53 protein-coding genes and 1 pseudogene (1 of these 54 running past the window's edge) are annotated in these 55844 nt (G+C 66.8%); 18 read left to right on the forward strand and 36 right to left on the reverse strand.

What is annotated here, in order from left to right; genetic code table 11:
• The 11 genes and pseudogenes from J8847_RS05210 to J8847_RS05260 all read right to left on the reverse strand — a co-directional run.
• Positions 1-262 (reverse strand): annotated as a pseudogene (locus J8847_RS05210) (hypothetical protein); the annotation flags it as partial.
• Positions 259-705, reverse strand: a complete 447-nt coding sequence (locus J8847_RS05215) for a hypothetical protein (protein ID WP_211523630.1) — start codon at positions 703-705, stop codon at positions 259-261. The pseudogene J8847_RS05210 and the gene J8847_RS05215, both read right to left, overlap by 4 nt.
• 8 nt (positions 706-713) lie before the next feature.
• A complete protein-coding gene (locus J8847_RS05220) occupies positions 714-1790 on the reverse strand; it encodes a formate dehydrogenase subunit gamma (RefSeq protein ID WP_211523631.1) in 1077 nt (358 codons plus the stop codon).
• A 13-nt stretch (positions 1791-1803) separates the two neighbouring features.
• Positions 1804-2022: a hypothetical protein gene (locus tag J8847_RS05225; RefSeq protein WP_211523632.1), complete on the reverse strand. Its 219-nt coding sequence runs from the start codon at positions 2020-2022 to the stop codon at positions 1804-1806.
• Positions 2023-2030: 8 nt separating this feature from the next.
• On the reverse strand, positions 2031-2714 hold the full coding sequence (fdh3B, locus tag J8847_RS05230; protein ID WP_211523633.1) for a formate dehydrogenase FDH3 subunit beta: 684 nt from the start codon (positions 2712-2714) through the stop codon (positions 2031-2033).
• Between the two features lie 27 nt (positions 2715-2741).
• Entirely contained in the window at positions 2742-5564 is a 2823-nt protein-coding gene (locus tag J8847_RS05235) for a formate dehydrogenase subunit alpha (protein ID WP_211523634.1), read from the reverse strand.
• Between the two features lie 22 nt (positions 5565-5586).
• The gene (locus J8847_RS05240) at positions 5587-5865 is read right to left on the reverse strand and encodes a twin-arginine translocation signal domain-containing protein (RefSeq protein ID WP_229512526.1); all 279 of its coding nucleotides are present in this window, start codon (positions 5863-5865) and stop codon (positions 5587-5589) included.
• On the reverse strand, positions 5858-6526 hold the full coding sequence (locus J8847_RS05245; protein WP_373888750.1) for a molecular chaperone: 669 nt from the start codon (positions 6524-6526) through the stop codon (positions 5858-5860). Before J8847_RS05245 ends, J8847_RS05240 begins: the two co-directional genes overlap by 8 nt.
• Positions 6527-6602: 76 nt before the next feature.
• Positions 6603-6743 carry a DUF2474 domain-containing protein gene (locus J8847_RS05250; protein WP_211523635.1) on the reverse strand — a complete coding sequence of 47 codons (141 nt, stop codon included), beginning with the start codon at positions 6741-6743 and terminating at the stop codon, positions 6603-6605.
• Positions 6743-7762 (reverse strand): cytochrome d ubiquinol oxidase subunit II, encoded by a 1020-nt coding sequence (gene cydB, locus J8847_RS05255; RefSeq protein WP_211523636.1) that lies wholly within the window; start codon positions 7760-7762, stop codon positions 6743-6745. Before cydB ends, J8847_RS05250 begins: the two co-directional genes overlap by 1 nt.
• Before the next feature lie 4 nt (positions 7763-7766).
• Positions 7767-9206 (reverse strand): cytochrome ubiquinol oxidase subunit I, encoded by a 1440-nt coding sequence (locus J8847_RS05260; protein ID WP_211523637.1) that lies wholly within the window; start codon positions 9204-9206, stop codon positions 7767-7769.
• A gap of 305 nt (positions 9207-9511) precedes the next feature.
• Between J8847_RS05260 and fnr the strand changes: the two genes are divergently transcribed.
• The 4 genes from fnr to J8847_RS05280 all read left to right on the forward strand — a co-directional run bounded on the left by fnr (position 9512) and on the right by J8847_RS05280 (position 12556).
• Complete coding sequence (gene fnr / locus J8847_RS05265) at positions 9512-10276, forward strand: fumarate/nitrate reduction transcriptional regulator Fnr (RefSeq protein WP_211523638.1); 765 nt, start codon at positions 9512-9514, stop codon at positions 10274-10276.
• On the forward strand, positions 10258-11037 hold the full coding sequence (locus tag J8847_RS05270) for a helix-turn-helix domain-containing protein (RefSeq protein ID WP_373888749.1): 780 nt from the start codon (positions 10258-10260) through the stop codon (positions 11035-11037). Before fnr ends, J8847_RS05270 begins: the two co-directional genes overlap by 19 nt.
• Positions 11038-11095: 58 nt before the next feature.
• Positions 11096-12016 (forward strand): DMT family transporter, encoded by a 921-nt coding sequence (locus tag J8847_RS05275; RefSeq protein WP_211523639.1) that lies wholly within the window; start codon positions 11096-11098, stop codon positions 12014-12016.
• Between the two features lie 84 nt (positions 12017-12100).
• On the forward strand, positions 12101-12556 hold the full coding sequence (locus tag J8847_RS05280; RefSeq protein WP_211523773.1) for an MgtC/SapB family protein: 456 nt from the start codon (positions 12101-12103) through the stop codon (positions 12554-12556).
• Here the strand turns inward: J8847_RS05280 and J8847_RS05285 are convergent.
• Positions 12553-14028, reverse strand: coding sequence for a sodium:alanine symporter family protein (locus tag J8847_RS05285; protein ID WP_229429521.1), 1476 nt, complete (start codon positions 14026-14028; stop codon positions 12553-12555). The two genes, J8847_RS05280 and J8847_RS05285, sit on opposite strands and share 4 nt — an antisense overlap.
• A 233-nt stretch (positions 14029-14261) precedes the next feature.
• On the opposite strand from J8847_RS05285, the gene J8847_RS05290 reads away from it, so the two are divergent.
• A complete protein-coding gene (locus J8847_RS05290; RefSeq protein ID WP_229429520.1) occupies positions 14262-14633 on the forward strand; it encodes a hypothetical protein in 372 nt (123 codons plus the stop codon).
• 53 nt (positions 14634-14686) lie between these two features.
• Here the strand turns inward: J8847_RS05290 and J8847_RS05295 are convergent, their stop codons facing one another.
• From J8847_RS05295 to J8847_RS05370, 16 genes are all read right to left on the reverse strand, one after another.
• Positions 14687-16522 (reverse strand): DUF885 family protein, encoded by a 1836-nt coding sequence (locus J8847_RS05295; RefSeq protein ID WP_211523640.1) that lies wholly within the window; start codon positions 16520-16522, stop codon positions 14687-14689.
• A gap of 146 nt (positions 16523-16668) precedes the next feature.
• A complete protein-coding gene (locus J8847_RS05300; RefSeq protein WP_211523641.1) occupies positions 16669-17193 on the reverse strand; it encodes a FixH family protein in 525 nt (174 codons plus the stop codon).
• Positions 17194-17206: 13 nt separating this feature from the next.
• A complete protein-coding gene (gene ccoG, locus J8847_RS05305; RefSeq protein WP_211523642.1) occupies positions 17207-18586 on the reverse strand; it encodes a cytochrome c oxidase accessory protein CcoG in 1380 nt (459 codons plus the stop codon).
• Positions 18583-19518, reverse strand: a complete 936-nt coding sequence (gene ccoP / locus J8847_RS05310; RefSeq protein WP_211523643.1) for a cytochrome-c oxidase, cbb3-type subunit III — start codon at positions 19516-19518, stop codon at positions 18583-18585. Before ccoP ends, ccoG begins: the two co-directional genes overlap by 4 nt.
• On the reverse strand, positions 19511-19687 hold the full coding sequence (locus tag J8847_RS05315; RefSeq protein WP_211523644.1) for a cbb3-type cytochrome c oxidase subunit 3: 177 nt from the start codon (positions 19685-19687) through the stop codon (positions 19511-19513). The genes ccoP and J8847_RS05315 overlap by 8 nt, the downstream gene beginning before the upstream one ends.
• 1 nt (position 19688) lies before the next feature.
• Positions 19689-20303 (reverse strand): cytochrome-c oxidase, cbb3-type subunit II, encoded by a 615-nt coding sequence (ccoO, locus tag J8847_RS05320; RefSeq protein ID WP_211523645.1) that lies wholly within the window; start codon positions 20301-20303, stop codon positions 19689-19691.
• An 18-nt stretch (positions 20304-20321) separates the two neighbouring features.
• Positions 20322-21779, reverse strand: a complete 1458-nt coding sequence (gene ccoN, locus J8847_RS05325; RefSeq protein WP_211523646.1) for a cytochrome-c oxidase, cbb3-type subunit I — start codon at positions 21777-21779, stop codon at positions 20322-20324.
• A gap of 153 nt (positions 21780-21932) precedes the next feature.
• On the reverse strand, positions 21933-22082 hold the full coding sequence (gene ccoS, locus J8847_RS05330) for a cbb3-type cytochrome oxidase assembly protein CcoS (RefSeq protein WP_211523647.1): 150 nt from the start codon (positions 22080-22082) through the stop codon (positions 21933-21935).
• Entirely contained in the window at positions 22083-24542 is a 2460-nt protein-coding gene (locus J8847_RS05335; RefSeq protein WP_211523648.1) for a heavy metal translocating P-type ATPase, read from the reverse strand.
• Positions 24539-25294, reverse strand: coding sequence for a sulfite exporter TauE/SafE family protein (locus J8847_RS05340; RefSeq protein WP_211523649.1), 756 nt, complete (start codon positions 25292-25294; stop codon positions 24539-24541). Before J8847_RS05340 ends, J8847_RS05335 begins: the two co-directional genes overlap by 4 nt.
• 10 nt (positions 25295-25304) lie before the next feature.
• Positions 25305-26741, reverse strand: a complete 1437-nt coding sequence (gene hemN, locus J8847_RS05345; protein WP_211523650.1) for an oxygen-independent coproporphyrinogen III oxidase — start codon at positions 26739-26741, stop codon at positions 25305-25307.
• 63 nt (positions 26742-26804) lie between these two features.
• Complete coding sequence (locus J8847_RS05350; RefSeq protein ID WP_211523651.1) at positions 26805-28433, reverse strand: PAS domain-containing methyl-accepting chemotaxis protein; 1629 nt, start codon at positions 28431-28433, stop codon at positions 26805-26807.
• Positions 28434-28598: 165 nt separating this feature from the next.
• Positions 28599-28862, reverse strand: coding sequence for a PAAR domain-containing protein (locus J8847_RS05355; protein ID WP_211523652.1), 264 nt, complete (start codon positions 28860-28862; stop codon positions 28599-28601).
• Positions 28863-28921: 59 nt separating this feature from the next.
• On the reverse strand, positions 28922-29911 hold the full coding sequence (locus J8847_RS05360; RefSeq protein ID WP_211523653.1) for a hypothetical protein: 990 nt from the start codon (positions 29909-29911) through the stop codon (positions 28922-28924).
• A 25-nt stretch (positions 29912-29936) separates the two neighbouring features.
• The gene (locus J8847_RS05365) at positions 29937-31490 is read right to left on the reverse strand and encodes a hypothetical protein (protein WP_211523654.1); all 1554 of its coding nucleotides are present in this window, start codon (positions 31488-31490) and stop codon (positions 29937-29939) included.
• Complete coding sequence (locus J8847_RS05370; RefSeq protein WP_211523655.1) at positions 31490-34312, reverse strand: type VI secretion system Vgr family protein; 2823 nt, start codon at positions 34310-34312, stop codon at positions 31490-31492. The genes J8847_RS05365 and J8847_RS05370 overlap by 1 nt, the downstream gene beginning before the upstream one ends.
• 126 nt (positions 34313-34438) lie before the next feature.
• Here J8847_RS05370 and J8847_RS05375 point away from each other — a divergent pair, with 126 nt between their 5' ends.
• Together J8847_RS05375 and J8847_RS05380 are read left to right on the forward strand one after the other, a co-directional pair.
• Complete coding sequence (locus J8847_RS05375; RefSeq protein ID WP_211523656.1) at positions 34439-35659, forward strand: metal-dependent hydrolase; 1221 nt, start codon at positions 34439-34441, stop codon at positions 35657-35659.
• Positions 35660-35753: 94 nt separating this feature from the next.
• Positions 35754-36149 carry an MAPEG family protein gene (locus tag J8847_RS05380; protein WP_211523657.1) on the forward strand — a complete coding sequence of 132 codons (396 nt, stop codon included), beginning with the start codon at positions 35754-35756 and terminating at the stop codon, positions 36147-36149.
• On the opposite strand, the gene J8847_RS05385 is transcribed toward J8847_RS05380, so the two are convergent.
• On the reverse strand, positions 36139-36705 hold the full coding sequence (locus J8847_RS05385; protein WP_211523658.1) for a YceI family protein: 567 nt from the start codon (positions 36703-36705) through the stop codon (positions 36139-36141). The two genes, J8847_RS05380 and J8847_RS05385, sit on opposite strands and share 11 nt — an antisense overlap.
• Before the next feature lie 120 nt (positions 36706-36825).
• A complete protein-coding gene (locus J8847_RS05390) occupies positions 36826-37788 on the reverse strand; it encodes a LysR family transcriptional regulator (protein ID WP_211523659.1) in 963 nt (320 codons plus the stop codon).
• 220 nt (positions 37789-38008) lie between these two features.
• Between J8847_RS05390 and J8847_RS05395 the strand changes: the two genes are divergently transcribed.
• The 4 genes from J8847_RS05395 to J8847_RS05410 all read left to right on the forward strand — a co-directional run bounded on the left by J8847_RS05395 (position 38009) and on the right by J8847_RS05410 (position 43355).
• A complete protein-coding gene (locus tag J8847_RS05395; RefSeq protein WP_211523660.1) occupies positions 38009-40501 on the forward strand; it encodes a GGDEF domain-containing phosphodiesterase in 2493 nt (830 codons plus the stop codon).
• Positions 40502-40597: 96 nt separating this feature from the next.
• On the forward strand, positions 40598-41077 hold the full coding sequence (locus tag J8847_RS05400) for a MarR family winged helix-turn-helix transcriptional regulator (RefSeq protein ID WP_211523661.1): 480 nt from the start codon (positions 40598-40600) through the stop codon (positions 41075-41077).
• Complete coding sequence (locus J8847_RS05405) at positions 41074-41361, forward strand: antibiotic biosynthesis monooxygenase (protein ID WP_211523662.1); 288 nt, start codon at positions 41074-41076, stop codon at positions 41359-41361. Before J8847_RS05400 ends, J8847_RS05405 begins: the two co-directional genes overlap by 4 nt.
• 161 nt (positions 41362-41522) lie before the next feature.
• The gene (locus J8847_RS05410; RefSeq protein ID WP_211523663.1) at positions 41523-43355 is read left to right on the forward strand and encodes an ABC transporter ATP-binding protein/permease; all 1833 of its coding nucleotides are present in this window, start codon (positions 41523-41525) and stop codon (positions 43353-43355) included.
• Positions 43356-43366: 11 nt separating this feature from the next.
• Here J8847_RS05410 and J8847_RS05415 read toward each other — a convergent pair whose 3' ends face one another.
• Positions 43367-43717, reverse strand: coding sequence for a hypothetical protein (locus J8847_RS05415; RefSeq protein ID WP_211523664.1), 351 nt, complete (start codon positions 43715-43717; stop codon positions 43367-43369).
• 26 nt (positions 43718-43743) lie between these two features.
• Complete coding sequence (locus tag J8847_RS05420) at positions 43744-44508, reverse strand: ThuA domain-containing protein (RefSeq protein WP_211523665.1); 765 nt, start codon at positions 44506-44508, stop codon at positions 43744-43746.
• A 145-nt stretch (positions 44509-44653) separates the two neighbouring features.
• Here J8847_RS05420 and J8847_RS05425 point away from each other — a divergent pair, with 145 nt between their 5' ends.
• Positions 44654-45490, forward strand: a complete 837-nt coding sequence (locus J8847_RS05425) for a universal stress protein (protein WP_211523666.1) — start codon at positions 44654-44656, stop codon at positions 45488-45490.
• Positions 45491-45589: 99 nt separating this feature from the next.
• The gene (locus tag J8847_RS05430; RefSeq protein WP_211523667.1) at positions 45590-46048 is read left to right on the forward strand and encodes a hemerythrin family protein; all 459 of its coding nucleotides are present in this window, start codon (positions 45590-45592) and stop codon (positions 46046-46048) included.
• A gap of 9 nt (positions 46049-46057) precedes the next feature.
• Here J8847_RS05430 and J8847_RS05435 read toward each other — a convergent pair whose 3' ends face one another.
• A complete protein-coding gene (locus J8847_RS05435) occupies positions 46058-46600 on the reverse strand; it encodes a flavin reductase family protein (RefSeq protein ID WP_211523668.1) in 543 nt (180 codons plus the stop codon).
• A 125-nt stretch (positions 46601-46725) separates the two neighbouring features.
• Between J8847_RS05435 and J8847_RS05440 the strand changes: the two genes are divergently transcribed.
• The 3 genes from J8847_RS05440 to J8847_RS05450 all read left to right on the forward strand — a co-directional run bounded on the left by J8847_RS05440 (position 46726) and on the right by J8847_RS05450 (position 49844).
• Positions 46726-47661, forward strand: a complete 936-nt coding sequence (locus J8847_RS05440) for an NADP-dependent oxidoreductase (RefSeq protein ID WP_211523669.1) — start codon at positions 46726-46728, stop codon at positions 47659-47661.
• Between the two features lie 51 nt (positions 47662-47712).
• Positions 47713-48534: a metallophosphoesterase gene (locus J8847_RS05445; RefSeq protein WP_211523670.1), complete on the forward strand. Its 822-nt coding sequence runs from the start codon at positions 47713-47715 to the stop codon at positions 48532-48534.
• 143 nt (positions 48535-48677) lie between these two features.
• A complete protein-coding gene (locus tag J8847_RS05450; protein WP_211523671.1) occupies positions 48678-49844 on the forward strand; it encodes a diguanylate cyclase in 1167 nt (388 codons plus the stop codon).
• Positions 49845-49849: 5 nt separating this feature from the next.
• Here the strand turns inward: J8847_RS05450 and phbB are convergent, their stop codons facing one another.
• From phbB to J8847_RS05465, 3 genes are all read right to left on the reverse strand, one after another.
• Positions 49850-50572 carry an acetoacetyl-CoA reductase gene (gene phbB, locus J8847_RS05455; protein WP_211523672.1) on the reverse strand — a complete coding sequence of 241 codons (723 nt, stop codon included), beginning with the start codon at positions 50570-50572 and terminating at the stop codon, positions 49850-49852.
• Positions 50573-50683: 111 nt separating this feature from the next.
• Positions 50684-52837 (reverse strand): ATP-binding protein, encoded by a 2154-nt coding sequence (locus tag J8847_RS05460; protein WP_229512528.1) that lies wholly within the window; start codon positions 52835-52837, stop codon positions 50684-50686.
• Between the two features lie 100 nt (positions 52838-52937).
• Entirely contained in the window at positions 52938-53423 is a 486-nt protein-coding gene (locus J8847_RS05465) for a winged helix-turn-helix transcriptional regulator (RefSeq protein ID WP_211523674.1), read from the reverse strand.
• Positions 53424-53526: 103 nt separating this feature from the next.
• Between J8847_RS05465 and J8847_RS05470 the strand changes: the two genes are divergently transcribed.
• Entirely contained in the window at positions 53527-54819 is a 1293-nt protein-coding gene (locus tag J8847_RS05470) for a D-amino acid dehydrogenase (RefSeq protein WP_211523675.1), read from the forward strand.
• Positions 54816-55844 carry the 5' portion of an alanine racemase gene (alr, locus tag J8847_RS05475; protein WP_229429518.1) on the forward strand. Its footprint extends 102 nt past the window's final position, so the window shows 1029 of its 1131 coding nt (coding positions 1-1029); its start codon is at positions 54816-54818; its stop codon lies off the right edge, out of view. Before J8847_RS05470 ends, alr begins: the two co-directional genes overlap by 4 nt.

The following is a 55844-nucleotide window of genomic DNA, read 5'->3' on the forward strand; positions in this document are numbered from 1 at the left end:
CCGGCGCGGCGGCGATCGCCACCGGCGCATTGACCTTCCAGCCCTGCCCCGCCGCGCGCGAGCGCCAGCGCGCGCTGACCGCATCCATCGATTTCCCCAGCGCTTCCTTGTCCTTGGCCGCCTTGGCGTCCGCTTCCGCCTTCTTGGCGGCGGCGGCCTGGGCCTGGGCCGGCGTCGGCGGCGGCAATGCCGCCCATGCGCCCTGGGCCACGACCAGCGCCGTCGCCAGCGCGATCCTGTTCAGCGTGATGGTCTTCATCATTTGCTCCCCATCGTGCCCGGCGCGGCCGGCCCCTTGGGCGCGGTATTGCTGGCCGGGCCGGTCGGCTGGTTGGCGGGTGGCGGCGCCGGCGGCGGGTTGTCGCCCGACGGCACCTGGGTGCCCTGGCCGGTGCCGGTCGGCTTGGTGACGCCCTTGTCGGGGCCCTGGCCGGTTTCCTGGACGGTGCCGGCGGTCGCCGCGCCGCCGGTGGTGCCGCCCGAGCCGCCCGCGATGCCCGGCGTTCCGCCCGCATAAGTGGCGTCGGTGGTCGGCGGCTTGTTCTTTTCCAGGATCTCGCCGCTGGTGCCGCCGCCGGCCGTCACCTGGCCCGGGAACTTGGTCTGTTCGATGCCGGCCACGTGGGCCGCGCGGTTGCGGTCGCAGCCGGCGGTCAGGACGAGCGCCGCCAGGCCGAAGGGAATCAGGATGCTGGTCGTTTTCATGGCTGTCCTCAATGCGCAGGGCCCGGCCGCGGCGGCGGCACCGTTCCCGGCCCGGTCGCGCGGCTCGCGCCCGACACCGTGCCGTTCTTCACCTGCTCGTACCACAGCGCGTGGTGGGCGCGCGCCCATTCCTCGTCCACGGTGCCGTAGCGCATGGCCTCGTAGGCCCCCGGCGTGCCCCAGGTGCCGATGTAGATGTGGCCCATGGCGGCGGCGATATAGAGCGCGGAGCCGCCGATATGCAGGTAGTTCGCCACCTGCATCACATAGCGGGTCTGGCCGAAGGTCACGAAGTCGAGGATCAGGCCGGTGATCGACATCACCAGGCCGAGCAAGGTAACACCGAGCCAGAACCAGGTCTTCTCTCCGGCGTTGAAGAAGCCGGCCGGCACGTGCTTGTGCGAGACCAGGCCGCCGCCCTGCTTCACCCATTGCCAATCGTTGCGGTTGAAGAAGTTGCGCCGCACGAAGGTGAAGAACATCAGGATCGAGCACAGGATGAATAGCGGACCCACGAAGTTGTGCAGGTATTTCGAAATAATCGCCACCCAGGAGAACAGGGTATGGCCCATCCACGGCAGCATGATCTTCTTGCCGAACATGATGATGATGCCGGTGATCGCCAGCGCGATGAAGCTGAAGGCCGTGGCCCAGTGGACCTGGCGCTCCCAGCGGTTGAAGCGCTGGATCGTGCGGCCGGAGCGCGGCTCTTCGCGCATCGGACCGACCGTCTGGTAGAAGATGAAGATCAAGAGCGGCACCACCAGCAGGATGATGCCGGCGATGGTGGCGAGCGGCCCGTTGCGCAGGTGGCGCCAGGTATTGCCGCCGCGCTGGACGATGACGTTGCCTTCGTTGTCGCCGTACTGGCCCAGGAAGTGGCGGTCCAGGTGCACGCGGCCGGAGGCGGCCTGGTTCAGGCCGGGTTCGGGCACGCGCGAATCGCCTTCGATCTGGAGCATGGTCTGCTCTTCCGCATAGGCGGGCTCGGCGCGCTCGTTGGGCACGCCGGCCCAGCTCGCCGGCAGCACCAGCGCGGCCGCGAGGAGCAGGATCGCGCGTAACAGCATCAGGTTCGCTCGCATGGATGGCTCCTCGTCAGGGGTTGGCCCGGTTGTACTCGTTCTGCTTCATGTTGCGGTTTTCCATCGCCGCCCACCAGGCCAGGCGGTCGTTGTGGAAACGCGTCTGGTAGGGGCGCGGGTCTTCCTTGCCGGCGTACTCGCCCTTGAGCCAGGCGGGGTGCTGGTCGACTTCGAGGCAGCCGGCCAGCAGCAGCGGCAGCGCCGCGGCGGCAATCAGTCTCAGTGGCTTCATGAGTGCTTTCATGTCGGGAACCTCCCGCCGCCGTTCTGGAAATCGTTGGCTTTCTGGTTCTCGCGCGGCAGGTTGCCCTTGGCCTTGATCTCGCCGCCGCGCTTGGGGCGGCCGTAGGCGATCTTCCAGCCCCACAGCTCGGGACCGTAGCCGCGGGTCTCGACGCGCTGGCGGTAGATGTCGGCGATGATGTTGGCTTCGCCGCCCAGCAGGGCCTTGGTGCCGCACTGCTCGGCGCAGGCCGGCAGCTTGCCTTCGGCGATGCGGTTGCGGCCGTACTTCTTGAACTCCGCTTCCGAGGTGTCCGGTTCCGGGCCGCCGGCGCAGAAGGTGCACTTGTCCATCTTGCCGCGGTGGTTGAACAGGCCGGTCTCGGGGAACTGCGGCGCCCCGAACGGACAGGCGTAGAAGCAGTAGCCGCAGCCGATGCACTGGTCCTTGCTGTGCAGGACGATGCCGTCTTCGGTGTGGTAGATGCAATTGGTCGGGCACACCGCCAGGCATGGGGCGTCGGTGCAGTGCATGCATGCGACCGAGACCGAGCGCTCGCCCGGCACGCCGTCGTTGATCGTCACCACGCGCCTGCGGTTCACGCCCCAGGGCGTCTCGTGCTCGTTCTTGCAGGCGGTCACGCAACCGTTGCAGTCGATGCAGCGCTCGGTGTCGCAGATGAACTTCATCCTCGCAGCCATATCAGTCTCCTCTGCTGTTCAGTGGCGTCAGGCCCGCACCACGCGGCACAGCGACACTTTGGTTTCCTGCATCATCGTCACGGCGTCATAGCCATAGGTCCATGCCGTGTTGCAAGCCTCGCCGCGGACGGTCGGGGCCCCGCCCTCGGGATAGTGGCGCTCCAGGTCCTCGCCCATCCACCAGCCGCCGAAGTGGAAGGGCATCCACACCAGGCCCACGGGAACGCGCTCGGTGACCATGGCCATCATCTTGAGGCGGGCGCCGTTGGGGCTCTCGACCCAGACGTACTCGCCCACCCGGGCGCCGATCTGCTGGGCGTCGCGCGGGTTGATCTCGACGAACATGTTCTGCTGCAGCTCGGCCAGCCAGGGGTTGGAACGGGTCTCTTCGCCGCCGCCCTCGTACTCGACCAGGCGCCCCGAGGTCATGATCAGCGGGAAGTCCTTGGAGAAGTCGACCGCCTGCACCGACTTGTACAGGGTCGGCAGGCGCCAGAAGGCGGCCTTGTCGTCGTAGGTCGGGTACTTGGCGACCAGGTCGCGGCGCGGCGAGGACAGCGGTTCGCGGTGCACAGGGACCGGGTCCGGGAAGTTCCACACATTGCAGCGCGCCCGCGCATTGCCCCAGGGCGCGCAGCCGTGGGCGATGACGACGCGGATGATGCCGCCCGAATTGTCGGTCTTCCAGTTCTTGCCCTCGGCCATGGCCTGCTCGGCCGGCGTGAGCTCGCTCCACCAGCCCAGCTTCTTCAGGAACACGTGGTCGAACTCGGGGTAGCCGACGTCCAGCTGGCTGTCCTTGTTGGTCGAGCCGTCGGCCGCCAGCAGGGTTTCGCCGTTGTGCTCCACGCCCCAGTTGGCGCGGAAGGGCATGCCGCCCTCGGCCACCGGCTTGCTGATGTCGTACAGGATGGGCGTGCCCGGGTGCTTCATTTCCGGCGTGCCCCAGCACGGCCACGGCAGGCCGTAGTAGTCGCCCTTGCAGGGCCCGGAATCGGCCCGCATCGTGGTCGGGTTGAAGGTGTGCTTGTTCTCCATGTGGAGCTTGAGGCGCTCCGGCGAGCAGCCGGTGTAGCCGATGGTCCAGCAGGAGCGGTTGATCTCGCGCAGGATGTCCTCGACCACGGGCTCGTTGTGCACTACCTTGATGTTCTTGCACAGCTGCTCGGCGAAGCCGAGCTTGCGCGCGAACAGGTACATGATCTCGTGGTCGGTCTTGCACTCGAACAAGGGCATGATGACCCGCTCGCGCCATTGGATGGAGCGGTTGGAGGCGGTGCAGGAACCCTGGGTCTCGAACTGGGACGCGGCCGGCAGCAGGTAGACGCCGTCGGTGCGCCCGTGCATGGAGGCCGTCATGCTGGGGTAGGGATCGATCACCACCAGCATGTCGAGCTTCTGCATGGCCGCCTTCATGTCCGGCAGGCGGGTCTGGCTGTTGGGCGCGTGGCCCCAGTAGAACACGGCGCGCAGGTTGCTCGGCTGGTCGACGAACTTGTTCTGCTCGTTTACCGCGTCGAACCAGCGCGACACCGTGATGCCGGGCTTTTCCATCAGCTCCTTGGAGGCGAAGCGCGACAGGATCCAGTTGTAGTCGACGCCCCATACATTGGCGAAGTGCTTCCAGGAGCCTTCCGCCAGGCCATAGTAGCCCGGCAGCGACTCGCCGTTGGGGCCGACGTCGGTGGCGCCCTGGACATTGTCGTGGCCGCGGTAGATGTTGGCGCCGCCGCCCGGGACGCCGATGTTGCCCAGCGCCAGCTGCAGGATGCAGAGCGCGCGCACGTTGGCGGTGCCCACGTGGTGCTGGGTGATGCCCATGCACCAGACGACCGAGGATGGCCGGTTGGTGGCCAGCATCTCGGCCGCCATGCGCACCGCCGATTCCGACACGCCGGTGACGTCCGACACTTTATCTGGCGTCCACTTGGCGACTTCCTTGCGCACGTCCTCCATGCCGTAGGTGCGCTGGTTGATGAAGTTCTTGTCTTCCCAGCCGTTCTGGAAGATGTGCCACAGCATGCCCCACACCAGCGGGATGTCGGTGCCCGGGCGCACGCGCACGTAGTGGTGGGCGAAGCGCGCCGTGCGGGTGAAGCGCGGGTCGATCACGATCATCTTCGCGCCCAGTTCCTTGGCGTGCAGGAAGTGCAGCATCGAGATCGGGTGGGCCTCGGCCGGGTTGGAACCGATGAAGAGCACCGCCTTGCTGTGGTGCAAGTCATTGAAGGAGTTCGTCATCGCGCCGTAGCCGAAGGTCTGGGCCACGCCCGCGACCGTGGTCGAGTGGCAGATGCGCGCCTGGTGGTCGCAGTTGTTCGAGCCCCAGAACGAGACCCACTTGCGCAGCAAATAGGCTTGTTCGTTGTTGTGCTTGGAACTGCCGATCACCATCAGGGCGTCGGGGCCGGCGTGCTGGCGCAGCTGCAGCAGCTTGTCGCCGATCTCGTTGATGGCCTGGTCCCAGGAGATGCGCTGGTACTTGCCGCCCACCAGTTTCATCGGGTAGCGCAGGCGGTGCTCGCCGAAGGCGTGCTCGCGCACCGAGGCGCCCTTGGCGCAGTGGGCGCCCATATTGATCGGCGAGTCGAAGGCCGCTTCCTGGCGCACCCAGACGCCGTTGGCGACCACCGCATCCACCGAGCAGCCGACCGAACAGTGGCTGCAGATGGTGCGCTTGATCTCGGTGGGCACCGGCGCGTTGGGCACCGGGTCGGCGGCTTCGGCCGGTTCGATCACGTTCAGCGGCAGGTGCCGGGCCAGCGCGCCGGCGCCGGCGGCGACGCCGGCCCCGACCAGGAAACGCCGGCGCTTCAGCGCGCTGTCGTGCGTCGTCTTTACGAGGGACATGGACTGGCTCCTCCTGTTGCGCTCACCAATAGGCGGCGGACTGGTAATAACGTCGGATGTGATCGGTCTCGTGGTAGCCGCGCTTGGCCTGGGGCGCACTGGCGGGCGCGGCCGGCTTGGCTTCCTCGGCCTGGGTGCTGCCGGTGACGACGGCCAGGGCGCCCAGCGGCGCCGCCTTCAGGAAGCCGCGGCGCGATGGGTCCGGCGCCTGTTCCTGCCCGCCGGACGCCGCCGTTGCAGCGCTAACATCGACGCTGACGGCATTGGCCTCGACGCGGGCCATGTCGGTATGTTCAGTCATGGGTCTCCTCCCCGAGCACGAATGCTTCGGCCTCGATCGCCAGGAAAGTCCCGGCCAGCCGCGCAACGAGCCTGTAGTAGTTGGCGCCCTCGGCGCCGGCGATGTCGGCCACCGCGCGCTCGTACCAGGGCGCGATGTGGGCCTCGAAAAACTGCTTTTGCTCGGCCACCGGATGGCGGGCGATGCCCGGGCCGCCCGCGACCAGCACGCGCATGGTTTCGCACAGCGCGCCCAGGTGGTCTTCGAACTCCCCCACCCCGCGCACCCGGGCCAGCCTGAGGCGCGCCAGGTCGGCGCGGAGCTCGGCCAGCGGGGCGTCGTTGATGTAGCCGGACAGGTAGCGGGAACCGTAGGGATTGACGGGGGGCGAGCCGATGCTGACGAACAGCTGGCCGAACTCGTCGGCCACGGCTTGCGGGTCCATGACGGCGGAGGCCAGGGTCAGCTGCTCCCAGGCCTGTTCCAGGGCCAGTTCGCCGCCCTGGGCAATGATGGGGTCGCTTGAGGCGAGCGCCTCCAGCAGCTCGGCGTCCGGCGGAGCCAGCAGCAGCCGCGACAGCAAGGCATACAGGTCGGCGCGCGCCTGCTCCTCTCCACTCAGCGGGGGGGCCAGCGACTGGCCGGCGGGTCGGTCGAGAGTGGGCGCGCTCGGGATGGTCACTGTCCTGCTCTCCTGTTGGCAAAGGTTCATGAGAAGTGTATTCCTCCCGTGCAGGACAGCGCGCACGCTTGCTTCTTCAACGCATTCCCGCCGCCCGCATGATCATCCGCAGCACAAAGGCCACCAGCGCCAGGGTGGCGACCCCGCCCAGCCAGAGGGCCGCCATCCAGGCGAGGCGGCGCGCCCATTCGCGCCCGCTGGGCTTGCTCGCCTCCATCAGTGGTACCCCGCATCGGCCTTGACCTTGCCGCGGAACACCCAGTACGACCAGCCCGTGTACATCAGGATGATGGGCAGGATGAAGAGCGTACCCACCAGCGCGAAGCCCTGGCTGGCCGGCGGCGAGGCGGCTTCCCAGATCGAGATGCTGGGCGGCACGATGTGCGGCCAGATGCTGATCGCCATGCCGCTGTAGCCCAGGAAGATCAGTCCCAGGGCCAGTACGAAGGGCAGCCGGAAGGGTTCCTTCTGGGGCGCCCGCTTGAGCGAGCGCAGCAGCAGGAAGATGCAGGCCGCCACCAGGATCGGCACCGGCGCCAGGAACACGATGTTGGGGAAGGTGAACCAGCGGTCGGCGACGAAGGGGTCGCGCAGCGGGGTCCAGATGCTGACCGCGACGATCGCGAACAGCAGCAGCAGGGAAAACGGCCGCGCCACCTGGACCATGCGCGCGTGCAGCTCGCCCTCGGTCTTCATGATCAGCCAGGTGGCCCCCAGCAGGGTATAGGCGATCATCACGCCGATGCCGGCCGCCAGCGGGAAAGGCGCGATCCAGTCGAGCGGCCCGCCGGCATAGCTGCGGCCCGAGACCGCGATGCCGTCCAGGAAGGCGCCCAGCGAGACGCCCTGGAAGAAGCTGGCCACCACCGAGCCGCCGATGAAGGCCTTGTCCCACAGGTGGCGCTCGTGTTCCTTGGCCTTGAAGCGGAATTCGAAGGCCACGCCGCGGAACACCAGGCCGATCAGCATGAAGATCAGGGGCAGGTAGAGGCCGGACAGGATGATCGAGTAGGCCACCGGGAAGGCCGCCAGCAGCCCTTCCCCGCCCAGCACCAGCCAGGTCTCGTTGCCGTCCCAGACCGGCGCCACGGTGTTCATCATGGTGTCGCGGTCTTTTTTCCTGGGGGTGAAGGGGAACAGCATGCCGATGCCCAGGTCGAAGCCGTCCAGCAGCACGTACATGAAGACCGCGAAGAAGATGATGACGGCCCAGATGATGGAAGTGTCGATGCCCATGGCTTCAGCTCCGCGTCCGCTTGTCGTCGTCTGTATTTTCATCATTCGGCACGTCGGCCGCCGACATCGGGCGGCTCGGCGTGCGCTCCTCGCCCGGCCCGCCTTCCGGCGCGTGGGTCAGCTCGAAGTGCTGCGGGCCCTTGCGGATCATACGCAGCACGTAGCCAGTGCCGGCCCCGAACACGAACATGTAGGCGACCACGAACAGCAGCAGGGTCAGTCCCAGCGACACGGCGCCGTGGGGCGAGACCGCGTCGGCGGTGCGCAGCACGCCATAGACCACCCAGGGCTGGCGTCCCACCTCGGTGGTCACCCAGCCGGCCAGGATCGCGACCAGGCCGGCGGGCCCCATCCACAGGGCGAAGCGCTGGAAGGCGCGGTTGAGGAACAGCCGCCCGCCGCGCCGCAGGAACAGGCTCCAGGCGCCGAGGGCGATCATCAGGAGGCCCAGGCCCACCATCAGGCGGAAGCTCCAGAACACGATCAGGGAATTCGGCCGGTCTTCGCGCGGGAAGTCCTTGAGGGCCGGGATCTGGCCGTCCATGGTGTGGGTCAGGATGATGCTGCCCAGGTGCGGGATGCCGACCGCCAGCCTGGTGCGCTCCTCTTCCATGTCGGGGATGCCGAACAGCAGCAGCGGCACCGCCTCGCCGGGATGGTTCTGCCAGTGCCCTTCCATCGCGGCCAGCTTGGCCGGCTGGTGCTTGAGGGTGTTCAGGCCATGGAAGTCGCCGACGATGGCCTGGACCGGGGCCACCAGCAGGATCATCCACATGGCCATCGACATCATCTTGCGCACCGCCGGGTTGTCGCGCCCGCGCAGCAGGTGCCATGCCCCCGAAGCGCCCACCAGCAGCGCCGTGGTCAGGTAGGCGGCGATCACCATGTGCACCAGGCGGTAGGGAAAGGACGGATTGAAGATGATCGCGATCCAGTCCACCGGCACCATGCGTCCGCCCTCGATGGCGTAGCCCTGCGGGGTCTGCATCCAGCTGTTGGCGCCCAGGATCCAGGTGGCGGAGATCAGGGTGCCGACGGCGACCATGCAGGTGGCGACGAAATGCAGGGCCGGGCCGACGCGGTTCCAGCCGAACAGCATCACGCCCAGGAAGCCGGCTTCCAGGAAGAAGGCGGTCAGGACTTCATAGGACAGGATCGGGCCCATGACGCTGCCGGCGAATTCGGACAGGTAGCTCCAGTTGGTGCCGATCTGGTAGGCCATCACGATGCCGGAGACCACGCCCATGCCGAAGGTGACGGCGAAGATCTTCAGCCAGAAGTGATAGAGGTCGACGTAGACCTGGCGCTTGGTGCGCAGCCAGCACAGTTCGAGCACGGCCAGGTAGCTGGCCATGCCGATGGTAATGGCCGGAAACAGAATGTGGAAAGACATCGTGAAGGCGAACTGGATGCGGGCGAGATCCAGGGCGGACAGACCGAACATGGGTGTTCCTTCGCGCTGTGTCTGAGTGTTGAGAATCTAGCATGCTCATTGGGTGCGCACGGTTGGCGATGTCATTTTTGTATGCATTCGTGGTGTGCGAGCAAACTTGGGTCCCGGCCTTCGCCGGGACGACGTGCTGGGGGAGCGGACTGCGGAAACCATTTCGACACGCAGCCTAAAGACCGTCGTCCCGGCGAAGGCCGGGACCCAAGTTGACGTTGAAGTTCAACATAGGACGATTTGTCGCGCCGCCCAAGCGACAGCCCCGTCTATAATCTCCCCATACGCGTACTACCGGACTTCCCATGACCCAGATCGTCTCCTTCAAGACCGACCAGCCAGTGAACATCCAGGCCCTGAAAGCCAGCTGCTCCGCCTGCAGCATGCACCAGCTGTGCCTGCCGATGGGCCTGGAAGATGCCGACATCAACCGCCTCGACCAGATCATCGGCCGCCGCCGGCGCCTGGAAAAGGACGAGCGCCTCTATCAGATGGGGGAGCCCTTCCGCAACCTGTACGCGGTGCGCTTCGGCCACTTCAAGACCTACCAGGTCAACGCCGCCGGCGAAGCCCAGATCACCGGCTTCCAGATGGCCGGCGAGCTGCTCGGCATGGACGCCATCAGCGGCACACACCACTGCGACGCCGTGGCGCTGGAAGACAGCGAGGTCTGCGAAATCCCCTTCTCGTGCCTGGAAGGGCTGTTCGGCGAAGTCCCCGCCCTGCTGCGCCACTTCCACCGCATCATGAGCCAGGAAATCACCCGCGAGCAGAACGTCATGCTACTGCTCGGCAATATGCGCGCCGAGCAGCGCTTCGCGGTCTTCCTGGTCAACCTGTCGGCCCGCTACGCGGCGCGCGGCTATTCGCCCAACAGCTTCCAGCTGCGCATGTCGCGCGAAGACATCGGCAACTACCTGGGCCTGACCATCGAGAGCGTCAGCCGCCTGTTGTCGCGTTTCAAAAAGCAGGGCTGGCTGCAGGTCGACAAGCGCGAAGTCACCCTGCTCGATCCCGCCAAGCTGAAGGCGCTCGCAGCCGGCACCGACGTGTGCAGCCCGATGGCCTGAACGTGGACGGCAAGCTCCCAGTCGACCTGCACCTGCGCAGCTACGGTCCGCAGCCCCTGGGAGACCGTCACAGCTTCGCCCAGATCGTCCTGCCGGTCGCCGGCGAAGTCGACCTGGAAATCGAAGGCCGCGGACGCACACTCGACCTGCTGCACGCCGCCGTGGTCGCGCCCGGCGCCTGGCATACGCAATGGGGCGAAGCCGGCAACCAGTCCTTCATCCTCGACCTCGGCCCCGAGCTGCTGCACCGGGGTCCTTGGCAGCGCCTGCTCGAACGCCCCTTCACCCCGATCGGCGCCGCCGCCCGCAAGCTGGTCGAATTCATGAGCCTGGCCCGGAGCGACGCCGCCGCCCCGGCGCAGCTGCTGCAAGGCTGGACGCCGCTGCTGCTCGACACCCTGTCCCAGGAAACACCCCAGCCCAGGTCGCGGCTGGCGGCGCTGATGGCGCGCATCGAGGCCGCGCCCGGCCAGCCCTGGACCCTGGACGCCATGGCGCGCGCCTGCTCCCTGAGCGCGAGCCGCGTCCACGCCCTGTTCCGCCAGGAGACCGGCATGAGTCCCCACGACTGGCTGTTGCAGCGGCGCCTCGAGCGGGCCTGTACGCTGCTGGTGGCGACGCGCCGATCCATCGCCGACATCGCCCTCGAGACCGGATTTTCCGACCAGAGCGTGCTCACGCGCGCCATGCGCACTGCGATGGACACCACGCCTGCCGCTTACCGGAAGGCGGCGCGCGAGGATAAGCACAAAACGCAGTAGCTGGCGCCAAGACCCGTCCGCCCCGGTGGGCGAGAATCTCCGCTCTCAGGAGGTTCTCATGGTCATCAATCAGACATCGCTCGGCATCGGCTCGGGCATCCTCGCCGGCGCCCTGTGGGGCCTGGTCTTTCTCGCGCCCCAGCTCACCGCCGGTTTCCTGCCCCTGCAGCTTTCGGCCGGGCGCTACCTCGCCTACGGGCTGGTGGCGGTGGTCCTGATCGCGCCATCCTGGCGCCGGCTGCTGCGGGTGCTGTCCTGGAAGGAGTGGCGCGCCCTGCTGTGGCTGGCATTCACCGGCAACATCCTCTATTACATCTTCCTGGCCACCGCCGTGCAGGCAGGCGGCGTGGCCATGCCCTCGCTGGTGATCGGCCTGCTGCCCATCGCCGTCACCCTTGTCGGCACCCGCGACCGCCACGCGGTGCCGCTGCGCCGCCTGCTCCCCTCGCTGGCGCTGAGCGCCGCCGGGCTGGCCTGCATCAGCTGGCAATCGGTGTCGAGCACGGGCGCCGATTCCCTGCTCGGCCTGGGCTGCGCGGCCGGCGCCCTGGTCTCCTGGACCATCTACGCCGTCAGCAACAGCCGCTGGCTCGGGCGCCTGGAGGGCGTCTCCGGCCACGACTGGAACCTGGCGATGGGTGTCGTTACTGGCCTGGAGGCCCTGCTGCTGGCGGTCCCCGCCTTTGCCGGCGCGGATGCGGGCCACAGCAATGCCCAGTGGCTGCATTTCGCCGGCGTGGTCACCAGCGTGGCGATCCTGTGCTCGATCCTGGGCAACGCGCTGTGGAACGTGGCGAGCCGCGCCCTGCCCCTGAGCCTGATGGGCCAGATGATCGTGTTCGAGACCTTGTTCGCCTCGCTGTATGGCTTCTTATGGGAAGAGCGCTGGCCAAGCGCCCTGGAGTGGGCCGCGATGGGGCTGCTGGTGGGCGGCGTGGTGGCCTGCGCCCGGGCCCACGCCCGTACTGGCCACGGATGAGGTGCGCCAGTCCGGCGCGCGAACTGGCATCATGGCAGGACGATCCCGACAGGAGCAGACAAGGTGTGGTTGACACGAAGCTGGATGACGGTGCAGCAGGAATTCTCGGACCTGGGCAATGTGGAAGACATTACCCGCATCGTGCTGCGCCTGCTGGTGGCGCTGGTGCTGGGCGGGCTGCTCGGCTACGAGCGTGAATCGGTGGGCGCCTCGGCGGGCCTGCGCACCCACATGCTGGTGTCGCTGGGCGCGGCGCTGTTCGTGCTGATTCCCTTGCAGGCCGGGATGAATATCCAGGACCTGTCGCGGGTGATCCAGGGGATCGTGGCCGGCATCGGCTTCCTGGGCGCCGGCGCCATTCTCAAGCAGACCGACAAGGAAGACATCAAGGGACTGACGACGGCGGCCAGCGTCTGGCTGACCGCCGCCGTCGGCATCGCGGCCGGCATGGGGCGCGAGGCGACGGCGGTGTTCAGCACCCTGTTTGCCATCGTCGTGCTGACGATCATGCGCAGCGCGACGAAGGACCCGGCAGCTTAAGCGACTGCCTTGTCGGGCGCGCCGGCCTGGGCGGCCTTGACGCGCTCTTCCCAGTAGTGGGCGCCTTCGATGCCCAGGGCCTTCGGATCGAACTGCGGATCCTTGCCGGCCTTCTTCTGGCCTTCATAGTCGCGCAGGCACTTGAAGGCGGTCTTCTGCATCAGCAGGATGGCGACGATGTTCAGCCAGGCCATCAGGCCCACGCCCATGTCGCCCAGGCCCCAGGCCGCTTCCGCCGTCTTCACCGAGCCGTAGTAGGTCGAGCCGATGATGAACAGCTTGAGCACCAGGGTCATCCACGGACGGTTGACGGTGCGGTTGATGTAGGCGATGTTGGTCTCGGCGATGTAGTAATAGGCGACGATGGTGGTGAACGCGAAGAACAGCAGCGCCACGGCCACGAACAGCGCGCCGAAGCCCGGCATCACGTTTTCCAGCGCGGTCTGCACATAACCCGGACCCGAAGCGACGCCCTGCACGCCGGTGAACAGCGGGGCGCCGTTCGGCGCCTCGACGTTGTACTGGCCGGTGATCAGGAGCATGAAGGCGGTCGCCGAGCACACGAACAGGGTGTCGATGTAGACCGAGAAGCCCTGCACCAGGCCCTGCTTGGCCGGGTGGCTCACTTCGGCCGCCGACGAGGCGTGCGGACCGGTGCCCTGGCCTGCCTCGTTCGAGTACACGCCGCGCTTGACGCCCCACATGACCGCCAGGCCGAGGATGGCGCCGAAGGCGGCTTCCTGGCCGAAGGCCGAGGCGAAGATCAGCTTGATCACGCCCGGCAGTGCGCCGATATTCATGCCCACGATGACCACGGCCACCAGGATGTAGCCCAGCGCCATGAAAGGCACGACCACTTCCGCGAAGGTGGCGATGCGCTTGACGCCGCCGAAGATGATGAAGGCCAGCACGAGCGACAGGCCGATGCCGGTATACATGGGCTCGATGCCGGTGGCGGTCTTCAGGCCCTCGGCGATCGAGTTGGCCTGCACGCCCGGCAGCAGCAGGCCGGTGGCGATGATGGTGGCGAAGGCGAAGGTCAGCGCATACCACTTCATGCCCAGGCCCTTTTCAATATAGAAGGCCGGGCCGCCGCGGTATTCCTTGCCGATCTGCTCCTTGTACACCTGGCCCAGGGTCGACTCGACGAAGGCCGAGCTGGCGCCCAGGAAGGCCACCGCCCACATCCAGAACACGGCGCCGGGGCCGCCAAAGGTGATCGCGGTCGCCACGCCGGCGATGTTGCCGGTGCCGACGCGGCCGGCCAGGGTCATGGACAAGGCCTGGAACGAGGATACGCCCTGCTCCGAACTCTTGCCTTCGAACATCAATCGGACCATTTCCTTCGCGTGGCGCACCTGCAGGAAGCGCGTACGGAGGGAGAAGTACAGGCCGGTGCCCAGGCAGAGCGCGATGAGCGCCGGGCTCCAGATAACGCCATTGGCGGCGGTGACCAAGTCATTCAGAGACATGTTTTCCCTAGCAGAGCGGCAACGGGTGTGCCGTTATGAACAATCGATCGGCGCGGTAGCGCCACCTTACTTAAGAGTAATGCGCAGAAGTAAATGCGTGGACAGCATATCAACAACGGCAGCCGAATGCTACAGGCGTGCGCCACCGCACGGAACGCGACCTTATCGAGGCGTAATATCTTGTCAAAACACACACATTTTAATGAATCGCCCAACCCTATAAGGAGAGCACCATGAACAAAATGACCTTGGCAGGCATCATGATGGCAGTCACCGTGCTGGCTACCGGCTGCAAGAAGGACGTGGACGGCGACGGCAAGGGCCCGGCCCAGGAAGCTGGCGCAGCGATCGACAATGCCGGCCAGACCGTGGCGGAAGGCACCAAGGAAGCCGCTGCTGAAACCGCCGCCGCCGCCGAACGCGCAGGCGACCGCGTGGAAGCCGCCACCGAACGTGCAGGCGAGCGTATCGAAGCCGCCGGCGCCGAAGTGAAGCAGGAATCCAAGGAAGCCGCAGCCGAAGTCGGCGCAGCTGCCGACCGTGCCCAGGACGCCACCGGCCGCGCCGTGGAACGTGCTGGCGAGAAGATGCAAGACGGCAAGTAATACCGTCTAAGCGATCTCGGGAAACGGCGGACCATCGGTCCGCCGTTTTTCGTTTACGCCCTCTTTTGCTTGGCGATCCAGCCGTCGACCAGTTCGCCCAGCACGTCCAGCGGCACCGAGCCCGCGCCCAGCACCAGGTCGTGGAAGGCCGGCAGCGAGAACTTGTCGCCCAGCTCCTTGCGCGCCTTCTCGCGCAGCTCGACGATGCGCAGCATGCCGATCATGTAGGCGTTGGCCTGTCCCGGCCAGGCGACATAGCGCTCCACCTCCTGGGCGCCGATGCCGTAGTCGATGCCCTGCTGGCGGGTCCAGCCCTTGGCGTGCAGGCCGGTGTCGACCACCAGGCGGCGTGCCCGGAACAGCTCCGAGCCGAGCGCGCCGAGCAGGCCCGGCACATCGCCTTCGTACCAGTTCTGCTCCACCGCCAGGCGCTCGGTGTACAGGGCCCAGCCTTCGGCGTGGGCGCTGCCGCCACTGAAGATGCGCTGGCTGCGGAATTTCGGGATGCCGGTCAGTTCCTGCTGGATCGCCAGCTGGAAGTGGTGGCCGGGCACGGCTTCGTGGTAGGCCAGGCTGCGCATGCGGATCATGTCGAACTTCGGACCGCGCAACGGCACCCAGAAGATGCCCGGACGGCTGCCGTCCGGCGCCGGCAGCGAGTAGTGGGCGGCCGCCGAAGGCTCGGTCAGCGGCGGTTCGCGGCGCACTTCGACCGGGGCGCGCGGCTTCAGGTTGAACAGCGAGGCGCTGCGCTTCTCGGCGTCGCGCACCATCTCGCCGTAGCTGGCGATGATGGCCGGGCGCGGATCGCCCTCGCCTTTCGGCTGGAAGCGCTCGTCCAGCTGCTTCATGCGGGTTTCGATGTCACCCTCGAGCAGGCCGAGCGAGCGCAGGTGCTTGTCCATCTCGCCTTCGATGCGCGCCACTTCGCGCAGGCCGATTTCGTGGATCTGTTCCGGGGTGAGCTTGGTGCTGGTGTAGTTCTCCACCGCGCGGGCATAGGCGGCGGCGCCGTTCGGCAGGCGCGAGATGCCGGCCACGTCGCCGGTGCGCGGGTGGATCTCGGTCATGAAGTCCTTCACGCGGCCATAGGCCGGGCGGATCTTCTCTTCGACGATCCGGGTGGCGCGGGCGATCGCGGCGGCGCGCGCCTCCGGCGCCAGGTCCTTCAGCTCGGCGGTGCGCTGCTCGAAGGTCGTGACCAGCACGTTCTGGCTTGCCGCCGGCTTGAGGAAGTGGTCGACCTGGAACTGGGCGCGCTCGAGGATGAAGCGCGGCGGGATCAGCTGCTTGGCGGCGGCGGCGCGGCCGCGCGCCAGCGCTTCGTCCATGCGGGCGCCGACCTGCTCCAGGCGCGCCAGGTAGCTGTCGACGTCGGCCTTGTTGCGCAGCGGGTGGGTGGTGGTCATGAAGTTGACCAGGCTTACCTGCACGCCGCTGAACTGCGAGAAGATGAAGGAATGGTCCTCGAAGGGCTCGTTGGCGACCGTGTTCTGCAGCGACCAGCGCATCACGGCGGCCGAGATCTTCTGGCTGTCGTCCAGCGGCGCCGACTTGAACTTGTCCAGGCGCGCCAGGCCGGCCTTGGCCAAGGCGACCACTTTCTGGCGGTGGGCGGCGGTCAGGGGCGTCAGCTCGCGGTCCAGCTTCGCCTGCTCGGCGCCGCTGAAGTACTGGGTCATGGTCGCCAGCTGCGGGCTCAGGCGCACCCAATCCTCGGCGAACTTGTCGGCCCAGACGTCGAAGGCTTTATGCGGCTTGGCGGCAGTGGCCGACGCCGCGGCAGGCGCGGCGAGCGCGGCGGCCGGCAGGCTTACGCCGGCGAGGACAGCGGGAATGAACAGGGCGGCGATGGTGGCGCGCAGGCTGCGCTGGCGGGACGATGGCATCTCGGGGGTCTCTCTTCCTTATCGTTGATCTGTATGCAGTGAGCATCACTGCAGTTGCCGTCGAGGAATCTAACACGGAAGAGAACAAAGCAACAACGCGCGCTGTTGCCCGGCTGCGTACATACAGGTCCGCACCGGGCCGGCGCTCAGCGATCGGACTCGATCACCAGCGTTTCCAGCTTTGCCGGGCTCCAGCTGCCCGCCAGGCGCCAGTCGCGCGCGGCGCCTTCGACCACCACCTGCCAGTGGGTCGGCTCCAGCGCCGGCAGCGCCGCCGAAAAGCGGCCCTGGGCATCGGGCAGCGCTTCCAGCACCAGGTCCTTCCCAGGCTGGGTCGGATGCGCCAGGCGGATGTGGAAAGGCGCCACGACCGGCTTGCCGAAGCTGTCCAGGCGCCCCTGCAGGCGGCCGGACCGGGCGTCGTGGCGGGCCTCGAAGGCCAGCCCGAGGCTGCTCGCGACACGGTCGCGGCGCAGGTCCTGGTTGATCGCCTTGCCCTGCTTGTAGTAGTCGCCCACCACCAGCGCGTCCGGACGGCTGACGGCCAGCCAGGCCGTGATCGCGCCGGCGACCAGCACCAGCACCGGGCCGATCATCAGGAACCACGGCCAGCGGTGCTTGTACCAGGGTGCGGCGCTGCTACGCGGCAGCGGATGAATTGCGGTTTGCATCTTCAGCTCCTTCTTACTTCGGCACGATGAAGACGGCGTCCTCGGACACCGCCAGGTGCGGATCCGCCACCGAACTCACCGTGAAATCGATCCTGTTCGAGCCAGGCCTGGCCGCGCCCGGTTCGATGCGCACGCGCACCGGCACCGCACGCGTGCTGGCCGCGTCGATCTCGACCACCTCCTCGCCGGCCACGCTCACCGACGGAATGCCGGCCACGCCAATGTGCAGGCGCTGGGCCTGCTCGCTCGTGTTCATCACCTGCAAGCGGTAGACGTTCTCGATCATGCCGTCGTCCACTTCGCGGCCCATCGAGCCGCGGTCACGGATCACGTCCAGCTTGAGTGGATTGCGCAGCGCGATCGAAGCCGCCATGCCGATCACCAGCGCGGCCAGGACGCCGGTATAGACCAGCACGCGCGGGCGCAGCATACGGTTACGGATCGCGGCCGGGTTCAGCTTGTGCGCCAGGCCGTTTTCGGTGGCGTAGCGGATCAGGCCGCGCGGCTTGGCGATCTTGTCCATCACGCTGTTGCAGGCATCCACGCAGGCGGCGCAGCCGATGCATTCGTACTGCAGGCCCTTGCGGATGTCGATCCCGGTCGGGCACACTTGTACGCACATGCTGCAGTCGATGCAGTCCCCTGCCCCTTGCGCCTTGGGCCGGACATTGCGCGGTTCGCCGCGCGCCGCGTCGTAGGTGACGATCAGGGTGTCCTTGTCGAACATCGCGCTCTGGAAGCGCGCGTAGGGGCACATGTACTTGCACACCTGCTCGCGCAGCCAGCCCGCGTTGCCGTAGGTGGCGAAGCCGTAGAACAGGACCCAGAAGGTTTCCCACGGCCCGAGCGTAAATCCCAGCACGTCGAAGCTCAGTTCGCGCACGGGCGTGAAATAGCCGACGAAGGTAAAACCGGTCCACAACGCCACCGCGCCCCACGCCAGGTGCTTGGCGCCCTTCTTGCCGATCTTCTCCAATGTCCAGGGCTGACGGTCGAGGCGGATGCGGGCGCTGCGCGCGCCCTCGATCTTGCGCTCGATCCAGAGGAAGATTTCGGTGTACACCGTCTGCGGGCAGGCGAAGCCGCACCACACGCGCCCCGCCACCGCCGTCACCAGGAACAGGCCGTAGGCGCAGATGATCAGCAGCGCTGCCAGGTAGATGAAGTCCTGGGGCCAGAACACGATGCCGAACAGGTAGAACTTGCGGCTGGCCAGGTCGAACAGGACGGCCTGGCGGCCGTGCATGTTCAGCCACGGCAGGCCGTAGAACAGCAGCTGGGTGAGCCACACGCAGGCCCAGCGCAAGGACGCGTAGCGGCCCTTGATCTCGCGCGGGTAGATCTCCTCCCGCGCGGCGTACATGTGGATGACAGCTTCCTGGGGGGCGTTCATTTCGATGCCGTCTTGATCGTGGTGTCGTTGGACAGGCTCCACACATAGGCCGCCAGCACATGCACCTTTTCTTCGCCGAGGAACTCGCCGAAGGCTGGCATGGTGTTGGTGCGGCCCTTGCGGATGGTTTCCATCACCGTCTCGGCGCTGCCGCCGTAGAGCCAGGTCTTGTCCGCCAGGTTGGGCGCCCCCATCATCGGGTTGCCCTTGCCTTCCGCGCCGTGGCAGGCCACGCAGGCGGCGAACTTCGGCTTGCCGAAGGCGACCTTGACCGGGTCGGCCGTCAGGCCCGAGAGGTTGCGTACGTAATGCGCGACCGCTTCCACGTCCTTGTCCGAGCCCAGCGCAGCGCCCATCGCCGGCATCGTGCCGATGCGGCCGTTCATGATGGTGGCCTTGATGGTGGCTGGCTCGCCGCCATGCAGCCAATCCTTGTCGCTCAGGTTCGGGAAGCCCTTGTTGCCGCGCGCGTCGGAACCATGGCACTGCGCGCAGTAGTTCAGGAACAGGCGCTCGCCGATGGCCTGGGCCTGCGGGTCGGCCGCCACCGCCTCCAGGCTCTGGTTCGCGTACTGGGCAAACAGCGGGCCGAAATCTGCCTTGGCCTGCTTGAGCTCCGCCTGGTATTCGCCTTTCGAGTTCCATCCGAGCTTGCCGGCGTAGCTGCCCAGGCCCGGATACAGCACCAGGTAGGCCAGGCCGAACACGATGGTCAGGTAGAACATCCACATCCACCAGCGCGGCATCGGCGTATTCAGCTCGGTCAGGTCCTCGTCCCAGACGTGGCCGGTGGTTTTCTGCGGCTCGCCATTGGCGTCCAGCTTGACCTTGTGCACCGACTGCGACCACAGCAGGATGCCGCAGCCGAGGATGGACAGCACCGTGATGACGGCGATGTACCAGTGCCAGAAGCCGTTGAAGAAATCAGCCATGTTCGTGCTCCTCTTCCGTGAACTCGTCGGCGAAGGGCAGCGCCGCTGCCGCCTCGAAGTCCTTGTTCTTGTGGAGCACGTAGGTCCAGGCCAGGATGCCCAGGAAGGTGGTAAAGCTCACCACGGTCATCAGGCTGCTCGCGTTATCGAAAATCTGTTGCAGTGCCATCTCAGTTCCTCGTCTTGATCTGGGTGCCCAGGCCTTGCAGGTAGGCGATCAGGGCATCCTGTTCGGTCTTGTCGCTAAGCTCCGCCGGCGCGGCCGCCACCTCGGCATCCGTGTAGGGCACGCCGATGCGCTGCATGGCGCGCATCTTGGGCAGGATCTCGGCCGCGACCAGCTTGTTTTTCGCCAGCCACGGATAGCCCGGCATGTTCGATTCCGGCACCACGTCGCGCGGGTTGTCGAGGTGGGTGCGGTGCCATTCGTCGCTGTAGCGGCCGCCGACGCGGGCCAGGTCCGGGCCGGTGCGCTTCGAGCCCCACTGGAAGGGATGGTCGTAGACGAATTCGCCCGCCACCGAGTAGTGGCCATAGCGCTCGGTCTCGGCGCGGAAGGGACGGATCATCTGCGAGTGGCAGTTGTAGCAGCCTTCGCGGATGTAGATGTCGCGTCCCGCCAGGCGCAGCGGTGAATATGGCTTCAAGCCCGAGACCGGCTCGGTGGTGGATTTCTGGAAGAACAGCGGCACGATCTCGACCAGGCCGCCGAAGGAGATGACCAGGAGGACCAGGCCGATCAGGAGCCAGGGGTTCTTCTCGATCCACTCGTGGGTGAATTTCATTACATGCTCCTCAATGTCTTAAGCGTGGACCGCTGCGCCGGCAGCGGCCAGGTGCGGCTTGACGGGTGCGGTCGGGATGCGCGCGTCGACGTTGGCCGTGCCGCGCATCGTCATCCAGGTGTTCCAGGCCATCAGCGCCATGCCCGACAGGTAGAGGAAGCCGCCGGTGAAGCGGATCACGTAGTACGGGTAGGTGGCCTTGACGCTTTCGGCGAAGGTATAGGTCAGGGTGCCGTCCGGGTTCACCGCGCGCCACATCAGGCCCTGCATCACGCCGGCGATCCACATCGAGGCGATGTACAGGACGATGCCGATGGTGGCGACCCAGAAGTGGGTCTCGACCAGGGCCATGCTGTACATCTGCTTCTTGCCGGCCAGGCGCGGGATCAGGTAGTAGATCGAGCCCATGGTGATGAAGCCGACCCAGCCCAGGGCGCCCGCATGGACGTGGGCAACGGTCCAGTCCGTGTAGTGCGACAGCGAGTTGATGGTCTTGATCGACATCATCGGGCCCTCGAAGGTGGCCATGCCGTAGAAGGACAGCGAGACGATCATGAACTTGAGCAGCGGGTCCGAACGCAGCTTGTGCCAGGCGCCCGACAGGGTCATCATCCCGTTGATCATGCCGCCCCAGGACGGCGCCAGCAGGATCAGCGAGAACACCATGCCGATCGACTGGGTCCAGTCGGGCAGCGCTGTGTAATGCAGGTGGTGCGGGCCGGCCCACATGTAGGTGAAGATCAGGGCCCAGAAGTGCACGATCGACAGGCGGTAGGAATACACCGGGCGCTCGGCCTGCTTGGGGATGAAGTAGTACACCATGCCCAGGTAGCCGGCGGTCAGGATGAAGCCCACCGCGTTATGGCCGTACCACCACTGGATCATGGCGTCCTGCACGCCCGCGTAGACCGAATAGGACTTCATGGCGGACACCGGGATCGCCATGCCGTTCACCACGTGCAGGATGGCGACCGCCAGGATGTAGCCGCCGAAGAACCAGTTGGCCACATAGATGTGCTTGACCTTGCGCTTGACGATGGTGCCGAAGAAGACCACGGCATAGGCGACCCACACGACGGTGATCAGGATCGCGATCGGCCATTCGAGCTCGGCGTATTCCTTGCCGCGGGTGAAGCCCATCGGCAGCGAGATCGCGGCCGAGACCAGCACGGCCTGCCAGCCCCAGAAGGTGAAGGCGGCGAGTTTGTCGGAGAACAGCCGCACCTGGCAGGTGCGCTGGACCACGTAGTACGAGGTGGCGAACAGGCCGCAGATGCCGAAGGCGAAGATGACCGCGTTGGTGTGCAGCGGACGCAGGCGTCCGTAGCTGAGCCACGGGATGTCGAAGTTCAGTGCGGGCCAGGCCAGCTGCGCGGCGATGAAGACGCCGGCAGCCATGCCGATCACGCCCCATACCACGGTCGCGATGGCGAACTGGCGCACGATCTTGTAGTTATAGTTGAGACTGCTGTCCAAGATGCTCTCCTGAATAATCATATGGATGACAATCAGGAGTGTGCTTTTCTGAACCTTAAAAATCCTTGATGTGAATCAAATTGTTCTGTATCGGTTGAGGTATGGAGCGCAGTGTTGCGTCTTGGTGCACAGGCCGGCGATGCGATGCCGGCCTTACTGCACGAGGTCGTCGTCCCGCAGGATCCTCAGGGCTGGCCCTTCGAGATCCTCGAACTGCCCGCTGTCGGCCGCGCCGAAGAAGATCCACACCGCGAGCGCGACGAGGCAGATACTCAAGGGTATCAACAAGTACAAGGCTTCCATTCAGTCCGTCCTCAGCCGCAGGGCATTGAGCACCACCAGCGCGGAACTGGCCGCCATGCCGATACCCGACATCCAGGGGTTCAGCAAGCCCGACGCCGCCGCCGGAATCGCCACCAGGTTGTACACCGAGGCCCAGATCAGGTTCTGGCGGATCACCGCCAGCGTACGGCGTGCGGTGTCGGCCGCATCGGCCAGCGGCAGCAGCCCGTCGCCCAGCAGCACGCCGTCCGCATGCAGCTGGGCCAGTTCGGCCCCGCGCCCCATGGCGAAGGACACGTCCGCGCCGCTCAGCACGGCCGCATCGTTGATGCCGTCGCCGACCATGGCCACCACCGCGCCCTGCATCTGCAGGCTGCGCACGAAGGCGAGCTTCTCGTCCGGCAGCTTTCCGCCGAGGGCGGTGGCGATGCCGAGCTGGCCGGCCACGGCCTGAGCCGCGCCCTGCTCGTCGCCGCTCAGCAGGACCACGGTCTTGCCGCCGTCCTTGAAGCGCTGTACTACTTCCGCCGCCTCCGGCCGCAGCCCATCCGACAGGTCGAAGCGCGCCAGCCAGCCGCCGGTCGTACCCAGCCACACCGAGGTGGTCCCGGTCGGCGCCGCGGAACGCGCCACTCCCCCGGCCACGCCTTCCACGAAGGCCGCGCTGCCGAGACGGTACAGGCGACCGTTGATGCACCCCTCCACGCCCTGCCCCACAACATAGCGCAGCTGCTCGGCCAGGCCGGGCGCCGCGCCGCCGGCTTCGCGGATCGCCTGGGCGATCGGATGCGGGTTGTCGGCTTCCAGCGCCGCCGCGATGCGCAGGCAGGCCTCCGCCGTCTGGGCGCTGACCGGCACCGCCTGGCGCAGCACCGGGCGGCCAAGGGTCAGAGTGCCGGTCTTGTCGAACACGATGTGGGTGGCGCGCTCGAAGGTCTCGAGCGTGTGCGGCTTCACCGCCAGCACGCCGCGCCGCAGCAGGCGGTCGGTGGCGGCGGCCAGCGCGGTCGGCGTGGCCAGGGACAGCGCGCACGGGCAAGTCACGACCAGCACCGCCACCGCCGCCTGCCAGGCGCGCGCCGGCTCGACGGCTTGCCAGGCGAAGAACACGGCCACGGTCAGCACCAGCAGCGCCACCACCGACCAGGCGGCCACGCGGTCGGCCCACAGCGCCAGCGCCGGCTTGCCCTGCCCGGCTTTCTCGACCAGGCGCACCAGCATCGCCAGGGTGCTGTCGGTGGCGGTCGAGCTCACGCGCAGGACGATGGTCTGGGCCGCGTTGACGGCGCCGCCCGGCAGGCAGTCGCCCACCGTCTTGCGCTGGGTGCGGCTCTCGCCCGTGAGCAGGGCCAGGTCGACCTCGGTGTCGCCGTCGACGATGACGCCGTCGGCCGGAATCGCCTGGCCGGCCTTGACCAGCACCAGGTCGCCCACTTGCAGCGCGCCGGCGGCCACCAGCTCGGAATCGCGCGCCGCCGGGTCGCCGCGCAGGCGCAGCGCCGCTGCCGGCACGCCCTGCTGCAGGCGCTCGAGGGCGCTGGCGGCCTTGCGGCGCGCGCCCAGTTCCAGGTAACGGCTGCCCAGCAGCAGGAACACGAACATCGTCACCGAATCGAAGTAAACCTCGCCGCGGCCCGTGAACAAGGCCGCGCAGCTGCCGGCGAAGGCGGCGGCGATGCCCAGCGCCACCGGCACATCCATGCCAGGCAGCCCGCGTTTCAGGTCTTGCCAGGCGCCGCCGAAGAAAGGCTGGGCCGAGTACAGCACGGCCGGCAGTGTCAGGAATAGCGAGGCCCAGTGCATCAGCGCCGTCATCGACGCATCCATGGTGCCGTCGGTCGCCAGGTAGACCGGGACCGCGTACATCATCACCTGCATCATCGACAGACCGGCCACGAACAGCTGGCGGAACAGCTTCTTGCGCGCTTTTTCCAGCTGCTCCCCGTGCTGCCTGGCGTCGTAGGGGTAGGCGGTGTAGCCGATCATGCGCAGGGTGCGCAGGATGACGCTGGGTTTGCACTGCGCCGGATCCCAGCGGACGTGCAGGCGTTCGGTGGCGACGTTCAGGGTGGATTCGAGCACGCCCGGCATCTGGCCGAGGCGGCGTTCGATCAGCCAGACGCAGGCGGCGCAGCGCATTCCCTCGACCGCGAAGCTCGCCTCGTCCTGGCCTTCCTGGCCGTCGTAGAGCAGCAGCTCCGGCGCGTCGGCGCTGTGCTCGACGGGGGCCGCGTACTCGGTGCGCGTGGCGTAGTAGTCGGCGAAACCGCCGTCCACGATGGCCTGGGCCGCCGCCGCGCAGCCGGGGCAGCACATGCTGCGCGCCGCGCCGTCGACCACGGCATGCCAGCGGCTCGCGGCCGGGACCGGCAAGCCGCAGTGGAAGCAGCTGTCCAGTACCGCCACCGGCGCCGCCTCGCGCAGCGGCACCTCGGCCTGCGCCGGGACGTCGGCGCGTACTTGCGCCAGCACCGCGCTCATGCCGCGCTCCCCGTGCCGAAGCACACCAGATGGACCCAGCTCTCCGGCAGGCCGCCGGCGGCGCGCGCGAGGCCGGCCAGGCCGAAGCCGGCGATGGCCAGACCGCACAGCAGGCGCACGCGGCCCATCCGCAGCAGGCCGCGCAGGCGCTGGCCCGCCAGGCCGAGCGCGGCGAGCATGGGCAAGGTGCCCAAGCCAAAGGCCAGCATCACCGCCGCACCGTCCAGCGCGGAGCCGGACAGCATGGCTGTCACCAGCACGCTGTAGACCATCCCGCAGGGCAGCCAGCCCCACAGGGCGCCGGCGGCCAGCATGCGCCCTGGCGTGGATGGCGGTCCGACCCGGCGCAGCAGCGGGCGCACATGCCGCCACAGCGCCTGGCCGCCCTGCTCCAGCCGCGCCAGGCCGCGCCAGGCATCCATCAGGAACAGGCCGAGCGCCACCAGCATCAGGTTGGCCGCCCAGTAGGCGGCCTCCTGCAGGCCGGGTAGCGCCGCGAACCCGGCCGCCCCGCCCGCCAGCGCCCCCGCCGCCATGTAGCTGGCGATGCGTCCTGTGTTGTAGGCCACGACGTTGGCGGCGGGCGTGGCCGTCACCGTGCGCACCGGTACCGGGAAGGCCGGCGCGGCAGGCAGGGACGGACGGACGCCGCCGACCGACAGCGCGCCGACGATGCCGCCGCACATGGCGGCGCAGTGGACGCTGCCCAGCAGGCCGACCAGAAACACGGGAAACAGGGCGATACCTGGCATGTAGGCGGCCTCAGATGGTTTGCGAATGGCGCGGGCCGGTGCGTTCCGCCAGGTAGCGGTCGAACACCATGCACACGTTGCGGATCAGGAGGCGCCCTTTCATCGTGACGCTCAGCCATTCCGGCCCCAGCGTCACCAGGCCGTCGCGCTCGAGCTGGCGCAGCTGGGCCAGCTCGTTGGCGAAGTACTGCGCGAACACGATGGGAAAGGCCTGCTCGATGGCGGGCACCGAGAGCTCGAACTGGCACATCAGCTTCTGGATGATGGCGCGGCGCAGCAGGTCGTCCATCGACAGGCGGGCGCCGCGCGCCACCGGCAGCTCGTTGGCGTCGATGGCGTCGTAATACTCGTCCAGGGTCTTGACGTTCTGGCTATAGGTGGCGCCCACCGCGCTGATGCTCGACACGCCGCAGGACACCAGGTCGGTATCGGCATGGGTCGAGTAGCCCTGGAAATTGCGGTGCAGGCGGCCCTGGCGCTGGGCCACAGCCAGGTCGTCGCCCGGCTTGGCGAAATGGTCCATGCCGATATAGACATAGCCGGCCGCGCCCAGGTGTTCGATGCATAACTGGAGCATCCGCAGCTTGGTGTCGCTGTCCGGCATGTCGGCCGCGTTGATGCGGCGCTGCGGCTTGAACAGGTGCGGCATGTGGGCGTAGTGGTAGACCGAGATGCGGTCAGGGTCGGCGGCGACCACCTTGTCCAGGGTCTGGCGCATGCTGTCCAGGGTCTGTTTTGGCAGGCCGTAGATCAGGTCGATGCTCACCGAACGAAAGCCCGCCGCGCGCGCCGCGTCGATCACGGCCCGCGTTTCATGCTCGGGCTGGACGCGGTTGACGGCCTGCTGCACGTCCGGGTCGAAGTCCTGCACGCCCAGGCTGATGCGGTTGAAACCCTGGCGGCGCAGGCTGTGCACGCGCTCGGCCGAAACGGTGCGCGGATCGACTTCGATCGAGTATTCGCCGCTTTCGTCGGGCGCGAAGCGGAAGCTGCGGCGCAGGTGTGCCATCAGGTCGCCCATCTGCTCGTCGGAGAGATAAGTCGGGGTGCCGCCGCCGAAGTGCAGCTGCTCGACCTCGTTCATGCCGGCGAACAGCAGGCCCTGCATCTCGATCTCGCGCTTCAGGTAGGACAGGTAGAGCGCAGCCTTGTCGCGGCGCTTGGTGACGATCTTGTTGCAGGCGCAGTAGTAGCACACCGTGTCGCAGAACGGAATGTGCAGGTAGAGCGAGAGCGGACGCTTGCTGCCGCGGGTGCGCACGCCGGCGACAGCGTGCAGGTAGTCGCGGTAGCCGAATTCGGCGCCGAAGCGGTCGGCGGTCGGGTAGGAGGTGTAGCGCGGGCCGGACTTGCTGAGCCGGCCGAGCAGGTCAGCGTCGAATTCGACGCTGGGAGTGAATACGAGTGGGGCCGAGGGGGCCGAAGACGGAAGCGCTTCAACGAGCATGACAATAAACTCCAGCTGCTGGCCGCATTGCGGAAATGCAATGCGACACGATCAGCTTGCAGTTTATTGATCTGCTTCGGCCAAATCCTTGACTTGCATCAAATACGGCCGAGACTGCCGTACGGGCATGCGCATTCCGTCATCGAACTTGAACACGGAGAGGGCCTGGACCAGCTGTGCAGCCTCGTCGGCGACGCTGCCGGAGGCCACGGCCGATTCCTCGACCAGGGTGGCGTTCTGGCGCGTGATGCTGTCCAGCTGGGCCATGGCGGCATTCACCTGGGCGATGCCTTCGCCCTGTTCGCGGCTGGCGGCGGTAATGGCGTGCATGATGGCGGCGGCGTCGCGCACCGAGGCGACCACCTCGCGCATGGTCTGGCCGGCGTCGCCCACCAGGGCGTTGCCCTGCTCGACGTGCTGGCCCGAGGTCTCGATCAGGGCCTTGATTTCCTTGGCGGCGGCGGCCGAACGCTGGGCCAGGCTGCGCACCTCGCCGGCGACCACGGCGAAGCCGCGCCCCTGCTCCCCTGCCCGCGCCGCTTCGACGGCGGCGTTCAGGGCCAGGATATTGGTCTGGAAGGCGATGCCGTCGATCAGGCCGATGATGTCGGCGATGCGGGTCGAGGACTCGCTGATCCGCCCCATGGTATTGCCGACCCGCTCGACGGCGTCGCCGCCGCGTCCGGCCACGGTGGAGGCGCCCACCACCAGCTGGTCGGCGCGCACCGCGTTCTCGGTGTTCTGGCCTGCGGCCGCGGCGATCTGGCCCAGGCTGCTCGCGGTCTGCTCCAGGCTGGCCGCCTGCGCCTCGGTGCGCCCGGCCAGGTCGCTGTTGCCGGCGGCGATGGCGCGGGTGGCGTGCTCGATCGAACCGACGTTGCGGCGCACGTCGCCGACGATGGCTTTCAGGTTGATGTTCAGCTGGCGCAGGGCCAGCTGCAGGCGGCCGATCTCGCCGTTGCCGCCGCTGCCCTCAATGTCGCAGCTGGTGGCCAGGTCGCCGCCGGCCAGCGCGTAGACGGCGCTGGTGGCCTGGCTCAGCGGACGGGCGATGGAGCGGTGCAGGTCCGCCCATGCGGCCAGGGTAGCCGCCGTGCCGAGGGCGGCCAGCGCCTGCCAGGCGCCGCTGTCGGACGTGGCGCCAAGGCCGGCCATCAGCGCGGCCTGGGCCGACATCATCAGGCCCAGGCGGCGCGTGAGCGGCAGTTCGCGCAGGGCCGCCACTTTCCTGCGCCAGCCGGCGCGCACGGCCTGGCCGCGCACGATCACCAGGTGCTTCGCTTCGCCGCTGCGGATCTTGCGGTACAGCTCCTCGGCGGCGCGCACCTGCTCGCGCGTTGGCGCGGTGCGCACCGACATGTAGCCGGTGACCCGGCCGGCTTCCTTGACCGGCACCACGTTCGCCACTACCCAGTAGAAGTCGCCGTTCTTGCGGCGGTTCTTGACCAGCCCGGTCCACGGCTCGCCTGCCTGCAGGGTCCGCCACAGGTCGGCGAAGGCTTCCGGGGGCATGTCCGGGTGGCGCACCACGTTATGGGCCTTGCCCAGCAATTCAGACTCGTCGAAGCCGCTGACCTCGACAAAGCTCGGGTTCACGTAGGTGATGCGGCCCTTGGTGTCGGTCTTCGACACGATGGACTGGCCCTCTTTCAACAGGTACTCGATGCCGGTGACCGGCTGGTTGTTACGCACGACACTTCTCCTTGTGTTGCCGAATGGCAAAATTCCAAGGTTTGCATTCTACTGAGCGGCATTCACAAAATTTTTGACCTAGATCAAAAAGCTCAAACAAGTTAGAAAGTAGCGGCAACAATACTTAGCAAAAGAATCTTGAAGAGTCGAACTCGCCTCGGTCGGTCAAACCTTTCCTGATGTCGCGACGGAAGAGGTAAGCGTTGCACCGCACGACGTCTTGTGTCCTTGGAAAGCCACCGGAATCCCGTCGACGAGCACCACCGGATCCCCTTCGGCGATCACGCACGGCGAGTGGCCGTTGATCGGGCAAACGCACGCATCCCCCTTGCGGGCTACCGCGATACCGTGGACAAACGCGGTGCCGGAGGCGGCGATCACCTTGCCGCCGTGGCTGGTCGAGTCTCCAAGTCGGATTACACCTTTCATGGTCATCCTCCACAGTCGTCATAAAAAGCTGTTCGCTTGGGCGGGTGGGCAGCCCGAATCTATCGATCAGCCAGCCAACGCCAAACGGTCAAGCCATATGCGGATCCGAGGTTGGCCATCGATTCGCCTGCCTGATAGGTTCGCGGCAGTGCATCAACGTCCAGCGGTTGCCAGACACCTGCTTTTGGGCAGGGTTCCCCTGCCTTGGCTCGCAGGTCGCCATCGTTCTTAGCTTGACGGTTAGAGAGAATGACCGGGTGCCATTCCGTTGCCACTGCAAGTGTCTCAGGGGTGAAGTAATTTCCGCCGCCAGGGTAAGGTCCGCGTTCCTCTGCCGTCTTTATAAACTGATATACAGGTTGCATTCTCAATCCCCTGATGGCGAAGGTAAGGCTATGGTGGGCCAAGCCCGTGCCGGGGTACCAGACACCCGTCCACGGCACCTCTTCTCCGGTCCGGCATGTGATCGACCTGTCGATTACATACTCCAGGAGTGGATCGGGGAGTTTGGGAAACAGCGGTTCGTTAAACCAAGTAAAACTCCGGTTATATACTCCTACAATCTCCTCACCTGGAAAGCCATCATCATCATTCCGTCGTTCAGCCCACTCGGGATCAAGGGGATCCAGCTCGAAGAAACTCCCTGCTCCTGCAAATGCATTGGTGAGTGCGCTGTTGATCACGCGGGCATAGGCCGCCAATCGATCAACCCGAACGTTACTAAATTCGTTGTATTCGGCTGCAGTCATCCAGCTATGCAAAGGCTGCTCCATGATGCCTCGTATGTCACCTCTAATGCAGTCGGAAATTTCCCACATCAATTCGTAGTCACCCAGCCGTGCCAATTCAGCGCCACGTCTAAAGTCGCGCGCGCGCTGTTTGAACTTATCAAAAATTTGGTTGTTTCTACCAAAATTTACGACCTGCCTTGAGACAGCGAGAGTGCCAAACCACTCCATAGTCGCATCGCATTCGCGGGCAGCTCCTTCAAAGAATTCAGCCGACGTGAACAAATTCCAGATGGAGGCCTCCAAGTTTAGATTTCGCATGTATTCGTTCTCCTCGTCGAATAGGTTACGATGCGGTAGGTGCAGTAAGTAAAATTCTTTGAGCTTCCTGGGGTGTATAGTCCGTCGCGCCCCATCCAGTTTCAATCGGTCCCTTTATACGTCGGTCCGTGATTCGGGCACGAAGTTTTGTAGGGGCTGTCGCACCGGTCACGTCAGTAAAGTCGACTCGGCGATCCTCATTGCCGGCACCATCCATAAGAGGCTTGCCAGTCACCCGATCAATTCTCGGCATGGCCTTTACCATCTCATCTCGGCTACTTGGATAGAATAAGACCTGCTCTCCACCGCCCTCCAAGTAATAGTCGGTTCCCTCGAGCTTCTGGCTTGCGGCGGGGCCGCGCCAGACGGGCAACGATTCACCCGCTTTAATCTCATATTCGACAACCCAGCCATTCTGGTTCCAATCCGGCTTGACGGCAAACCGGCTACGCCACCCATCCCGGTCCTTGATGGCCTTGAATTCTGCTTCGGTCATCCAAAAGATGCCTGCGCCTTCATTGGAAGGATCCACGACACGATACAGCTTCGCTGGTCCTTTGATCGCGTCAGCTCGCATCCCACCCTTAGCTTTTGAGAACGTTGCAATCATCCAGTCCTGAATCCGTGGGTGGTCCGGGTGAGCGTTGACTAATGCTTGCGTTCGAAGATCCTGGGGCTTTAGTGGTGGGAACTTCATTGTGCGCGGTCGCTTTTTCGCCCATTTCGGCGGTTTAGCGTTGATCAGCCTGGCTGCCCCCGCTTCGGAGATAGGAGCAATCCATCCCCGATTCGTTCGATAGACCTCAACCTTCAGCGCCTTGTCTTCCAGCCTTTTGGCAAAGATCTTCAGCACGGTCCGCACTGGCTGGGTGAATGACTGGATCGCGCCGCTCATCGCTTGTCGCTTCGCCTCGATGTTCTTCAGGAGATCATCGATCCGCTCACGAACCGTGCTTGGCACAATCGGCCGTATCCTCTCCAGCAAGCTCTTCAGGTCATTGAACTTGTCGTTCAACAGCCCTCCGAGCACCGCGGGACTGAGTTTGTCCGCCGCCTCACGAATAGTCTTCGAAACGAACTGGTAAATATCCGGCAGCTTCCCATCCGTCGCCCATTTCGCCACGCGGTTGTGCTGCAGGAACTCGGTGATTTTCGGCAGCGCGGCATCGCAGGCCCGGTTGGCGGCTGCCACCAGCTTGCTCGCATTGGCGATGTCGTCCGCATGCTTGATCAGCGGCTTCAAATAGACCCAAGTCAAGCGCAGTGCACCTTTGACGACGGTCCCGACTTCCGGAATGAAGCCGACCACCGTTGTCGCGATGAAGAACAAGGTGACCTTGTTGGAAGGGTCTTTACGATACTCTCGGAGATTCGCACACAAGTCGCGCAGGTCGCACAGGGTATCTACAATCGGGATCAGCGATACGACCAAGTCGAAGCCGATTTGCCCGGCCGACCGCTCGGTACTGAAGTCGCCCTGGAGCGCGCCCCAGATCCACTCGCCCAAACCGACATCGTCCGGCTTTTCCTGCCCGTGGACTTCGTTCAGCGCGTCGAGGGTTTCGTCGGTGTCCGCCATTATTTCCCTCCGCGGTTCTGGGGCGCATTGACCATGTTCGGTTCCTGGGCCATGAGCGGTTCGAGCTTGGCCATCAGGTCGGCGACCACCGGCCGCGGTTCGTCTTTGGCGGAGGGTGAGTTGTGATAGACGAGCTTGTCGACCGTGTCCGGCAGGTTGCGCTCTTCAGCCATGCCATTGCCGTCGAGCGTTCCCTGCTTTTGCTGGCCGTTTGCGAAATACAAGGTGTAGGGCACGCCGGCCATCGGCGCCCCCTGGTAGCCATCCAGGTCGAGCTTCAGCCAGTTGGTATGGTCCGCCGCCGGGAAGAACGGCAGCTGCGTCTCTTGTTCGGCCGGGCCATCCCACTTGTGCACGCCCGCCTTGACAGTGAAGGCGCCACTACAACCAAGCTCGATGTTGCCCTCGGCGATTTTGAGATACGCGCCGCCGCAAGACAGCGTAATGCTCTTCTTGGCCGCGATCACGATGTCGCCCTGGCTGGCGCTGATCCTCACGTCCTGAGCGGCGGCGATGCCGATGCTGTCCTGCTGGGCCTGCATCTCCAATTTGCCGGCACGCGCAATATGCTTCATGCCATCCTGATGCGAGAACAGCGACATGCCCTGGCCGGCCTGGATGTTCACACGCTGTCCGGCAACGGCCTGGATATGCTGCTGTGCCACGATATTCTGTTGGCGGCCGCTGTAGCTGACGACCGACTTCGGCGATGCGTTCACCAACCCGCCCTCGGAATACTGGGCGATCAGCGGCGCGCCAGCTTGCTCCGCATCGGCCAGGTCGTCCGCCAGCTGACGATGCGGCGCCAGGTCGACCGGCATGGCCTGGTGCTGCTCCGCGAACTCCCCCATTTCCTTCAGCAGTCCTTGCGATGCTTCGAGCAGGGCTTGCAGCGGTTTCCGTTCCAGTTGCTTCCCTGTCGCGCCAAGCATTGCCTGGGTCGTCAACAACATCAGTTTCGCAGCACGCAGCACGACGGACTGGTCACTGCGCAATTCCGCGCCCTCGCCGCGAGCCTGCCCCTCACCGTTTCGTCTCGGGTGCGTCAGCCATCCGAGGTTCAATTGGCTGTGCCCATGTTCACTGGCCAGTTGCGCACTGATCTGCCCGGGTGTGTCATCCAGCCGCAACTGGTTGTAGCGCATCCCCTGGACTTCCTTGCTCTTGATGCCGGCGACAAAACGGTTGCCGGGCAACCGACCCGCATGGCTGAACGCCGGGGGAGCCGCCAAGCCACCGTGCACGCGTCCCACGACGATGGGCTTGTCCGGGTCTCCGCCAAGGAAATCCACCAGGACCTCAGCGCCGACACGGGGCAGGCTGCTGCTTCCCCAGCCGTCGCCGGCCCAATGCGAGGCAACGCGTACCCAGGCCGAGTCCCGATCGGTGTTGCTGGCGCCCGCTCCACCGGGATGGTCTTGTTCGCGCATGCCGGGGAACCGCAATTTGATGCGGCCAAGCTCATCGCAATGCACTTCTTCCCCAGGAGGGCCGACTACCAGAGCCGATTGCAAGTGGACAGACGGCAGATCGGTGCGCGGATCGTAAGCCGGCACGATCGGTATGCCGCGCCGGACACATGCGAAGCGGTTGGTGTACCGGACATCGCGCTTGCCGCTGGCATGGTCGAGGGCGACTTTCGATACTCCCTGGCGCCAGGCATTGGCGGTAAACAGCCGCTCCGCCCGCTCGTCGAAGTCCTTAGGAAGGTTGCCTTCTGCCGCCAAGAACAGCTCCGTCACCACGAATTCGCGCTCCTGGCCCCGGTGCGTGTCGATGTCCGGATGACCATCCAGTCGAAACCATTCACCGACACGCAGGTCGCGGACACCGCTCTCCCCGTAAAAGCACTTGGTCTCATACTCAAGACGCTGCATTCGGAGGTCGCCCAGCCTGCGGTAGTCATTGCTGTCATCCCCGACATGCGGTGCGTCGATCTGGTGGTCGTCCAGGTTCAACGCAAACTGGTTCCCGGCCTTTCCCTGTTCGATGATCGCGGTCGATTGCGCAAGCATCATGCGGCCCTGGCGGTAGTCCCAGCTTTGCCGGGTCAGGCTGCCCGCCTTCAGGTGCCGCGCAGCGCACCAGTTGAAGACGGCATCACGCGCTTCGGTGCCGGCGTCCCGATGAAAGCGCACCGTTCCCGCTGCATTTTGTGCCAGCGACAGCGGCGCATCGAACAGCACCAGCGTATGTACCGGGCTGGCGGTATCTTCCGATACACGGTGACGGCCGGGCCGGATAAACCAGGCAATTCCCTGCCGCTTCCAGAGCCGCCGCAAGAACGCAGCATCGGACTCGTTGTGCTGCATGATGAATTCACGAGGCGGGTAAATGTCCCTGATGCCCAAGGTGTCGACCTCGAATGCCGCGGCGAGAATCGGGTTAGTGGCGCGCCACTCACCTACCAGGGCTGCAGAAATGTCGACTTCGTTCATATTGCGGAAAATCCGCGTGTTGACGCGCTGTTCCATCAAGCTCAACGCGTCGGACACGACCAACTGATACGAAGCCAATCCGCCGTCGCTTTGTCCAGCAAACGCTTGGGACACGATGCCACACACCGTACGCAAATGACCTCGATCGGTCACAAACTGGAGTTCCGCTGACAGCGCAATGAGTTCTTTCAACGGCAAGGCTGCTTGTGTGGAAACGCAGAGCAACCGATATTCAATGCCGCCGCACATCGTCTCCTGGCCATAGGCGTGCTTGATGTGCAGGAGGTCTTTCACGATGGCGCCTTGGTGAGCAAGACGCAGACGAATCGGCCGGTGCAATTGTGTCAGGCCGGACGACAGCTCGGCCACGTTCAGGACATTCATGTGTGATCTCTTCGTGGGGAAAGATTGCACAAGAAACATGCCATTCAAGACACTTCCTGACATTGACGATTATCATTGCGACGTAGTGCGCCAACTCATTGGATTTCTTAACTGTCATACCCTTGGATGGATAACCTCACCCACTCCCTCGTCGGCCTGGCGCTCGGCGAACTGGTCGAGCGCGCGCTGCCGGCCGAACCCGATCCCATGCGCGGCCGCACCCGGCGCCGCGCCCTCCTCACCACTGGTCTGCTCGCCAGCAATTTCCCCGATCTCGACCTGATCCTCACCCCGCTCCTGGCGCCGCCGCTGGGCTACCTCATGCATCACCGCGGCCATACCCACACCTTGCTCTGGGGCCTGCCCCAGGTGGCGCTGCTGCTCGCCCTGATGTGGCTGCTCAGGCCGCGCGTGCGGCGCCTGCTACTGGAGAGCCGCACGGCGCGGCGCGGACTGATCGCCACCGGCGTGCTGGGGATCGTCCTGCACATGGGGTTCGACGGGCTCAACGTGTATGGCGTGCATCCCTTCCATCCCTTCGATGCGCGCTGGCTGTATGGCGACCTGGTCTTCATCGTCGAACCGGTGTTTTGGACCGCCTTCGGGACGGCGATGGCGATGGTGGCCACCCGGCGCGGGCGCTGGCCGCCCCTGGTCTTGCTGGCCGCGGCATTCGCTGCCTTCGCCTGGATGGGCTTCCTGCAATGGGGTTCGCTGGTTCTGCTGGCCGGGGTCGCGGGTGCGGTCATGCTCGCTGCAAGGCGGAGCGGCACCGCCGCCCTGGTGACGGCGGTGCTGGCCTGTATCGGATTCATCGGCGTGCAGGCGCTGGGCGCGCATCTCGCCCGCGCGCAGATCCGGGCCGAACTGGCCCAGCGCGATCCCGGCGGCCGCGTGCTCGACCTGCCGCTCTCGGCCTTCCCGTCGAATCCGCTGTGCTGGGCCTTCGCCACCGTCAGCGACGACGCAGGTGCGGGAAGCTACGCCGTGCGCGTCGGCGTGCTGAGTCTTGCTCCCGATCTGAATCCGGTGTCGCAGTGTCCGGCGCGTTTCGGTGGCCAGCCTGGCGGCCGGACTACGGCCCTGGCATGGCGGATGGAACACACCGGGAGCCTGGCCGGGCTGCGCGCACTCCAGCGCAACAACTGTCATTTCGACGCCTGGACCCGCTTCGCACGCGTGCCCTCGCTGGCGGGCGGCAATGCCACGGACCTGCGTTTCGGCGAACCGGACCAACCGAATTTTTCGACCCTGCCCTATGCCCGGCTGGCAGGCCAGCCTTGTCCCACGCCTGTGCCAGCCTGGGGACGGCCGCGCGCTGACCTACTTGGACTGGGTGCCGGCTAGACCGGTTGCATATCTAATGCCGGGTCAGGCTCGGGACGCGTATGATCGCAGGGCAGCGATGCTGTCCTGATGAGTTTCTAGCGGGGGGAAGACGATGAATACCGAACTGACGATACTTGGATGGACGCTGGTGCTGGCCCTGGTCCAGATCCTGCTGCCGGCCCTGCTGCGCACCCAGGAGACGGGTGCGGCCTACAACGTGGGCGCGCGCGACGGCGAAGCGCCGCCACCGCGGCCGGTCACGGCCCGCCTGCAGCGCGCCCAGGCCAACCTGTTCGAGACCCTGCCGCTGTTCGCGGCGGCGGTGCTGGTGGCCCACTCGGCGGGTCGTCTTGGCGAGCTCACGCTGTGGGGCAGCTGGCTTTACCTGGCGGGCCGGATCGTCTACGTGCCGCTGTACGCGGCCGGGGTGCCGGTGGTGCGCACCCTGGTGTGGACGCTGTCCCTGGCGGGACTGGGGATGGTGCTGGCGGCGATCCTTATTCCTTGACCGCTTCGACCGGGATGGTGAGGGTCACTTCGTCGCCGACATAAGGCGCGTACTTGCCGGCGTTGAATTCGCTGCGCTTGATCTTGGTGACCGCGTTGGCGCCGCAGGCGTCCTTCTTGAGCATCGGGTGCGTCATGCACTGGAAGGACGTGACGTCAAGGCGCACGGGCTTGGTCACGCCCTTGATGGTCAGGTTGCCGTCGACCGAAGCCAGCTTGTCGCCGTCAAAATTCAGCTTGTTCGACTTGAAGGTGATGGTCGGGTACTTCTTGGTGTCGAAGAAGTCCTCGGCCTGCAGATGGCTGTTGAAGACCGGGAAGCCGGTGTTCACGCTGGTCGTATCGATCACGACGTCCACCGAGCCGCTCTTGGCAGCGCGGTCCAGCACGATCTTGCCGCTGGTCTTGTCGAAGCGGCTCACCTGGTTCGAGTAGCCGAAGTGGCTGTACTCGAAGCGCGGGAAGGTGTGGCTGCCGTCGATCACAAAGGTTTCAGGAGCGGCGGCGGCGCCCAGCGACACACCGGCGGCGACCAGGAAGGCAAACAGTTTCTTCATTCATGACTCCAATTCGTTGAAATGCCGCGTCACCTTGGCGCAACAAGGCCGGCGACGCTGGAAACCATGATTATGCGTCGTTCCGGATGAGTGTTCGCACAACAAATCCGGCAACTATGTTCAAATTATTTGAATGCGCTTCCGGCCCGGCGCCGTCCGTTCACCCAGCAGCGCGGCCCGGGTGACGGGACTGCGCACCTGCTCCAGCCACCACTGCAGGGCCTTGCCCCGCCCGCTGCGGTCGTTGCGCCAGACGCAGTAGAAGGTCAGCCGGTGCTCGGGACGGTCCAGGCGCCGCGCGACCAGGGCGCCGCTCTCCAGGTGGGGACGGGCCACCGGCAGCGGCAGATAGCCCACGCCCAGTCCGCGCAGCTGGGCCTCCAGCTTGGCGCGCGCATCGCTCACGGTGAACACTTCCTGCCCGGCCAGCAGGCCGACGCTCAAGCCGCCGCCGCGCGCGCCGGAATCGGCCAGCACCACCGCCCGGTGGGCGCGCACCGCATCCTCGCCCAGCGGTTCCGGCAGCGCGGCCAGCGGATGCGAGGGGCTGACCGCGAACACGAACTCCATCGTGCCCATGGTTTCGCGCTGCAGCCCGACCCGGTTGCGGGTGTCGAGCGCCACCCCGAGCGCCAGGTCGGCCTGCCCGCTCAGCACCGCATCGAGCGTCCCGGACAGGGTCTCCGAGCGCAGCTTCAGGCGCGTCGGCGCCTCCAGTGCGAAGAAGGCGGCGCACAGTTCCATCATGGTGTCGCGGTCGATCACGCTGTCGACCGCGATGCTGAAATGCGATTCCCAGCCGGTGGCCACGCGCTTGACCCGGTTGGCGATGGCGTCGACTTCGTCCAGCAGGCGTGCGCCCTCGCGCAGCAACTCGGCGCCCGCTTCGGTCAGGCGCGCGCGGCGCGAACTGCGGTCGAACAGCAGCGCGTCCAGCGCTTCTTCGATCACCCGCACGCGGTAGGTCAGCGCGGACGGCACCATGCCGAGCGCGCGCGCGGCGGCCGCGAAGCTGCCATGCTCGGCGATCGCTTCGAGCATGGCCAGGGAGGCGGGTGTGAGGGCGTCGCGGGCGCTTGTCATGGAGGATTGGTTCAAATAGTTTGAATCATGCCAGCGCCCGCCGGTCCCGGCAAGCGCAGCCTGCAGCGGAGTTCCGTGCGCCGTACAGCCACGATTTATGGCAGCCGGCGCCGGAATCGCACGAAATCGCTGGACGCCGGCGCGCGGAGGGCTCATATTAGTCTTATCAGTTCAGCAATTCCCTACCCCATTCGGAGACAAGGAAGAACGGAGGCCTGCCATGGAAGCCGGGTTCCACGCCATCGACAGCGACTGGTGCCGCATCGCGTTCGAGCGCGCTCCGGCGCCGCTCGTCGTATGCGACAGCGCGTCCCTGCACGTGCTGGGAGCCAATGCCTGCGCCGGCGCCACCTATGGCTACACGCCCGAGGAATGGGCGCAAGCCGACCTGCTGGCCCTGTTCGAAGCGCCTGACCACGAGCGTGTCCGGGCCGCCGTGGCGGCCGCCGCGCGCGACGGCGAGGCCCAGCTGCCGGCGCTCACCCACATCGGCAAGGACGGCGCCTGCCTGCATTGCCAGCTGCAGTGCTACCGCCTCAATTGCGACCAGCCGGCGCCGGTGCTGCTGGCCATGCAGGACCATTCCGACGCGGCCGAAGCCGAAGCCAAACTGGCCCATTTGCAGGATGTGCTGATGGTGTCGCAGGAAGTGACGGGGCTGGGCTGCTGCACCATGAACCTGACCACCGCCCGCCTCACCTGGTCGGTCCAGCAATACAAGAACCTGGGCCTGGAGCCGGCCAGCGTGATGCCCTCGATGGAGCGGCTGCTGGCGCCGGTGCATGCCGACGAGCGCCCCGCCTTCGCGCTGGCGATCGAGCGCTGCATCCTGGATGGCCGGCCTTTCGACACCAGCCTGCACCTGACCTGGCCCGACGGCAGCGAGCACGTGCTGCGCGCCAGCGGCCGGCGCATCAGCGGCGACCTGAGCTCGCCCGACTGGTTCGCCTGCGCCACCGTCGACATCACCGAGGAATGCCGCCTGCGCGACCAGCTGCTGCAGACCGAATCCGACCTCCAGCACGCGCAGGAGATCGCCCACATCGGCACCTGGGCGGCCGACCTGCGCACGGGACTGATCGAGACCACTTCCGCCGAGACCTACCGGATCTTCCGCATCGACCCGGGGCGCAACGGCAAGGGCGGGCCGTTCACGCTCGAACAGCTGTTCCGGCGCATCCATCCGGAAGACGTGGCCGCGGTGGCGGCGGCGCGCGAACATACCCTGAAAACGCCGGGCGAGCGCTACGACCACCGCTACCGCATCGTCGAGGGCGACCACGAGGTGCGCTACGTGCATTCGCAGGCCGACGTGGTGCGCGACGAGGACGGCCAGCCGGTGCGCATCGTCGGCATCATCCGCGACGTCACCGACATGACCCGCGCCGAGCAGGAAATCGAGCGCCTGGCCTTCTGCGACGAGCTCACCGGACTGCCGAACCGGGTGGCGATGTGCCGCTACCTGGACACCGCCTTCGGCGAGAGCCGCGGGCTGGAAGAGCCGGTAGCGGTGCTCACGGTGGCGCTGGCGCGCTTCCGCGAGATCAACCTGACCCTCGGCCACCTGAACGGCGACGACCTGCTGCGCGACGTGGCGCGCCGCCTCAAGGCCGAGCTGGGCGAGGACATCCACCTGGCGCGCACCGGCAACGCCCAGTTCATCGCCGTGCTGCGCGGCGTGCGCGCCTACAACGCGGCCGCGGTGGCCGAGGCCATCGCGCGGGTGTTCGACACCACCTTCCTGGTCGCCGGCGTGCGCTACGAGATCAGCGCCCAGGTCGGCATCGCGGTGGCGCCGGGCCACGCGCGCAACCCGACCGACCTGCTGCGCAAGGCCGACGTGGCCGTGTACCAGGCCAGGCAGGGCGGGCGCAAGACCATGATGTACGATCCCGCCCAGGACCCCTACGACCCCCAGCGCCTGGCCCTGCTCGGCCAGTTCCGCAACGCGGTCGCCGAAGGCCAGATCGAGCTGTATTGCCAGCCCAAGGTGGCGATGTCCACCGGCGAAGTGATCGGCGCCGAAGCGCTGGCGCGCTGGCACCATCCGCAACTGGGCATGGTGCCGCCGGGCGAATTCGTGCCCCTGATCGAGTCGACGGAGCTGATCCATGCGCTCACCAACGCCATGCTGCAAGCCTCGGTGCGCCAGTCGCACGCCTGGCGCCAGGAAGGCCTGGCGCTGCCGATCGCGGTCAACCTCTCCACCCGTAACCTGATGAGCGGCACCCTGCCGGGCGACCTGCGCGCCCTGCTCGCCGGCTGGGACGCCGATCCCGCCTGGCTGGGCCTGGAAATCACAGAAAGCAGCCTGATCGTCGATCCGGACGCCACGATCGCCCAGCTCCAGGCCCTCAGCAGCATGGGCTTCCGGCTGTTCATCGACGATTTCGGCACCGGCTATTCCTCGCTCAACTACCTCACCATGCTGCCGGTGGACGTGATCAAGATCGACCACGGCTTCACCACCAACATGCTGCGCGACCGCCGGGCGGGCGCCATCGTCAAGGCCACCATCGACCTGGCCCACGACCTGGGGCTGTCGGTGGTGGCCGAGGGCACCGCCACGCGCGAGATCTGGGACGCGCTGCTCGCCGCCGGCTGCGACGAGGCCCAGGGCTACTACGTGGCGCCGCCCCTGCCGGCCCACGAATTGCCGGGCTGGATGCGCCAGCACGCGCTGCGCTGCGGGCATGCGGGGGCGGCGCACTAGGCTTGGCATCACGGCACGGCCGTACGAACGGCCCTTGCGTGCGCACAAGGCTATACTGCGTTTTTCGCAATCGCGCCGCTGCCGCATGTATGCCCCATGAATATTGATCAGCTTGCCCATACGCCCTGCTATTGCTCATCCCTGCGCCAGGCCTCGCGCTACCTGACCTCGTTCTACGACCAGATGCTGAGCGGCACCGGCCTGCGCATCACCCAGTTTTCGATCCTGGCCAAGCTGCTGCGCGGCACCGCCAATGTCAACCAGCTGGCCAAGGCCATGGTAATGGACCGCACGACCCTGGCGCGCAACCTGCAGCCGCTGGTGCGGGAGGAGCTCGTGGTGATCAGGTCGAGCGAGCAGGACCGGCGCGAGCGGGTCATCGAACTCAGCCAGCGCGGACGCGAGGTGATCACGGCCGCGCGTCCTGCCTGGGAACGGGCGCAGCAGCTGTTCGCCGAACGCTTCGGCGCGACCGAGGCCGAGCGCATGCGCGCCATGATGGGTGCGGTCGTCACCAGCGGCGTGCACGAGCTGCTCGACAAGCCGGCGGCGGACAGCGTGGGAGAGACGGATTGATCCTCGAAGTCGCCGTGCTCGACGTCCGTGCCGGCCAGGAGGCCGATTTCGAGGCCGCCTTCCGCCAGGCTGCTCCCATCATTGCCTCGAACAAGGGCTATCTGTCGCACCAGCTGCAGCGCTGCCTGGAACGGCCCAGCCGCTACATCCTGCTGGTGAACTGGGAAACGCTGGAAGACCACACGATCGGTTTCCGCCAGTCGGCCGGCTACCAGGAGTGGAAGCGGCTGCTGCACCATTTCTACGATCCTTTCCCGACCGTGGAGCACTACACCGCCGTGTAGCGCCTCGCGGCGGCGCTCCCGCACATGGGCGAGCGCTATGTCTGTTTCCGCACCGAACGGCTGCTTGACGCGTCGTATGCTGGGGCTGTGACTCGGCCGAACATGAAGAGCCGGGTCTCGCTGACGACGGCAACAACATGCCGGTGAACGGGATCGACACCATGAACACGCCACCCTCCGCCACCATCGACGCCGCCACGGACAAGGTTCCGGCGGCGCCAGAACGCAGACGCCGGGCGCCGCCCTTGTCGCTCGCTGCATGGAAGCAGTTCGTCAGCGTCGCCAAGCCGTATTGGCTGGGCGATCAGAAGAAGACGGCCTGGTCGCTGTTGCTGCTGCTGATCGTGCTGATGCTGGTCGAGACCAAGCTGGCGGTGATGCTGAACAACCAGGCCGGCGAAATGACTTCTGCGCTGGCGGGCAAGAATGGCGACCGTTTCTGGACGGCAGTGCGCGCCTGCCTGCTCACCCTGGCCTTCGCGGTGCCGGTCTACGCCTTCTACTACTACATGCGCGACCTGTTCGCCAACCAGTGGCGGCGCTGGCTGACCGGCCGTTTCCTCGACGGCTACCTGAAGGGTCGCAAGTATTATGCGCTGGGCGCCGACAGCGAGATCGACAATCCCGACCAGCGCATCAGCGAAGACATCAACACCTTCACCGGCCGGTCGATCCACTTCCTGCTGATCTTCCTCGGCTCGATCATGCAGCTGGTGGCGTTCAGCGCCGTGCTGTGGTCGATCTCGCACCTGCTGGTGGGCGTGCTGGCGGTGTATGCGATCACGGGCACCGTGGTCGCCCTCTATGTGTTCGGCAACCCGCTGATCCACCTGAACTTCTGGCAGCTGCGGCGCGAGGCCGATTTCCGCTTCAGCCTGATGCGCGTGCGCGAGAATGCCGAGTCGATCGCCTTCTATCGCGGCGAGGCCCAGGAACGCGCGCATATCGACAGCAGGTTCGAGACGGTGATCCAGAACTTCGCCAGGCTGATCAGGAAGCAGCGCTCGCTCAACCTGTTCCAGCGCACCTTCAGCCAGCTCACGCTGGTGTTGCCGGGCATGATCCTGGCGGAGCGCGTGCTGTCGGGCGAACTGGAAGTGGGCCGCGCGGTGCAGGCGGCCGGCGCGTTTACCGCCGTGCTCGCGGCGGTCGGCGTCATCGTCGAGAACTTCGAGAGCCTGAGCCGCTTCGTCGCGGGCATCGACCGCCTGCAGGCTTTGTCCAAACTGGTGCTGCCCGAGGGCGCGATCAAGGACGATGGCCAGCAGGCGGGCATCCAGACCAAGCCGGGCAAGCACCTCGCGCTGGAATCGGTGACCTTGCACCCGCCGCGGTCCGATCGCGTGCTCATCAAGGAGCTCAGCCTCAGCCTGAAGCCGGGCGATGCCCTGCTCATCACCGGCGACAGCGGCTGCGGCAAGAGCTCGCTGCTGCGGGCGATTGCCGGCCTGTGGCAGACCGGCAGCGGCACGATTCATCGTCCGCCGCTGGAAGCTTTGTTCTTCCTGCCGCAGAAGCCCTATCTGCAGGCGGGCACCCTGCGCAGCCAGCTCATCTATCCGAGCGCGGAATGCAGCCTGAGCGACGAACAGCTGCTGGACATCCTCGAGCAGGTGCACCTGCCTTGTTTGGCGGAACGCGTGGGCGGACTGGACGCCGTGAACGACTGGGAGAAACTGCTGTCGGTCGGCGAGCAGCAGCGCCTGGCCTTTGGCCGCGTGCTGGTGCAAAAGCCGGGCATCGTGATCCTGGACGAAGCGACCAGCGCGCTCGACAGTGCGAACGAAGCTTCGCTCTACGAACGCCTGCGCGCCAGCGGGGCGACCCTGATCAGCATCGCGCACCGCGCGGCGGTGCTGCGTCACCATACGCATGTGCTGCATTTGACCGGCGAAGGCGGATGGGAAGTGCATGAAGCAAGCAGCTACCAGTTCGATGGACCGATCGACCCATCGCGCGGAAAAATGACGGATACACAGCCGGTGGCGGCCTGATACTGCGCTTCCTACAGGTCGCCAAACCGCTTTTGATAATCCGCGACGTGGCCGGGAAACAGCTCCTCGTAACGTGGATAGGGGATACCGAGGACGCTCACCTCGATATTGCCAGGATCGCCATCCTCGAACTCATGCGACACATCCATGATATTCACCCCTTCACACGGAATGGGCACGCCTTCAGGCGTCCTGGCGCTCAGCGCCAGGCGGGATTGGTCGTGATTTACTTGGCACGCACGCTGGATCTGGCGATAGCCTTCCGCCGGCCTGAAGATGCCAAAGGCGACGCCCATGGGCGCATCGCCATGCTCCAGTGCGGAATGACCGATCAAGCTGTCTTTGGCGAAAATCTCAAACATTGCAATCTCTCCACGGTCTTCATTCATCAGTCGGCGCGAAAGCCTTTTCCCGTCGCAGCCCAGTAGATGCCTCCATACAGGTGATGCCGGAAGACCGGATCTCGGTAAGTCGCCGCCAAATGTCCCAGCCCGGTGTAGAACGCGCGCCCGCCGTCGTAGTCCTGGTACCAGGCCACCGGATGGAAGGCGCCCATGCCCTTCCCTTTCTTGTCGCCCCAGTCGGCCTCCGGCTTGTAGGTCGATTCGTCGACGCTCAGCAGATAGTTCAGCTTCGCACGCGGCGGACCGTATTCATACCATTCGTCGGTCGCCAGCGAACGCGGCGCGAAACGCTCCATGCCAGGGAAGTTGCGCTGCTCCACCTTCAACACTGCCGTCTGCACTTCCGGGTGGATGTGGAACATGTGCCCCACCATCTTCGTGTACCAGGGCCAGCCGTATTCGGTGTCGGCCGCGCTGTGCACGCCCACGTAGCCGCCGCCACGCCGGATGTAGCGCTCGAAGGCGGCCTGCTGCCGGTCGTCCAGCACGTCGCCCGTGGTGAGCAGGAAGACCACCGCCTGGTACTTGGCCAGCTCGGCGTCGTTCATCACGCGGCCGGCGTCGGCGGTCCAGAACACCTCGAAGTCGTGCAGCTTGCCCAGCGCCTGGATCGCGGTGACGCCCTCGTGCACGGCCTCATGGTGCCAGCCGGCGGTCTTGGTAAACAGCAAGACCTTGAACTGGGCGGCCTGGGCGGCCGGCATGGCCAGGATGCCGCACAGCGCGGCGAGTTGGAGCAGCGTTTTCATCGGCATCAGGTGAACAGGAAAAGGACAGGCCACGCTAATGGAATCCTTTCCGGTTGTCAATTCGGTATCGTGTAACGCGGGCTGACAGCGCGCCCGGCAAGGCGTAGAGTGGATGGTGAACGCCATACCTTGATGGAGGCGCACCATGTACAAGACCATCATCGTTCACGTCGACGGCGGCCCGCACCAGGACAGCCGCCTGCGCGCCGCCGCGCTGCTCGCAGCCGGGCACGGCGCCCACCTGGTCGGCAGCGCCGCGACCGGCATCTCGATGGCCAATTTCGCGATCCTCAACAGTTCGATGGCCATGCCGATCTCGAGCGAGGATTACCAGGCGCTGCGCGACGATGTCGCTACCAAGCTCCAGCCCTTCGAAGAGCAGGCCGCGCGGCTGGGTGCGGACTCTGTCGAATCGCGCCTGGTGGATGACAACACCCGCTACGGTCTGCTGCTGCACTCGCGCTACGCCGACCTGGTGGTGCTGAGCCAGGACGATCCGCCCGGCGCTCATACGGGCGGCGCGCGTCACCTGCCCGAGTTCCTGGCCCTGCACGGTCCGCGCCCGGTGCTGGTGGTGCCGGCCGCCTACCGCGGCGCCCCCCTTCCCGGCACGGCCCTGATCGGCTGGGACGGCAGCCTGCAGGCTATCCGCGCCATCCAGGCGGCGCTGCCGCTGCTGCAGGCTGCGCCGCTGGTGCGCCTGGTGCTGGTCAATCCGGAGGCGCTGTCGGAGCTGCATGGCGAGGAGCCGGGCGCGGACATGGCGCTCTACCTGGCGCGCCACGGCGTACAGGTCGAGGTGGTGGTCGAGCGTACCCGCGACACGCCGGGCGACACCCTGATCGCGCTGGCCCACGACACCCGCGCCGGCCTGCTGGTGGCGGGCGCCTACGGCCACAACCGCTACCGCGAATGGGCGCTGGGCGGAGCGACGCAGGCGCTCCTGCGCCGGGCGCCGGTGCCGCTGCTGTGTGCGCACTGAGCCGGCTTCTCCAGAAACTTTGATGCAGCTCAAGTACATCGTCTGAGCAGACAGCGAGACTGCCCTATTCACACCATTCTTCATCCAATCCGGATTGCCATGACCGCCACCCGACTTCCGCCCAGCAGCACGCGCGCCATCTGCGCCGCCATCCGCCATGCACGCAAGCATTTGTGCACCCGCCTCCTGCACGCCGCCTCGGCGCCGGACGAGCGCTTCGTGCGCGAGTTCCCCTCCCTGGTCGCCGCGGTCGAAGCCGGCTTTCGCCACGAGGAGATGGTCATGGAAGCCCTCGCCTACGAAAGCCTGCACGACCACCGGGCCGAGAACGCCACCCTGCTGGCGGCGCTGCACCGCGTGACGCCGCTGGTCGAGGACGGCGACGTCCAGCTCGGCCGCCAGGTGCTGGCGGCCCTGCGCGACGTGCTCTCCCTGCACCGGCTGACCACCGACCTGGCGCTGGCGATGGCGGCCCACCCTGCGCCCCACCGCGTCCGTGTGCGCGGCCCGCGCGCGGCCCTGGTGCATGTGCCGCCGCATCCCCGCCACGCACGCTGACGGTCCCGCCTACTTCAGGCCCGGCCGCCGGCGCCGGATGATCTTGCCAGAGACCATGAACACACCGTCGCCTTTGTAATGCAGGGTCTCCGGATGGCGCGGCACGGCTGCAGCGCGGGCGGCGACCACCTCCCAAATGAAGAAGTTGTACTTGTCGACCAGGCTGTCGTCGTGCAGCCGGCATTCGAACCGGGCATGGCATTCGCGGATCGCCGGCGCCGCCACCCGTTCAGCCTGCTCGGGCGTGAGGCCGAATTCTTCAAATTTGTCGAGCTCGCTCCCCGAGGTCGAGCCTATCTGCAGCACCTGCTCGGTCAGCGCGGTGGTCGGCAGGTTGATCACGCATTCGCCGCTGGCGCGGATCAGGCCGAAGCTGTGGTTGGCCGACGAGATCACGCAGCCGATCAGCGAGGGATCGAATTCCATCACTGTGTGCCATCCCATCACCATGATGTCGCGTTCGCCTCGCCAGGCGGACGACACCAGCACCACAGGCCCCGGTTCCAGGTAGCGCCGCACTTCGTGCAAGGCCATCGCTTGCTTGCCTGCCATCGCTGCTCCTCATCGGACGACGCCGGCATGATGGCATGCGCCAAGAAATTCCGGCGCGCAAGCGCGCGATGCCACTGCATTGTCCCGCGTAGAATCGGCCGGACGCCAACCAACCGGAACCCATCATGCTCGCAGTGCGCATTCACCAGTACGGCAACCGCGACGCGCTGTCGCTCGACGACATTCCCATCCCCGACATCGCTCCGGACGAAGTCCTGGTCAAGGTGGTGGCGGCCTCGGTCAATCCGGTCGACTGGAAAGTGCGCGAAGGCTATTTGGCCCAGATGATTCCCCATCCGCTGCCCCTGACCCTGGGCTGGGACGTGTCCGGCGTGGTGGTGGCCGTGGGCGGCGAGGTCAGCAACTGGCGCGAGGGCGACGCCGTGTTCGCGCGCCCCGACCTGGCGCGCAACGGCACCTATGCCGAGTTCGTGGCCATCCGCGCCAGCGAGTGCGCACGCAAGCCGGCCACGATTTCGCACGTGGAAGCCGCTGCGCTGCCCCTGGCCGGCATCACGGCCTGGGAATCGATGGTCGACACCGCCGCGGTCCAGGCCGGCCAGCGGGTGCTGGTGCACGCCGGCTCGGGCGGCGTCGGCTCACTCGCCATCCAGCTGCTCAAGGACCTGGGCGCGACCGTGATCGCCACCACTTCCGAGCGCAACCGGGCGCTGGTGGAATCGCTGGGTGCGGACCAGGTCGTCGACTACCGCACGGCCCGCTTCACCGATGTGGTCGAGCCGGTCGACGCCGTGTTCGACACCCTGGGCGGCCAGGTGCAGGAGGATTCCTGGCAGGTGCTGAAGCCGGGCGGCATCCAGGTCTCCATTATCAGCCCGCCGGACGCGGACCAGGCCGCCGCGCGCGGTGTGCGCCAGGGATTCGTCTTCATCGGGCCGAATGCGCCGGTGCTGACCCGGCTGGCGGCCATGGTGGACAGCGGCCGCCTGCGTCCTGTGATCGGCGCCGAATTCGCGCTGCGCGACATCGCCGCCGCCCATGCATTGAGCGAAAGCGGACGCGCCGTCGGCAAGATCGTGCTCTACGTGGGCACCCCCTGAACCCCATACCGAAGGGCAAGATCCGATGGATGCCGCTATACTGCGCGAACCATGCGCATCCAGCTCTTTTCCGACCTGCACCTCGAACGCTATCCGGCTTTCCAGCCCGTCATCGCCGCCGGCACCGATGTGGTGATCCTGGCCGGCGACATCGGTTCCTACCAGGCCGGCTCGCGCCTGGAGAGTACCGACTTCGGCCTGGAACGCTTCGCGCCGCAGGATGGCCGCACCGTGCTGTATGTGCCGGGCAACCATGAATTCGACGGGCTCGAGTTCGACGAGACCTATGCCCGCCTGCGCGCCACCTGCGAGCGCCTGGGCATCGTCTGGCTCGACCGCGAAGTGGTCACGCTGGGCCGGGTGCGCTTCATCGGCACCACCCTGTGGGCCGACTTCGACGCCCTCGCCGTGCGCGAGAAGGAATTGACGAAGCAGATGCAGCAGCGCTCCAAGGCCTTTCGCGCCGCCAACTACTACCTCAGCAAGAACACCACGCTCAAGGCCGGCGTGCCGGTGCTGGCCGAGGAGATGCGCGAGATGTCGCTCGATTGCCAGGCCTGGCTGCGCAGCGCGCTGAGCGTCCCCTTCGACGGCGTCACGGTGGCGGTCACGCACTTCGCCCCCAGCCTGGAAAGCGCCGACCCGCGCTACGGCATCACGCCGGGCACCGCCGGTTTCTGCAACGCCATGGACGACATGCTGGCCCTGGCCGACGTCTGGGTCCACGGTCACTTGCACTGCCACAACGACTATGTGGTCACGGGGGACGACAAGGGCCGCGCCTGGTCTTGCCGCGTGGTCGCCAACCCGCTTGGCTACCTCAGCAAGGGCGAACAGGAAGCTTTCCGGCCGGACCTCGTCATCGAGCTCTAATCGGTGTACGCTGTCAATTACGCGAATCGGTTGACAGCGCGACGGGTCGGTTTGATCCACATCAAGCAGGTATTGCCAGGGGCTCGCCATCCTTCGCGGATATAGCAGTCGATTCAGTTGCTCATGTGGGCAAAGGCAATACGATGTCCGTGTTTTTCCCTCATCCGCCGCCGCGATCCGAGCTGCGCAGCGGACCGCGATTCGGCCCATTCGGGCGCCGGCGCCGGCGCGCGCCGCCGCTGACACCGGAGCAGACGCGCCAGCTGAACCTGTGCGCCGACCAGACTGTCGAGCGCCTGCTGCCGGCGCTTGGGCCGGCCCTGGGCGCCTGCGTCCTGATGCTGGGCGTCTGGGATGTGCTGCTCGGCCATCCGCAAGGAGCGCAATTGCTGCTGCTGCGACTGTCGCTGGTCGCGGCCGGGGCCCTGACCTGGTTCAGCACCCGGATTCCCTGGTCCCCCACCTGGCGCTGTGTCGTGCTCTACGCCATCCATACGGCGGCATTGTTCCTTTGCGCCAGCACCTACGAGAACGGCCTGATGCACGGCACGCCGGCACTGGTCGCCTCGATGCTGAGCATCGGGCTGGTCGATCCCCGTCCCTTGCGCTGCCTGCTGGTGCTGGCGACGCCGCTGCTGCTCTATGCCGTACTGGGCGCAGTCGCCCTGCCTGCGCCGATGTGGCTGGCAGGCCTGGCGGCCTGCGGCGCGGCCCTGCTGCTGGCCATGAGCCTGTCGCGCGTGAATGGCTGCCTGCGGCGCGATGTCTGGCTGCGCGAACAGCAATTGCTCGACGCCTGCCGCCACGACAGCCTGAGCGGCGCCCTGTCGCGCGCCTACGTGACCGAACTGGCCGAGCGCGACCTGGCCCTGGCGCTGCGCCACGGACGCCCGCTGGCGGTGGCCATGATCGACATCGACTACTTCAAGGGCGTCAACGACCGCCACGGCCATGCCGCCGGCGACGCCGTGATCCGCGCGCTGGTGTCGACCTGCCTGCGCAGCCTGCGCGGCAGCGACTACATCGGCCGCCTCGGCGGCGAGGAGTTCGTGTGCGTAATGCCCGAGACCCGGGCCGGCGAGGCGCTCGCCTGCGCCGAGCGCATCCGCACCAGTTTCGCCGCCCTGCGCATGAACTCCACCAGCGGACCGATGCGCTGCACGATCAGCATCGGGGTGAGCGTGCTCGACAAGCATGGCGCCTGGGGCGAGCTGCTGCGCGAAGCCGACGTGGCCCTGTACCGGGCCAAGTCTTCTGGCCGCAACCGCACCCTGCTGGCCCCCAGCGCCCTGCACGGCCAGCGCGCCTGAGGGCGCTAGGCCAGGTACTGCCCGCCATTGACGTCGATGGTCGCGCCCGTGATGAAGCCGGCCGCATCGTCCGTCAGGAACACCACCGTGCGTGCGATGTCCGTGGACGTGCCCAGGCGCCCGGCGGGAATGCCGGCCGTGATCGCTTCCAGCACGTCGGGCCGCATGGCCGCCACCATCGGCGTGTCGCAGTAGCCGGGCGCGATGGCGTTGACGGTGACATTGCGCGCCGCATTCTCCAGCGCCAGCGCCTTGGTGAAGCCGAGTATGCCGGCCTTGGCCGCCGCATAATTGCACTGGCCAACCTGGCCCTTGCGTGCATTGATCGAACTGATGTTCACGATGCGGCCGAAGCCGCGCGACCGCATGCCTTCGACCACCGGGCGCGTCATCGCGAACATGGAGCCGAGGTTGGTGTGGATCACGCTCCACCACTGCTCCTCGCTCATCTTGTGGCACATCGCGTCGGCCGTGATGCCGGCGTTGTTCACCAGGATCTCGACCGGTCCCAGCTCGGCCTCGACCCGCGCCGCGCCCTCGCGGCAGGCTGCGGCGTCCGACACGTCCCAGCGGAACACGGGAATGCCGTGTTCCTGCTGGAACTGCCGCGCCTCCGCTTCGTCGACCAGGTAGTTGGCCGCTACCCGGTGTCCGGCATCGCGCAAGGCCAGGGCGATTGCCTTGCCCAGTCCACGCGCTGCCCCAGTCACGATCGCCGTTCTGCCCATGCTTTCTCCCCTCCGGCATCCATGCCGTCGCCCTGCCACTATGGCCGGGCGCGCGGGTGCGCATCTGATCTGCGTCAAAGCTGCAGGACCGACGTTCCGCCGTCGTCGCGGTCAGGCGGCAGCGTCCAGGGCGCCGCGCAAGGCCTCGACATTGGCCGGCTTGGTCAGGTGGACGTCGAAGCCCGCGCGCAGGGCCCGCTCGACGTCCTCCTTCTGGCCGTAGCCGGTCAGCGCCACCAGCCGCACGCCGTCTCCTCCGGGCCGGCCGCGCAGGGCCCGGGCCAGCGCGTAGCCATCCATGTCCGGCAGGCCGATGTCGAGGATGGCGGCGGCCGGCAACTGCCGCCCCGCGGCGCGCAAGGCTTGCGCCGCCGTGTGCGCCACTTCGACCTCGTGGCCCATGTCCTCGAACAGCGCGGCGGTGAGCGCGGCCGCATCCTCGTTGTCGTCCACCACCAGGATACGCCGCCGCGCGCCCTGCCGCTGCTCCAGCACCGCAAGCGGCGCCTCCGCCGGGCGTCCCAGCGGCAGCACGATCTCGAAGCGGCTGCCGAGGCCCGGGCCGTCGCTGTGGGCCGCGACGCTGCCCCCGTGCAGCTCGACGATCTTGCGCACGATCGCCAGGCCCAGCCCCAGGCCGCCGGTGCGGCGCGCCAGCGGCTGCGGCGCCTGGAAGAAAGGTTCGAACACCTGGCCCAGCATGCCCGGCGTCATGCCTACCCCGTTGTCGCTCACCGCGAGCACGGCCTTGCCGTCCTCCTCGCGCAGGCTCACCCGGGTGGCGCTGCTGCCGAAGCGCGCCGCGTTGGACAGCAGGTTGCCCAGCACCTGGGCCAGGCGCGTCTCGTCGCCCTCGACCCAGACCGCCTCCGGCGCCTCCAGCGCGACCGGTTCGCCGGCGCGCTCGGCCACCGCGTGGCGCACCACCTCGGCCAGGTTCAGCGGGCGCGGCTCGATGCGCAGCTTGCCGGAGGTGATGCGCGACACGTCCAGCAGGTCGTCGACCAGGCGCTTCAGATGGTCGACCTGGCGCCGCATGATGGCGCGCTCGCGCTGGGCGGCCGTTTCGCGCCGCAGGTCCATCATGTCGAGCGCGGCCAGGATCGGGCTGAGCGGATTGCGCAGCTCGTGCCCGAGCATGGCCAGGAAGGCGTCCTTGGCCTCGCCCGCATTGCGCGCCTGGTCCAGCGCCTCTTCCTGCCGCGCCAGCGCCTGCTCCAGCGTGGCCAGCAGGCGCGCGCGTTCCCGCTCATGGGCCGCGCGCTGGCCGGCGGCCGCTTCCAGGGCCTGTCCCATCTGGCGGAATTCCTTGATGCGTGAAGGCGGCACCTTGACGACTTCCCCTTCGCCCAGCGCGCTGGCGGCGGCCTGGACGCCGTGGATGGTGCCGACGATGCGGCTGGACAGCCAGGAAGCGATGCCGATGCAGGCGCCGAAGCTGGCCAGGATGCCCGCCACGTAGAGCGCGAAGCGTTCGATGAAGGCATAGCCGCGCGCGGCGTTCGGGGCGCCCAGCGCCACCGACCAGCCGTAGCGGGAGGACGTGGTGTAGGCGGTGAGCACGTCGGCGCCTTCGATGGTGACGGTGCGGCCCACGCGCTCGGGACCGGCGCTGCGCATCAGGGCCTGCAGGCTCTGGCTGGCAGGCTTGCCGACGGTCTTGTCCTGGTTGCGCGAGCGGGCCACCACCAGCCCGCCGGCGTCCATGACCGAGATGACGGAATCGGCCGGGACCTTCTGGCGCGCGATGACGTCGAGGAAGCGGTCGGGCCGGATCACGGCGGTGAGCGCATACAGCTTGCGGCCGGGACCTTCGACCGCGATGCGCACCGGGACGGCCGGACGGCCGCCGCCTCCGCGCGATACGCGTCCCACCACGGGGTGGCGCAGGGTGAACAGGCGGCGCAGGCTGTCCGGGTCGGCGGTCGGCGCCGCCGGCGCGCCGAAGGGCGCCATGGTGCGCAGCAGGGCGACGCCATGATCGTCGGCGAGGATCACGCCGAGCCAGTTCGGCTGGGCCTGGACGCGCGCCAGTTCATGGAAGCCGCGCAGGTCGCCGGCGGCGAATTCCGGGCTGCGCGCCAGCGAGGCCAGCGCGTTGACGGTGCCGTCCAGCTCCGTGTCGACCGCGCTGGACAGGGCGCGCGCATGGTTGAGCATGAGGCGCTCCTGCTCCTGCTCGTGGTAGCGCTCGGCCCCGTGGATGGCCCAGACTCCCAGCAGCGCCAGCGGCAGCAAGCCGATCGCCGTCAGCAAGATCAGCATGTGACGGAGGGACAGGGCGTGCCCTTCATGAGCGCGCATAGGTGAGCCCGGTAGGAAAAATCCTATTATAGAGCCGAACCGCAGCCGGCCCGTCGCCGGCCTAGCGCTCGATCGACAGCGCCAGGGTTTCCTTCAGCTCTTCCATTACCACATAGCTCTTGGACTGGCCGGCGTCGGCCACGTGCAGGATCTCGCCCAGCAGGCGGCGGTACTCGGACATCTCGGGAATGCGCGCCTTGATCAGGTAGTCGAAGTCGCCCGACACCAGGTGGCATTCCAGCACCTCGGGAATGGCGAACATGGCGCGCTTGAAGCGGTCGAAGGCCTTCTCGGATTTCTGGTGCAGGGTGATCTCGACGAAGACCAGGATCTGCAGGCCCAGCGCCTGGGGATTCACGCGGGCGTGGTAGCCGCTGATCACGCCGTCGCGCTCCATGCGCTTGACGCGCTCGATGCAGGGCGTGAGCGAAAGCCCGACCTGCTCCGCCAGGTCCTTCATCACGATCCGGCCGTCCTGCTGCAGGATGGCCAGGATGTGCAGGTCGATGCGGTCCAGGACCCGGCTCGAGGCTTTTTGCACGCGCATGACTTTTTCCTAAAAACGAGTGTATTAACAGAAACAATTATGGCAGCACCAGCGCTACCATGGCAACCTTTACTGAATCTTTGTCTCTTCTTCGAGGGAAGCTATGCGAGTCATCGTGCTGGGCAGCGGCGTGGTCGGCGTCACCACCGCGTACTATTTGGCGAAAGCCGGTCATGCAGTCACCGTCATCGACCGTCAACCCGGCCCTGCGCTGGAAACCAGTTTCGCCAACGCCGGCCAGATCTCGCCCGGCTATGCCTCTCCCTGGGCGGCCCCGGGCATCCCGCTGAAGGCGGCCAAGTGGCTGTTCCAGCGCCATGCGCCGCTGGCCATCCGCCCGGACGGCAGCCTGTTCCAGCTGTCCTGGATGTGGCAGATGTACCGCAACTGCTCCGCCGACCGCTACGCCGTCAACAAGGAGCGCATGGTCCGCCTGGCCGAGTACAGCCGCGATTGCATGCGCGCGCTGCGCCAGGAAACCGGCATCGAGTACGAAGGCCGCCAGCAAGGCACCCTGCAGCTGTTCCGCACCCAGGCCCAGTTCGACGCGGCCGGCAAGGACATCGAAGTGCTCAGGCAGGCCGGCGTGGCCTATGAGCTGCTCACCAGCGAACAGCTGGCCCAGGCCGAACCGGCCCTGGCCCACGTACGCGAAAAGCTGGTCGGCGGCCTGCGCCTCCCGAACGACGAGACCGGCGACTGCCAGATGTTCACGACCCGGCTGGCCGAGATGGCGCGCGCCCTGGGCGTGCAGTTCGAATACGGCGTCAGCATCCGGAGCCTGGTCGAGACCGGCGGCCAGGTCAGCGCCGTGGTCACCGACAAGGGCACCTTCAGCGCCGACCGCTACGTGCTGGCGCTGGGCAGCTACTCGCGCCTGCTGCTGCAGCGCTGGTTCCCGCTGCCGGTCTATCCGCTCAAGGGCTATTCGATCACCGTGCCGATCACGGACGCCAGCCGCGCCCCGGTGTCGACCATCCTCGACGAGACCTACAAGATCGCCGTCACCCGCTTCGACGACCGCATCCGCGTGGGCGGCATGGCCGAAATCGCCGGCTACAGCAAGGCGCTCAACCCGCGCCGCCGCGAAACCCTGGAACTGGTGGTCAACGACCTGTTCCCGGGCGGCGGCGACACCAGCCAGGCCAGCTTCTGGACCGGCCTGCGCCCGATGACTCCGGACAGCACCCCGGTGGTGGGCGCGACCCCGCTGGGCAACCTGTTCGTCAACACCGGCCACGGCACCCTGGGCTGGACCATGGCCTGCGGTTCGGCCAGCGTGATCGCCGACCTGGTGGGCGGCAAGTCGCCGGCCATCCGCGCCGACGACCTGGCCGTGTTCCGCTACGCCGGCACCCCGAACGGCTATCCGCAAGGCGAACTGGCCCAGGCATGAACCGCGACTCGACGACCATGCGCGCCGCCAGCGAGCTGGCGCGCGCCGGCGCGATCCTGACGGTCGACCTGGCGGCCATCCGCGCCAACTACCGGCTGCTGGCGGCGCAGGCGCCCTCCTCCACTTGCGCCGCCGTGATGAAGGCCGACGCCTATGGCCTGGGCATGGAACAGGTGGCCCCGGCCCTGGCCGAGGAAGGCTGCAAGGTGTTCTTCACCGCCCACGTGGCCGAAGGCATGCGCCTGCGCCAGCTGGTGCCGGACGGCTGCACGATCTACGTGCTGCACGGCCCGCCCGCCGGCACCGCGCCCGATTTCTACCAGTACGACCTGGTGCCGGTGCTGAACGATCCGGGCCAGCTGCGGGAATGGCGCGCCAGCGCCCGGCAGCTCGGGCGGCGCCTGCCGGCCGCGATCCAGGTCGACACCGGCATGTCGCGCATGGGCCTGGCGCCCGCCGACCTGGCAGCGCTGTCGCTTGAACCCGACTGGCTGTCCGGCCTGGACGTCCGGCTGGTGATGAGCCACCTGGCCTGCGCCGACGAGCCGGACCACCCGCTCAACGAGCGCCAGCGCCTGCGCTTCGAGCAGGTGCGCGAACGCTTCCCGGGCGTGCCGGCCAGCCTGGCCAATTCCTCGGGCGTGTTCCTGGGCAGCGCCTACCACTACGAGCTGCTGCGCCCGGGCGCGGCCCTGTACGGCATCAATCCGCATCCGGGCAAGCCCAATCCGCTGCGCCAATCGGTGTCATTGGCGGCGCGCATCGTCCAGGTGCGCAGCATCGCGGACGGCGACGTCGTCGGCTACGGCGCGCGCTACGTGGCCCAGGGCACGCGCCGCATCGCCACCATCGCGATCGGCTATGCCGACGGCTGGCTGCGCGCCCTCACCGGCCAGTCACAGGCCTTCGTGGACGGCGTGGCCGTGCCCTTCGCCGGCACGGTGTCGATGGATTCGATCACCCTCGACGTCACCGGCCTGTCGGAAGCCCGCGTGGCGCCGGGCCAGCTGGTCGAGCTGCTGTGC

The organism is Massilia sp. AB1 (assembly GCF_018119385.1).
Classification (GTDB): domain Bacteria; phylum Pseudomonadota; class Gammaproteobacteria; order Burkholderiales; family Burkholderiaceae_D; genus Telluria.

Coding starts and splice junctions, on each gene's coding strand:
- J8847_RS05415 (WP_211523664.1), bottom strand. CDS start 43,717: ATGTTTGAGATTTTCGCCAAAGACAGCTTGATCGGTCATTCCGCACTG.
- cydB (WP_211523636.1), bottom strand. CDS start 7,762: ATGGGCATCGACACTTCCATCATCTGGGCCGTCATCATCTTCTTCGCG.
- J8847_RS05300 (WP_211523641.1), bottom strand. CDS start 17,193: ATGCAAACCGCAATTCATCCGCTGCCGCGTAGCAGCGCCGCACCCTGG.
- J8847_RS05360 (WP_211523653.1), bottom strand. CDS start 29,911: ATGCGAAATCTAAACTTGGAGGCCTCCATCTGGAATTTGTTCACGTCG.
- phbB (WP_211523672.1), bottom strand. CDS start 50,572: ATGGGCAGAACGGCGATCGTGACTGGGGCAGCGCGTGGACTGGGCAAG.
- fdh3B (WP_211523633.1), bottom strand. CDS start 2,714: ATGGCTGCGAGGATGAAGTTCATCTGCGACACCGAGCGCTGCATCGAC.
- J8847_RS05220 (WP_211523631.1), bottom strand. CDS start 1,790: ATGCGAGCGAACCTGATGCTGTTACGCGCGATCCTGCTCCTCGCGGCC.
- J8847_RS05410 (WP_211523663.1), top strand. CDS start 41,523: ATGAACACGCCACCCTCCGCCACCATCGACGCCGCCACGGACAAGGTT.
- J8847_RS05470 (WP_211523675.1), top strand. CDS start 53,527: ATGCGAGTCATCGTGCTGGGCAGCGGCGTGGTCGGCGTCACCACCGCG.
- J8847_RS05370 (WP_211523655.1), bottom strand. CDS start 34,312: ATGAATGTCCTGAACGTGGCCGAGCTGTCGTCCGGCCTGACACAATTG.
- J8847_RS05385 (WP_211523658.1), bottom strand. CDS start 36,705: ATGAAGAAACTGTTTGCCTTCCTGGTCGCCGCCGGTGTGTCGCTGGGC.
- ccoO (WP_211523645.1), bottom strand. CDS start 20,303: ATGAAATTCACCCACGAGTGGATCGAGAAGAACCCCTGGCTCCTGATC.
- J8847_RS05335 (WP_211523648.1), bottom strand. CDS start 24,542: ATGAGCGCGGTGCTGGCGCAAGTACGCGCCGACGTCCCGGCGCAGGCC.
- J8847_RS05355 (WP_211523652.1), bottom strand. CDS start 28,862: ATGAAAGGTGTAATCCGACTTGGAGACTCGACCAGCCACGGCGGCAAG.
- J8847_RS05290 (WP_229429520.1), top strand. CDS start 14,262: ATGAACAAAATGACCTTGGCAGGCATCATGATGGCAGTCACCGTGCTG.
- ccoG (WP_211523642.1), bottom strand. CDS start 18,586: ATGAACGCCCCCCAGGAAGCTGTCATCCACATGTACGCCGCGCGGGAG.
- ccoS (WP_211523647.1), bottom strand. CDS start 22,082: ATGGAAGCCTTGTACTTGTTGATACCCTTGAGTATCTGCCTCGTCGCG.
- J8847_RS05460 (WP_229512528.1), bottom strand. CDS start 52,837: ATGCTGATCTTGCTGACGGCGATCGGCTTGCTGCCGCTGGCGCTGCTG.
- J8847_RS05260 (WP_211523637.1), bottom strand. CDS start 9,206: ATGTTCGGTCTGTCCGCCCTGGATCTCGCCCGCATCCAGTTCGCCTTC.
- J8847_RS05235 (WP_211523634.1), bottom strand. CDS start 5,564: ATGTCCCTCGTAAAGACGACGCACGACAGCGCGCTGAAGCGCCGGCGT.
- J8847_RS05275 (WP_211523639.1), top strand. CDS start 11,096: ATGGTCATCAATCAGACATCGCTCGGCATCGGCTCGGGCATCCTCGCC.
- J8847_RS05280 (WP_211523773.1), top strand. CDS start 12,101: ATGACGGTGCAGCAGGAATTCTCGGACCTGGGCAATGTGGAAGACATT.
- J8847_RS05250 (WP_211523635.1), bottom strand. CDS start 6,743: ATGGAGGCGAGCAAGCCCAGCGGGCGCGAATGGGCGCGCCGCCTCGCC.
- J8847_RS05420 (WP_211523665.1), bottom strand. CDS start 44,508: ATGAAAACGCTGCTCCAACTCGCCGCGCTGTGCGGCATCCTGGCCATG.
- J8847_RS05365 (WP_211523654.1), bottom strand. CDS start 31,490: ATGGCGGACACCGACGAAACCCTCGACGCGCTGAACGAAGTCCACGGG.
- J8847_RS05215 (WP_211523630.1), bottom strand. CDS start 705: ATGAAAACGACCAGCATCCTGATTCCCTTCGGCCTGGCGGCGCTCGTC.
- J8847_RS05425 (WP_211523666.1), top strand. CDS start 44,654: ATGTACAAGACCATCATCGTTCACGTCGACGGCGGCCCGCACCAGGAC.
- J8847_RS05225 (WP_211523632.1), bottom strand. CDS start 2,022: ATGAAGCCACTGAGACTGATTGCCGCCGCGGCGCTGCCGCTGCTGCTG.
- hemN (WP_211523650.1), bottom strand. CDS start 26,741: ATGCTCGTTGAAGCGCTTCCGTCTTCGGCCCCCTCGGCCCCACTCGTA.
- J8847_RS05440 (WP_211523669.1), top strand. CDS start 46,726: ATGCTCGCAGTGCGCATTCACCAGTACGGCAACCGCGACGCGCTGTCG.
- J8847_RS05465 (WP_211523674.1), bottom strand. CDS start 53,423: ATGCGCGTGCAAAAAGCCTCGAGCCGGGTCCTGGACCGCATCGACCTG.
- J8847_RS05390 (WP_211523659.1), bottom strand. CDS start 37,788: ATGACAAGCGCCCGCGACGCCCTCACACCCGCCTCCCTGGCCATGCTC.
- J8847_RS05400 (WP_211523661.1), top strand. CDS start 40,598: ATGAATATTGATCAGCTTGCCCATACGCCCTGCTATTGCTCATCCCTG.
- ccoP (WP_211523643.1), bottom strand. CDS start 19,518: ATGGCTGATTTCTTCAACGGCTTCTGGCACTGGTACATCGCCGTCATC.
- J8847_RS05285 (WP_229429521.1), bottom strand. CDS start 14,028: ATGTCTCTGAATGACTTGGTCACCGCCGCCAATGGCGTTATCTGGAGC.
- J8847_RS05445 (WP_211523670.1), top strand. CDS start 47,713: ATGCGCATCCAGCTCTTTTCCGACCTGCACCTCGAACGCTATCCGGCT.
- J8847_RS05435 (WP_211523668.1), bottom strand. CDS start 46,600: ATGGCAGGCAAGCAAGCGATGGCCTTGCACGAAGTGCGGCGCTACCTG.
- J8847_RS05340 (WP_211523649.1), bottom strand. CDS start 25,294: ATGCCAGGTATCGCCCTGTTTCCCGTGTTTCTGGTCGGCCTGCTGGGC.
- J8847_RS05380 (WP_211523657.1), top strand. CDS start 35,754: ATGAATACCGAACTGACGATACTTGGATGGACGCTGGTGCTGGCCCTG.
- J8847_RS05295 (WP_211523640.1), bottom strand. CDS start 16,522: ATGCCATCGTCCCGCCAGCGCAGCCTGCGCGCCACCATCGCCGCCCTG.
- J8847_RS05450 (WP_211523671.1), top strand. CDS start 48,678: ATGTCCGTGTTTTTCCCTCATCCGCCGCCGCGATCCGAGCTGCGCAGC.
- fnr (WP_211523638.1), top strand. CDS start 9,512: ATGACCCAGATCGTCTCCTTCAAGACCGACCAGCCAGTGAACATCCAG.
- J8847_RS05315 (WP_211523644.1), bottom strand. CDS start 19,687: ATGGCACTGCAACAGATTTTCGATAACGCGAGCAGCCTGATGACCGTG.
- J8847_RS05240 (WP_229512526.1), bottom strand. CDS start 5,865: ATGACTGAACATACCGACATGGCCCGCGTCGAGGCCAATGCCGTCAGC.
- J8847_RS05375 (WP_211523656.1), top strand. CDS start 34,439: ATGGATAACCTCACCCACTCCCTCGTCGGCCTGGCGCTCGGCGAACTG.
- J8847_RS05430 (WP_211523667.1), top strand. CDS start 45,590: ATGACCGCCACCCGACTTCCGCCCAGCAGCACGCGCGCCATCTGCGCC.
- J8847_RS05395 (WP_211523660.1), top strand. CDS start 38,009: ATGGAAGCCGGGTTCCACGCCATCGACAGCGACTGGTGCCGCATCGCG.